Source organism: Pseudomonas sp. S09G 359, from assembly GCF_002843605.1.
Lineage (GTDB): Bacteria > Pseudomonadota > Gammaproteobacteria > Pseudomonadales > Pseudomonadaceae > Aquipseudomonas.
In genome coordinates this window covers 3,462,083-3,519,753 of sequence record NZ_CP025263.1, presented here as the reverse complement: position 1 = coordinate 3,519,753, position 57,671 = coordinate 3,462,083, and the positions used below count along the sequence as shown (strand labels likewise).

Genomic DNA, 57,671 nt, shown 5'->3' with positions numbered 1-57,671 from the left:
TTGCAACTGTTCAACAATACTCGCAACGTCCGGCAGGCCGAAGAAGTGGTCGATAGCCGGGCGCAGGGCCGCCAGCGGCGCGTCGGGCAATTGCTGCACGGCCAGCTTGGCCAGTGCGCCCTGCAGGTCCTTGAGGGGCGATTCGTGCCATCGCAGGTGGTCGAGCTGGTGGTCCAGGTCTGCCAGCTTGCCGCTGTCCAGGTACCAGTCCGCCAAGCCGCAGTACAGCGCATCGGCCGCGCGGATCTGTACGCCGGTGACGCCGAGGTAGATCCCCAGCTCACCGGGAATGCGCGGCAGGAAGTAGCTGCCGCCCACGTCGGGGAAATACCCGATGGCTACTTCCGGCATGCCCAGGCGGCTGCGTTCGCTGACCACGCGCAGGTCCGCGCCCTGTACCAGGCCCATGCCGCCGCCCAGCACAAAGCCGTCCATCAGGGCCAACACCGGCTTGCAGTAGTGATGGATGGCGAGGTCCAACGCATATTCTTCGACGAAGAAATCCTGGTGCAGGGTGTCGCCATTTTTAAAGCTGTCATAGAGGGAGCGGATGTCGCCACCAGCACAAAAGGCTTTTTCGCCGGCGCCACGCAGGACCACCGCACGCACCTGGGGGTCGTCCGCCCAGGCCTGCAGCTGTTGCGTCAGGCTGCGGACCATGCCGAGGGTGAGGGCATTCAGGCCGGCGGGGCGGTTGAGAGTGAGGTGGCCGATATGGTTGCGTACTTCGGCGACCACGTCGGGCTGCTGTACATGGGTGCTGCGTGTTTCGGAGGAAACCTGAGCAGTCATCTGTAACTCCCTGCTTTTATTGTTCTTTATCAAGATGTTCGCGCGCGAACTCTCTCGTGATCGTACCAGTGCAAATTTGCCCAGTACAACCCGGAATCATGCAGGTCGTTTTTGCATTTATGCAGCGCGCCGGGGGTGCGCTCAGGGCACGCGGCGTGCCAGGACCTCACCGATGCTACGACGCCGGGCATGGTGTTCCGCCGCATGGATCAACTGCTCCAACTCAGTGGGGGCTACGTCGTAAAACTGCTCCATTTCGGCCAGCGCCAGTTTCAAGTCGGCGGCGGTAATGGCGGGGTCCCGGCTGGCTTCGGGGTCTGGCAAGATCACCGCCGCAGCTTCGACTGCGCCCTTGGGGTAGCGCGTACGCGTGGCGTTGTTGTACGCCAGCGCGCAGGTCAGCAGGGCGCCGGCACCGAGCAGCACAGCGCCCAATTCATGCCAGCCAAGGGCGGCGGAAGCCGGGTCGGCGAGTACCAGGGTCATGGCCAGGCCGCCGGCGGGGGGATGCAGGCAGCGCAGCCAGCACATCAGCACCACCGCCATGCCGGCTGCGAGGCACGCACCGCCCAACGTGCGCCCGAGCACGCGGGCCACGAGCAAGGCCACCACCCCTGCGCACAGGTAGCTGCCGATGATCGACCAGGGCTGCGCCAGCGCACCGGACGATACCGCAAACAACAACACCGCAGACGCCCCCAGTGGGCCCAGCAGGTGCAGCGCCACCTCCATGCCAAACACCTGGGCGCACAGCCAGACACTCAACAGCGTGCCCAGCGCCATCCCAATGGCGGCACGGCTCCATTCGGTGGGACGGGTATTGATAGCAGCGGGAAACCAGCGAGCAAGCATTGAAAGGCAATCCATAAATGGCAGGCAAAAAAAAGGCTTGTCTGGTTGCCCGGAAAAGCCCTTTGAAAGTTCCAACATTTGGGGGAAGGAACCCATGCAGTGTGCCGTGGCGATCTACACAGTTCCAATGCATATTAATGAGGGTTAAATACAATAAAAATGGATTAAAAGGTCTTGGGCCTACATTGTCCTACGGATCAAGGAGAACCAGCTGTGTTGAGCTTTCCCAGCACGCGGTCACGTTGCAGTGATTCAGCATCGTTGTAAAACGCCTCCCCGGGCAGCCGATAAGATGCATAGCGAAATAAGACACTGCAATTCAGAAACTTCCTACGTCGGCTTTCGTGAGGGCGCTGATAGTCTCGAAGCCCCGAGAGTTAAATCGGGGTCGAGTGATTCAATACGTCATTACAGAGGGATTCTGATTGAGAGCACTAGTCTGTCTTGGGGACAAAACGACATACGGCGAAGTCACATCAGCCACGGCAACCTGGCTTGAAGATAACAAAGCCATTGCTCAAACGGGTGACCTTGCTCATTGCAGCAAATGCAAAGGGGAGTTTCCCATATTTGGAACAGCTTTCGATTGGTCAGAGCAGCAGCCTTACGCCGCCACGGGCGATAGAGTGCTCTGCGGATGTGCTGACCATGTGGTCTATGGCTCTACCACTCAGTACACCACCGTAGCTTCAAGTCCGATGCCCGTACCTGCCCATGCTTCAAGCTTCAGTACTCCAGCATCAGGCTCAAAAAGCTTCGCGAGATCCTTTTCCATCACTGATAGCGATACAGGTCGTCCAATAGCCCACCGGGCATACATAGTTCTGGTTGATGGGCACCGAAAGGCAGGACTCACTGATGCCAACGGCATTGCCGTCGTGGAAGCACCCACGGCGGATTCGGTGATCGCGCTTCATGTGGTTTTCCAAGCGCCCGCCCGTGAGCTGACTGAGTTCTCGGAGGAAGTCAGATGAGCACAGAAACCTTCACGACAACAGCCCAGGCACAAGAAGTGATGCCCGACCAGTCAGCAAGTTTCATCTCTATCACCGTCAACGACCGCGCCGCCACCCGTGAAGCGATTATCAAGAAAGTCCGCTCACGAAGCGCAACGTTCGTTGATCGATCGTCATGGGGAGCAGTGAAAGGCAAACCTAAGATGGTTATGGATTGGGACTACACCATGATTGCCTTGCACCATGCAGGGCGAAGCCATAGCTGCGCGTCCGGTGTAGAGCAGATGCGGGCAGTTCAAAAAGGCCACCTGAGCCAGAAGTACGACGACATCGGCTATCACTATGGAATCGATTGCACCGGGCAGATTTTCGAAGGTCGCGACATTCGGCTTCAGGGTTCGAGTGTTTTTAAGTTCAATACTGGGGTGATTGGTATTGTACTGCTGGAAAACCTGACAACACCGGACGAGGGGGGAGACTGGGTAGCCAAAGGCCGTGTATTCCTTGACAGCATAGGTTACAGCAGCACAACTCTGATTCCGGCTGTTCAAATTGTCGCGCTGATGCATTTGATCGAATCCCTGAAAAGCGTATTCGTTATCAAACACTTTGGTGGTCACCGGGAGTACCCAGGTCAGGCGTCCGAAGGAAAAATTTGCCCCGGTAATATTGGAATGGAGTTGGTGAGAAATATCAGGACCGAGACACAATTGTTGCCGCCCCCGGCACCGAGAGAATGAAAACGTTACTGATCGCAGGAGTGTTGACGGTGTTATCAACGCTCTTCATTGGTTATTACGATGCTCTTGAGGATGGTGACATCAACGCGGTTTTTTTCATCAAAAAATATCCGACGTTTCAAATGAGGTTTTACAACATCCATGCCAACGATGGGGAAATCAGACAAGTCGAAGATCTCACCGGCGAGGAACGGAAGTTGATCCTCGACTACTGTAGGTATCGGCTTGGCATCGACACGCAACTGAAAACCCAAAGCGACATTGAGACCTGCAGGAAGAAATAGCCTCCAGAATGCAGAAAAAACGGATTGAACGGTCTTGGGCCGAGATCTTCCTACGGATCAAGGACACCCAGCTGTGTTGAGCTTTCCCAGCACGCGGTCACTGGTTTCTTCGTTGAACCAGCGTTTGCGCAGGTCTGCCTGCAGCCCAGGATCACTGCTCAGTGGCCCATTCAACGCCACCAAGGCATTGCGCAGTTCCATCAGCCGATGCAATGGCAGACTGGGCAGATAGCCAACGTGCACTTCATCGCGGGTGTCGAGCGAAACATCATCTGGCACGGCATTGTCCTCTAGCGTCCTTGTTGTGATCCATGGCACGTGGCGGTAGATAGATACCGCGGTCGGCAATCGGAGTTTACATTTGGCTTTCGGACGCGGGAAAGGGAAAAGGCACCAGCCATTACGCATAGCTGTGTAGGAGGTTTCCGCACCGGCAGTGCCGGCGCAGGAGTCAAGGCCGTGGTGTTTGGGCCAGATGCAGCAGCACGTAGGGGGCTTTGTCGAATTCCCCGGTCAGGATCGGGGTGAGGTCTCGAAAGCGTGGGTCGGTCAACCCTTGGTAATCCGCCTGGCTCATCACCAGCCAGACCGGTCCTTGCAGCGGCGCCAGGTCAGCCTGTTGCTGGGTAAACAACGGCACCTGGTCGCAGTCGAGGTTGACCATGTATTTGATCGCCTTGGCGTCTTTGCCCAGGCCGTGCAGCACCACCGGCGCCCGCTGTTGCATCACCTGCTCATGCACGCGCAGCGTAAAGGTACGGGTGTCGTAGACACTGCGCACCAACGGCTCGACCACACCGATATAGGTGACCCACACCGCCAGCACAGCGCTAAGCGCCGGGCCCACCAGCCGCAGGCGCGCCTTGAGCAAGGCCAGTAATGCCACGGCCTGCAGCGCGCCTAACACGCCAAACATCAGGCCCAAGTCACTCAATGGCTGCGGATAACGGCGGCGTGCGAACACCAATCCGACGATCAAGAGTGTCGGCAGCAGCGTCCATAGCCCCAGCATCAGCCCGCGTAACCCGGCAAACAGCCGGCCTTGGGCAACCTGGAAGGGGTACGCCGCAATGATCGCAGCCATGGGCAACATCGGCAGTATGTAACGCGCCTTCTTGGCTTGGGGAACCGACAGGCCGAGCATCACCAGCAAGCCTGCGGCCGCGCAGTACAACACCAATTGCAGGGCTGGCTCCGGCGTGCGCCGCCCACCCAGTGCAATCGCCACCAGCACCAGCAGGGCCAGCGGGTAGGCGATGGCGTAATTACCGAATGAGCTGGTGAAGTAATACAGCGCGCCGCTGGAACCTTCGCTGCCGTCCATGCGCCCCAGGAACTGCATGCGGATGACGTCCTGCATGAAGCTTTCGCCGCCACTGAGCTTGGCCATCAGCAACAGCAGGCCGACACACGCCATCAGCAGCGCCAGTGCCAGCAGGCCGAAGCTGAACAGTTGGCGCCATTGCCGGTTGATCAGGTAGTAGCTGCACAGCACGCCTGTAGGAATCACCAGGCCGATCGGCCCACGAATCGCGAAGCCAAGGATCAGCAGCAGGTATAACCAGTGCAGGCGCTTACCCGCGCCGAAGTGGTCATGGGCATAACCCAGGTAGAACACCGCCAAGGCAATCGCTGCGAGCATCTGGTCGAGGGACACCGAGCGGGTTTCGCTGATAAAGGTACTGCTGAGCAGCAGCACCACGATACTCAGCAGGCCCCAGCGCCGGGAGTACGGCGCCGTCAGGCGATACACCAGCATGACGATCACCGCCGAGGCCGCCGCCGTGGGCAACCACGCCGTAAGGCTGGTGACCTGGCCCAGGGGCAACGACAGCAGCCAGGTCATCAGCGTCGACGTGGCCAGGTAGTCGGCGTAGGGCTGCCCGTAGGTGGTGGGGAAAAACCCCGGCCCATGGCGCAGCATTTCCTGGGCAAACACCACGAACCGTGAGTCGAAGCCGATAATCGCCTGGTGCCAGCTGCCGGCGATGAATAGCAACAACGCGAGCACAGCCAAGCCAAGGGATTGGCGACGGATCGTGACACTCAGCAGGGTGGGTCGCGCTTTGTTCACGTATCAGGCTTCCACAACCTGCGGCGTCCACTGCTGCTGGGGAATCGGCAGTTGGCAGGAGTCCCCGCGGCCAATCGGGAAATACTGGAAGCCCTTGCGCGCCAGGCGTTCGCCGTCGTACAGGTTGCGCCCATCGAAGATCACCGGTGTTTTCAGGCGCTGGTGGATCAAGTCAAAGTCGGGTGCCTTGAACTGCTGCCATTCGGTGCAGACGATCAGCGCATCCGCGCCAACCAAGGTGGATTCCGGGGTGCCCATGAGCATCAGCCGTTCTTCATCGGCGTAGATACGCTGGGTTTCCTGCATGGCTTCCGGGTCGAAGGCGCGCACGCTGGCGCCGGCTGCCCACAGGGCCTCCATCAGCACCCGGCTTGGCGCATCGCGCATGTCGTCGGTGTTGGGCTTGAATGCCAGGCCCCACAAGGCGAAGGTCTTGCCGCGCAGGTTGCCCTTGAAGAATGCATTGATGCGCTCGAACAGTTTGCTCTTCTGGCGCTGGTTGATGGCTTCCACGGCTTCCAACAGGTCGCTGGAGCAGTTGGCCTGCTTGGCGCTGTGGATCAAGGCGCGCATGTCCTTGGGAAAACATGAGCCGCCGTAGCCGCAACCGGGGTAGATGAAGTGGTAGCCGATACGTGAGTCGGCGCCGATCCCCAGGCGCACGGCTTCGATGTCCGCGCCCAGGTGCTCGGCCAGCTCGGCGATTTGGTTGATAAAGCTGATCTTGGTCGCCAGCATGCAGTTGGCGGCGTACTTGGTCAGCTCGGCGCTGCGCAGGTCCATGAAGATGATGCGGTCATGGTTGCGGTTGAACGGCGCGTACAGGTCGCGCATCACCTCGCGCACTTCTTCGCGCTCACAGCCAATGATGATGCGGTCCGGGCGGCGGCAGTCGGCAACGGCCGAGCCTTCCTTGAGGAATTCCGGGTTGGAGACGATATCGAACTCCAGGTGCCGGCCCGCCAGGTGCAGGGCCTTTTCGATATGCGCGCGCAGGGTGTCGCCGGTGCCCACCGGCACGGTGGACTTTTCCACCAGGATCACCGGCTGGGTACGATGGCGGGCCACGGCATCACCCACCGACAACACGTATTTGAGGTCGGCCGAGCCGTCTTCGTCCGACGGTGTGCCCACGGCGATAAACAGCACTTCGCCGTGCTCGACGGCGAGTTTCTCATCAAAGGTGAAATGCAGCCGCCCGCTTTCCAGGTTCTCCTTGACCATGGCCGCCAGCCCCGGCTCGAAGATGCTCACATGGCCCTGCTGCAGCAGCTTGACCTTATTTTGATCGACGTCCATGCAGATCACATCGTGACCGACTTCGGCTAATACGGTGGCCTGTACCAGGCCGACGTAACCACTACCAAATACACTGATTTTCATGGGGCATTCCTGGGACTTGTAGCGCTAGCACGACGAGAGTTGATGACCAGCACACCGAGGATGACCAACGCCACCCCCAGGGTTTTTGAAAGCGAAAAGTGTTCGTTGAATACCGGCAGGCTGGCGGCCAGCAAATACACCAGCGCGTAGCTGATGCTCAGTAGCGAGTAGGCGCGGCCCAGTGGCAGGTGTTTGAGCGCGCCGAGCCAGCAAAGCATCGACAGGGCATAAGCCAGGATCGCCAGAAACACCACCGCGAGTGCGCCGAGATCGATCTGCACACTGAGCCATTGGTCAGGCAGCGGCAGGCGGGTCATGCTCCAGCGCATGCCCAACTGGGCCGCACTGACCAGGCCGACGCTGCCCAGGGCGAGGGTAAAGCCTTGGACCCGGCTCATACCTGACGCCCCAGCAGCGCGACACCGGCGATGACCAGCACCACGCCCAGCCAGTGGCGGCGGTCGATGTGTTCATGAAACACAAAGTGCGCGACCAATGTGACCAGTACAAAATTCAGGCTGAGCATGGGGTAGGCAATCCCCACCTCCAGGCGCTGCAGCACCAGCAGCCACACCAGCAGGCCGAGGCCCAGGCACACCAGCGCCGACCACAGCCACGGTGAGCGCAGTTTCAGCGCCCAACCGTCCGGCAGGTCGCGCCAGCTTTCCACGGCAAACTTTTGCGACACCTGGCCCATGCAGGTCAGCAGGCACGCGGTCAATAACAACAGCAGGGTGATCATGGGGTCACCTGCGGGAAGATCAGAATCACGATATTGCCTTGCTCGTAGCGCTGACCATCAGTGGGCAGCAAAGCAACTTCGGCAATTTCGTCGTCACCTTTAACGCGCATCACCACGCCGACCGAACCTTTTTTGCGCGCATCGCTCATCCACTGCTGGACTTGGCGGGTATCTACCTGGTGATGGCCGGCATCCGGATAGGCGAGGCCGTATTTCACTTCGCCGACGGTGTTGTAAAGCGTCACATCCGGTCGCGCCAGGCGCCAGGACAAGGCCGAGGCGGCGCCCAGGTCATTGCTCAACAACGCCGTGGCCGGGCGTAGCTCCTGCAGATGGTCGATGATGAATTGATCCGGGGTCTTGTTGTAGACCACCGAGTGCGGCAACGCGGCCGGCACCAGGGCCACCAGCAGCCAACTGCCGAGCACCGGCGCGGCCCACAGTTTCAACGGCCGTGCGGCCTGCAGCAGGTTGACGATGATCCAGCCGAACAGGAAGGCAAACACCAGCACCAGGCTGAGGGTTTCGTGGCCGTGCTCATACACCGGCTTTTTCAGTTGGAACCAGGTCAGCGCCAGCAATGCAGCGACGCCAATCACCAGGTTCAACACGCCGTTGATGCGCAGGGCACGCTCACGCCCCGCCGCGAGTTTGTCGGCCAGGGTGTGGCCCATCAGCAACGCCAGGGGCAGCAGGCACGGCATGATGTAGGAGGGCAGTTTGCCTTTGGCCAGGCTGAAAAACGCCAGGGGCATCAACAGCCACAGCAATACAAAGCCGATTTTTGCCGTGCGCTTGTCCAGCCACGCCTGTTTGAGCGTCGACGGCAGCAACGCCACCCACGGCAGGCTGAACGCCACCAGCAGCGGCAGGTAATACCAGAACGGCTCGCTGTGCTGGGCGTCGTCGCCGGCAAAGCGCTGAATGTGCTCGTGCCAGAAGAAGAAGTTCCAGTAGTCCGGCTCTTGCAGGTGCACGGTCAGGGCCCATGGCAGGCTGACGACTATCGCCACCACCACGGCAACCACGCCATAACCCAGCAGTTCGCGAAAGCGTTTCTGCCAGAGCGCGTAGGGCAGGGCGATCAACACCGGCAACAACCACGCCAGGAAGCCCTTGGTCATAAAGCCCATGCCGCAGGCAAAACCGAGCAGTGCCCAGGCGCCCAAACGCCCATTGCGGGTAGTGCTGTCGAAGCAGAACCACAAGGCCACGCCGGTCAAGTTGACCCAGAAGGTGAACTGCGGGTCGAGGTTGGCATACCCGCCCAACGCCGCGACGCTGACAAAGCTCATGTAGAGCACGGTACTGACCAGGCTCTTTTGCGGGTCGTTCCACAAGCGGCGCGACACCAGGTACACCAGCAGGATGCTTAAGCCGGTGCTCAGGGCCGAGGCGAAACGCACACCAAACAGGTTCTGACCGAAAATCGCCTGGCCCAGCGCTATCATCCAGTAGCCGGCAGCCGGTTTTTCGAAGTAGCGAATGCCCATGAAGTGCGGCGAGGCCCACTTGCCGGTCAGCAGCATTTCCTGGCTGATTTGCGCGTAGCGGGTTTCATCCGGAATCCACAGGCCATGGGTGGCCAGCGGCAGCAGATAAAACACGCCAAACGCCAGCAGGAGCAGGGGCAGGGCCCAACGACGGATCATGCCTGTTGCACTCCGAGCCAACCCTCTCGGCCACTCAAGGCGCCGCGCACCAGCTGTTGCTGGGGCAGGGTGGTCAGGTCGGCGGGCAGCAGGTCGCCCAGCGGTTTGAAGTGAATGCCGCGCTGCCCGGCCTGGGCGAGCAACTGGCGGAAATCATTGGCCATCAGAATCCCTTCTACTTCTGCGTGGATGGTGTAGACGTTGAGCTTGTGTTCCTCAAAGCGATTGAGGATGAAGTCATTGAAGTCTTTGGCAGCCACCACCGGCCCGACGACTTCGTCGAAGGTCGGCAGGTCTACCGGAATCTGTGGCGTCCCCGCGCTGCCATCGGCCAATGTCGGCCGAAACAGGCTGGTACCCCGGCAATCGCTGTTATAGCGAAAGTTAAAACCTTGCTTGGCCTGCACCACGCGCTCATCGGCACGCCAACCGGCGGCAGCTGAGCAATCGACGCGCTCACCCAGGATGTCGCTCAGGGTGTCGACGCCGCGCCGGATCTGCTCGATCAGTTGGGCTTCGTTCCAGCGCCCGGTGTTGGCCTGCCAGCCGTGGTGGTCCCATGCGTGCAGGCCCACCTCATGCCCGGCGGCCTTGGCCTGGCGCATCAAGTGCCCCAGGTCGCGGCCGATCGGCTTGCCCGGCCAGGCAGTCCCGGCCAGCAGGATATCCAGGCCATACAGGCCAACGGCGTTGGAGCGCAGCATCTTCCACAGGAACTGCGGGCGGATCAGGCGCCACAAGTGGCGCCCCATGTTGTCCGGCCCGACACTGAAGAAGAACGTCGCCTTGACCCCAGCTTCGTCCAGGGTGTCGAGCAACCGCGGCACACCTTCACGGGTGCCGCGGTAGGTGTCGACGTCGATGCGAAGGCCTGCCTCCATTACTTTTTGTCCGCGATTTCGAGCATGGCTTCACGCAGGAAGAAATCCAGGGTGTTGCCAATGGTTTCGCTCATCTCCACGGTCGGCTCCCAGTTCAGCAGGCGCTTGGCGTTTTCGATGCTTGGTTTGCGGTGCGCCACGTCCTGGTAGCCGGTGCCGTAGAACGCCTTGCTTTCTACGTCGCGGAAACCGGCGAACGGCGGGAAGTTGCCACGCAGCGGGTGGGCTTCGAACTGACGCAGCAGTTCTTCGCCCAACTGGCGGATGCTGGCTTCGTTTTCCGGGTTGCCGATGTTGATGATCTGGCCGTCGCACACCCCATTGTCGTTATCAATGATGCGCGCCAGGGCTTCGATGCCGTCGGCGATGTCAGTGAAGCAGCGCTTCTGTTCGCCACCGTCGAACAGGCGGATCGGCGTGCCTTCCACCAGGTTCAGGATCAGCTGGGTGATCGCACGGGAGCTGCCGATACGTGCCGAGTCCAGGCGGTCGAGGCGCGGGCCCATCCAGTTGAAGGGACGGAACAGGGTGAACTTCAGGCCTTTGTCGCCGTAAGCCCAGATCACGCGGTCGAGTAGTTGCTTGGACACCGAGTAGATCCAGCGTTGCTTGTTGACCGGGCCCACCACCAGGTTGGAGGTGTCTTCGTCGAAATATTGGTCTTGGCACATGCCGTAGACTTCGGAGGTCGACGGGAAGATCACGCGCTTGTTGTACTTGACGCAGTAGCGTACCAGCTTGAGGTTTTCTTCGAAGTCCAGCTCGAACACGCGCAGCGGGTTGCGGGTGTATTCGATCGGTGTGGCGATGGCCACCAGCGGCAATACCACGTCGCACTTCTTGATGTGGTACTCGATCCACTCGGTGTGGATGCTGATGTCGCCTTCCACGTAATGGAAATTCGGGTGGCTGCGCAGGCGCTCGATGGCGTCGGAGCCGATGTCCAGGCCGTAGACTTCGTAACGGTCGTCACGTAGCAGGCGCTCGGACAGGTGGTTACCGATAAAACCGTTCACACCCAGGATCAGCACGCGGGTGCGGCGTGGCTTGCGACCCGACTCGGCGCCGCGCAATACCGAGCCGTCCACCAGGCCCAGTTCATTGGCCAGCGACGGGCCGGCCAGGTACAGGCCGTTGTCGTTGCGCTGGCCGAACTTGACCACCAGGGAGTCTTCACCGCAGGCGATGCGCAGCGGGTTGACGCTGATCACACGGCCCGGCGCCAGACCCTCGTTGCCCTTGGCCACTTCAGCCTGCCACACGATCAACTTGTGCTCGCCCACGGCGCAGAAGGCGCCCGGGTAAGGCTGGGTCACGGCGCGGACCAGGTTGAAGAGTTCCTCGGCCGGTTTTTTCCAGTCCAGCTTGCCATCGGCGGCGGTACGGCGGCCGAAGTAAGTGGCCTGGCTTTGGTCCTGGGCGGTTTCGCTCAGCTTGCCTTGGGCCAATTGCGGCAGGGCATCGCGCAGCAGGCTGGTGGCGGCGTCACGCAGCTTGGCGTGCAGGCTCAGGCCGGTGTCGCTGCGTTCGATGATGACTTTTTGCTGGGCCAGGATGGCGCCGGCATCGGCACGCTTGACCATGCGGTGCAGGGTTACGCCGGTTTCGGTTTCGCCGTTGACCAGCACCCAGTTGGCCGGTGCGCGGCCACGGTACTTTGGCAGCAACGAGCCGTGCAGGTTGAACGCGCCTTTGCTGGCCGTCGCCAACAGCGGCTCGCTAAGCAGGTTGCGGTAGTAGAAGGAGAAAATGTAGTCCGGGTTGAGCTTGGCGATACGCTCGATCCACAGCGGGTGGTTAGCGTCTTCCGGGGCGTGCACGGGTATGCCGTTGCGCGCGCACAACTGGGCGACGGAGCCGTAGAAGTTGTTTTCCTTGGGGTCGTCGGCATGGGTGAACACGGCAGCAATTTCGTAACCCGCATTGAGCAGGGCTTCAATGCCTGCACAGCCAATATCGTGGTAGGCGAAGACAACAGCTTTTGAATTCATGACGAAACCTGATCGGAAGGAGAGGTAGAAGTGGTATGGGAGGACACCAGGCCGTCAACCACGACGACTGGAGCCGGTGCTGCCGGTTGGTTGCGCAGCACTTTCTCAATAAAGAACCGCGGGCGGGCGCGCACATCGCTGTACATGCGGCCCAGGTATTCACCCAAGAGGCCCATGCCGATGAACTGGCCGCCGGTGAACACGAACAGCACGGCGAACAGCACGAACATGCCGTCGCCGGCCCATTCGGCACCAAAGGCCAGGCGCAGGATGATCAGCGCGAAGGCGAACAGCATGCCCAGGGCGGCCAGGCTGAAGCCGACGATGGACAGCAGGCGCAGCGGCGTGGTGGTCATGCAGGTCAGCAGGTCGAACATCAGGCTGATCAGGCGCATGGCGCTGTATTTGGACTCGCCGTGTTCACGCTCGGCGTGATGCACCAGGATTTCGGTGGTGTGACGGGCAAAGCCGTTGGCCAGGATCGGGATAAAGGTGCTGCGCTCCCGGCAGGCGAGCATGGCGTCGACGATGGTGCGGCGGTAGGCGCGCAGCATGCAACCGTAGTCGGTCATGGCTACGCCGGTAGAACGTTGCACGGCCAGGTTGATCAAGCGTGACGGCCAGCGGCGAAAGGCCGAGTCCTGGCGATTGTTGCGTACCGTGGCAACCACGTCGTAGCCCAGGGCGGCTTGTTCGACCAGGCGCGGGATTTCTTCGGGCGGGTTTTGCAAATCGGCGTCGAGGGTAATCACCACCTCACCCCGGCATTGCTCGAAACCGGCCATGATCGCTGCATGCTGGCCATAGTTGCGGTTGAGGATCACCGCCACCACGTTGCTGCCATCTTCGGCGGCAGCGTCTTCCAGCAATTGGGCAGAGTTGTCACGGCTACCGTCATCCACCAGGATGATTTCGTATTCGTAGGCCAGTTGCTTGCAGGCTGCCGTGGTGCGGCGCAGCAATTCAGGCAGGCTTTCTTGTTCGTTGTAGACCGGTATGACGATCGACACACAATGAATAGGGTAGGGTTTCAAAGATTCATGACCTCGGGGGTTAGAGCAACTTGGTGCGTGAAAACAGCAGCAATCATCGGGCAAACAGGCACCCCGCAGATAAAAAGGCGGCGTGAAAGGTGAAGCGTAATCAACAGGTTAGTCGGTAAAGCGCGGTTTGCCATGAAGTGCTGTGTTTAAGATTAAGCGCAAACATGTGGAACAGATATGAAAGACAGATGAAAAACTCGTTTATTTGACAGGTAGACAGCTAGGGTTCAGCTAGATAACTAAGGCATTGCCGCCTTTGTTTGCATAGGACACTAGGAACTGCCTGTAGGGCATTTCGTTCAACGCTGGCGGGGTTTGCGATCCAGCCAATTTTATTCAAGAATCTTCTCTGCAATACGCCTCAAGTGCCGGTAAAGTAAGCCGTCTCTTGCCAGGGTAGTCGGATGAATAGCGTGCAGCTTTTACGCGGCCAGTTGCGGCCAGTGTTGATGGGTTTGTTGATGACCGTTGCGTGTGTCACCACCGTGCGGGCCGATGAGGGGGTAGCGCTGACCAGCATCGACCAGGTTCCGGACGGTGTGGAAGTGCGCGGCAAGCAGATCGCTGCGTATACCTGGGATGATCAACAGGGCAAGAACCTGCTGGTGCTCGCCGAACAAGTCAGCGAGCGTGATGACGACGGCACCCAGTCGGCATTTGTATATGCAGCCCAGTACCTGATCGACGGCAATCGCCCCAAGCGCGTGTGGATGCTCTACGACGATGTGCAGCATTGCGAATTCGACGCAGCGCTGCGCTTCGACATGGCCGCCACCAAGGTTACCGACCTCGCCGGCGACGGGGTCACCCAGGCCACCGTGGGTTATTCGCGCACCTGCACCAGCGATGTCAGCCCCAATGAGTTCAAGCTGATCATGCATGTGGGCAAATCCCAGAAGTTCCGCCTGCGCGGCGTCGACCGAGTGGGCGCCAGTTGGTGGGACGAAGAGGCCGGGGCGCTACGCGGCATGCCGCTGCCCAAGGATTGCAGCATTGCCGGCCAGCAGGCGTTGGTCAGCCAGTACAAGGAGCAGGGCACCGAGCTGCCATTGCCGGGTTGTTATGGCGATGAGAAGGATTTTGCCAAGGCCCCGGAGGCTTACCTGACCTTTATGCGCCAGCACTGGTTCGCGCTGATGCAGAAGCAGGACACCGAATGGAGCCAGACCCAGACCCAGCCGCAAGACCCGGTCGAAGAGGAAGATATCGCGCCGTGATTTGGTACCCAGGCTGCACCTGGGATAGACTCAGCCTTCGCCAATTCACTAAATACCTCGATTAAACAATGGCTTGCTCGAGGTATTTAATCCAAAGGCTGATTTACCTTGACTGAGTCTATCCGCGACCCTCTGACCCTTTATCTCACCCGCCTGGCTCCCTCCAGCCAACTGACCATGCGCTACGTGCTGCAAGACGCCGCCGACCGCCTGGGCTTCGAGGACATCAACCTCGAAGACATTGCCTGGCACCTGCTGCAACCTGAACACGTGATCGCCCTGGTTGCGGCCTTGCGCGAGGACGGTTATGCGCCGAATACCTCGTCGCTGTACGTGAATGCGGTGCGCGGGGTCATGAACGAAGCCTGGCGATTGAACCTGATCAGCCAGGAACACCTGTTGCGCATGCGCATGGTCAAGGCCGCCGCCGGCAGCCGCCTGGGCAAGGGCCGTAACCTGCGCCGCACGCTGATCCGCGAAATGATGGACGTTTGCGCGGCCGACCCACGCCCGCAGGGCCTGCGGGACGCGGCGGTGATCGGTATTTTGTATGGCTCCGGCATGCGCAAGTCCGAATCGGTCAACCTTGACTTGGCCCAGATCAACTTCGACGAACGCAGCTTGCGGGTGATCGGCAAGGGCAATAAGGAACTGATCAAATACGCGCCCGACTGGGCCTTCGCCAAATTGCAGGCGTGGCTGGCGTTTCGGCGTGAGCAGCTCAAAGAGGGCGAACAGGACGACAGCTTCCTGTTCAACCGTATCCGCCGGGGCAGCCATATAACCCGCGAGCGCATCACCAAGCACGCGATCTACTACATCGCGCGCCAGCGTGGCGAGCAGGTGGGCGTAAAAATCATGCCCCATGACTTCCGTCGCTCGTTCATTACCCGCGTGATCGAGGAGCATGACCTGTCGATCGCGCAAAAGCTGGCGCACCACACCAACATCCAGACCACCGCCAGCTATGACGTACGTGACGATAATGAGCGGCGGCGGGCGGTGGACAGGTTTGACCTGTAGTCGACCCGCAAATTTTTCTGAAGAGATAAGAATCAAATGTGGGAGGGGGCTTGCCCCCGATTGCAATCTGTCAGTTGATACACACGTTAACTGAGCAACCGAAATCGGGGGCAAGCCCCCTCCCACATTGTTTCAATGTACGGCTTTAGAGTATCGGCTTGCCGCCGGTAACGGCGTAACGCGATCCGGAGATATAGCTGGCCTCATCCGACGCCAGCAACACATAAATCGGCGCCACTTCAACCGGCTGCCCCGGACGCCCCAGCGGGGTCTCGCTACCAAAACTCTGCACGTCTTCATCGGTCATGGTCGCCACGATCAGCGGCGTCCAGATCGGCCCAGGCGCTACGCTGTTGACGCGAATGCCTTTGGGCCCCAGCAACTGCGCCAATCCACCGGTGAAGTTGGCAATCGCGCCTTTGGTGGCGGCATACGCCAGCAAGGTCGGCTTGGGCATGTCCGAGTTGACCGAACTGGTATTGATGATCGAACTGCCGGTCTTCATATGTGGCAGCGCGGCCTTGCAGATTCGAAACATGGCCGTGATGTTGATATCGAAGGTCTTCACCCATTCCTCATCCTCGATCTCTTCGAGGGTTTCATGGGTCATCTGGAACGCGGCGTTGTTCACCAGCACATCGATGCGGCCGAACTGTTCGACCGTTTTGTCGACCAGCGCCTGACAGTTGGCCTTTTGCGCGATATCACCGGGAAGCAACAGGCACTGGCGACCGGCTTCTTCGACCCAGCGCGCGGTTTCCCTGGCATCTTCATGCTCATCCAGGTAGGCGATGGCTACATCGGCACCTTCGCGGGCAAAGGCGATGGCAACCGCGCGCCCAATGCCGCTGTCGGCGCCCGTCACCAGGGCAATCTTGTTGGCCAGCCGGCCCGAGCCCTTGTAGCTTTGCTCACCGCAATCGGGGTACGGGTCCATTTGCTTCTGGCTGCCGGGCACGGTTTGGGCCTGTGGGGCGAAGGGCGGGCGTGGGTAGTCAGTCATTTCAATCTCCATAGGGTTCCAAGGACGCTATGGGTTTAGTAAGGATGGGCTTGGCGATAGTTGTAATGGATACCGGTGACGCCCGACGAATGGTTGGCGCTGAGCCAACGGCCACGACGGGCGCTTGCAATAGCGATCAGGACGAGGGCGGTGCGCTCGCCAAGTGCGCCGGCAGGCGGCGCAATGTCCATAGCACCGTGAGCATTGCTGCGAGCGCACACAGCGCGATGCCGATCAACATCGGCGCCGGCGTGTGGTCGGCAAACACCCCGACCAGGCTCATGGATACCGCCGCCGTGATCATCTGAATTGCGCCCAGCAGCGCCGAGGCAGAGCCGGCCACCGCGCCGTGATCCTCCAGGGACAACACACCGGCCGCCGGCAACAGCAGGCCCAGGAAGCCGAAGCCGATAAACAGCAGCGTCATCATCACCACCAGGCTGTCGACCCACAGCGTGGTGACCGCCAGCAACGCCATGACTGCGGCAACCGCCACCACTGACCAGCGAATCAGCGGCGCCAGGCCAAAGCGCGCACTGAGGCGTGCCGTCAGTTGGCTCATGGCGAAAAACGATGCGGCGTTCAGCGCGAAGCACAGGCTGAATTGGGTCGGCGTCAGGCCGAAGTACTCGATGTATACGAACGGCGCGCTGCCGATGAACACAAAAAATGTCGCCAGGCCAAACCCGCACACCACCGATAACCCGATAAACACCGGGTCACGCAACAGCGCGCCATAGCTGCTGAACGCATTGCCCAGGGTCTTGCCCAGGCGACGCTCGGCCGGGTGGGTTTCGGGCAATTGGACGATGGTCATCACCAGGCACAGCACGGCGACCACCGCGAGCACCGCAAACACTTCGCGCCAGCTCCACAGCGAGATCACCAGGCTGCCGGCCAGCGGCGCCAGAATGGGCGACACGCTCATTACCAGCATCAGCAAGGCCATCAACCGTGCTGCTTCGTGGCCGGTGTACAGGTCGCGCACGATCGCCCGGGGGATGACCATGCCTGCGCACGCACCAAAGGCCTGCACGGCGCGAAAGGCGATCAACACCTCAATGGTCGGCGCCAACGCGCAGCCGATGCTGCCGATGGCAAAGATCACCAACCCGGCGTAGATCGGCGGCTTGCGCCCGAACACATCACTGAGCGGCCCGTAGAACAGCTGGCACACCCCGATGATCATGAAAAACACCGTGAGGCTCATCTGCACCGCCGCCGGCGAGGCGTGCAGGCTGGCACCCAGGGTTGGCAGCGCGGGCAGGTAGATGTCGATGGCAAACGGGCCGACGGCAGTGATCAACCCGAGCAACAGGGCCAGGTGGGCAATACTTCTAGACCTACTAGACATGGGGGGAGCAGTTCCGGGCAGCGCAGAGGCCGGTCAGCTTAAGGGAAACACGCAGATCCGCAAACTTAGGCTTCACTAACTTCGAACTCTTGCCGATAACATTACCAGCGACGCGTGAGCGGTTGGGGTCCCAGCCGGCGGTCGAGGTACGGGGATGCCAGCATGACGATCAGATTACGCTTGATACTGTTGATTGCGACCGGGCTGCTCGCTTCGCTGGTCATGAGCCTGGCCGGGTACCTGGGCAACACGCGAATGGGCGACGCCGTGCAGGCCAATGAGGTGAGCATGACGGTGCTGCGCAACCACATGGAGGCCGACATGATGCACGACGCGCTGCGCGCCGATGTGTTGTCGGCGATGTTGGTGGGCCTGGGTAAAAGCACCAGCACCAAGGCTGAGGTCAGCGGCTCGCTCAAGGAGCATGCCGAGCATTTTCGTCAGGTGCTCGGCGACAATCTCACGCTGCCGCTGGACGACACGCTCAAGGCCAGCCTGGAAAAAATCAAGCCCAGCCTCGATACCTACGTCAGCGCCGGCGAGCGCATCGTTGCACTGGCCTTGGACAACCCCGAGGCCGCGCGCGGCGAACTGGATACGTTCAACAAGGCTTTCAGCACGCTGGAAGACCAGATGGCGGCCTTGAGTGAGCTGATTGAAGCCAACACCCAACAGACCAGCGCGGGAACGCGGCAGACCATCAGTACCGCCAACCTGACCCTCGGCGCGGTATTGATCGCCAGCCTGTTGCTGCTGTTGGCCCAGGGCCGCTGGGTGATCCTGAGCATCATGGGCCCGCTGCAAACGGCCAGCCGCATTGCCGCGAGCATTGCTCGGGGCAACTTGAGCGAGCCGATTGTCGAACCCAAGCGCAACGACGAAGCGGGCGCACTGATCCGCAGCCTGGCCACGATGCAGCGAGATCTGCGCGGCATGATCGAAGTGGTGCGCGGCAATGCCCATGGCGTCAACAGCATGAGCGAGCAACTGAGCCATGGCTGCCATGAAGTTGCCGGCAGCAGCCAGCAGCAAAGCGCTGCTGCCAGCACCATGGCGGCGGCCGCCAGTGAAATGACCGCCAGTATCGAGGAAATCACCCGGCATGCAGGGCGCGCGCTGGATAGCGCCAATCAGGCTGAAACCCTGGCCAAGGAGGGTGGTCGGGTGATTCACCAGGTGGTCAAGGACATGGATGGCATTGCCCGTTCAGCGCAACAATCTGCCCTGGTGATTCGCACGTTGGACAAGGAGTCCGAGGCGATCTACAGCATTATCCAGGTGATTAAAGGCATCGCCGACCAGACCAACCTGCTGGCTTTGAACGCCGCGATTGAAGCCGCCCGAGCCGGCGAGCAGGGCCGCGGCTTTGCGGTGGTCGCCGATGAAGTGCGCAGCCTGGCGGGGCGCACCAGTGCCTCGACCCAGGAAATTGCCAGCATGGTCGGGCGTATCCAGCAAAACACCCGCGAAGCCGTGACCAGCATGGAGGAGGGCGTGGCTCAGGTGGACAAGGGCATGGCGGTGACTGCAGAGGTCGAGCGGGCCATCCGTGAAATTCTGCAGGCCACGTTGAATACCACCGAGTTGGTGAATGACATTTCGCGCACCATCGGGGAACAGAGCCTGGCCAGCAATGAAATCGCCCATCAAGTGGAGATGATCGCGGGCATGTCGGAAAACAACAGCCGGGTGATAGGGCAGACTGCCTCGACCACCGACGAACTGTCCGGTTTGGCCGGCAAGCTGTCGCAGTCGGTGGGGCGTTTTGAGCTCTGAATTCGTAACCTATTGAATTAACTCAACTAAATAGTCATTTAGTTGAGTTAAATAATCAGGCCCTATCAGTGTCAGCGAGAGGAGAGGTTCAACGCTTGGATGGCGAAATCTGAACTCGTCGCAATGGTTTCAAAATAGTCCTTAGAGAACCTGCTGTCATCACTAAGGCCGGAAGCCCAGCAATACATACCGGCACAATATATGAACAACGATGGAATTTTGAACGTAACGATATGACCGATCGGCACACGATTATCGGGTAGAAACGTGAAGCTCTGCACGTGGCGGATCTGTTCATCGTATTCAGGAGTAACGTCAGCGAATTGACCATTATTTTCCCAAATAGCGTGATGCTGGGCTACGTAAACATGGTTTCCTTCGATGACCCCGGAATAGAGGTTCCAGCCGTAGATGACATTACCTTGATGACGGAGTTTGTGTACCCGGCAATTGTGGTGACACCGCAAGGGTTCGTATCCTTTGACCTTGATCTTGTTCACCGCAAAATGAACGCCGTCACCCGGTAACGGAGCGTTAAGCGGCGATGAGCAAGCGACCAGCTTGTCGGCCATCAATCGGTCGATGAATGTTTGCAGGTTTGGGTCGTTGATTGGTACGGGTAACATCACAGATCAGGTTCCATCATGATTGAACCTAGCAGATTGCCGCAGTGGGTATGTGTCTGCAAGAAGACGAATGGGGGAATTGTTGCAGCCGCTGGCAGGCGAAGCTCTGGCTCAAAAGCGGATCACCCCCACCTGTGCCGCGCATATTTAGTTACGCATAATGTATATTATGTTAAATCATGTATTAGCCTACGCTAGCGTCCTCACCCGTTTTCATCCCAGGGTTCTATAGATCTCAGAAACCATGTGACCCCCACTACTTAATCGGAAACGTGAGCTAGTTAATCGGAAAGCTCTGCACAGCAATCACTTAGGTCGTACAACTGACGTACTATCTCAAGTTACCAGCTTCTTATAGCTCAGTCCTTAATCGGGAACAGCCCGCCGCAAGCCCTTGATTTCTGGTATCCGATGACAGCGAACAAATTTGTCCCCTAAGCACTGCCCGGCGAAAGTTAACTGGAAAACAGAATCCAGCCATCCCAGAACTGACGGAACGCTTTGTTTTTTGGCAGATTACTTTCAGAACACAATCACAGGCCATTCCTACGCCCCGGGCCGTTGACTAAAGTTAATCGGACAAAAAAATCCCACGTGCGATTTGTGCAGCTCAGATGGTTGCTTTCATAGGATCCACTGTATAAATTTCGTACTTTGGGATCTCTAAGGCACAAGGCTGTCAGCCTGTCGCGATAGCTTGGCCACATTTGGGACGTACCGATGGGTCTGAGGTTTCATCCATTACTGACGCACCCTGACTCGCCTGCGCTTGGTGCAGGCGCACGATCTTGTGTGGAAAAAGAGCTGGTGGACGCTTACCTCCAGAGTCTTCCGGCGGTTTTGCGGGCTCAAGAAAGCTATACCTTGATGGCAGATTGCGGAAATTCTATAAGAGCTTCACCTGGCCATACTCGTTGGAAATTAGCGGTATTAGAAAAGTTTTTGCTCTGGAGTTTCATTGTCGTAATGAAGCCTCTTACGGAGATAACTAACAAAGATGTCCAAAGCTTTTTGGATTTCTGCATCAGTCCTCCTAATTCATGGATATCCAAGCTTACAAATAGGTTTGTAAAAAAAGATTCTGTTCTAAAAGCCAACCCGAAATGGCACCCATTTCACACCCCCTTACGCTCGGATGGTGTTCGGCGCGTGATCAATCGATTTTTTGAGTTGAACTCTGAATCAATTGGTCTAGTACATTGCTCTCGTAGCCACCCTAAAACACTTCGAGTCGATACATGTCGCTGTAATGAAACCGAGTTTTTGTGCGACCAATATCTGGGGAAACTCAAACAAAAAACGGACGGCAAGGCAGGTTTAGAGCTTGGTTTATTCCTGTTCGCCACTTCGTTTTATCTAAAGATTCCCTTAAAGGAATGTGCTGACTGTCTTACCATGGATTGCTTTGATTTTTCAGACAAAAACAATGCAAGGTTTAAAGTCGTCACGCCGCAAGGGTCTATCTTAGGTGAAGTGCCTGAGGATTATCTTGAATATTTTTTTAGGTGGAGAAATATTTCTAAGTTGCCGCCCTACCCCTCATCTGATGAAGTTCATCCGCTGTTCCATCGTCGAGCTATAAATTACTCCTCGGCCTATATTCCGAGTTTTGATACCGATGGTTTATCTCCGACTAGGCTTTTAAAGCTCTCCCAGAAAGGGTGCGTCCGATGCCGTGACTCGTCAGGGCAAGTCCAGATAGATAGCAAAGGCAGGAGAAAAAAGCATCTGATAAGGCTAACAAACAAGCAATTGTCTTTTTCTGCTATCGATCATTTCTATCAGCGGTCGCTGAATAATGAGCTTGATGCATCCGCCATACCAGTCCCGTTGTATCTTGTTAAAAAGAATGCCATAAAACCGCTACCTAAAAATGTTATAATATTTTTGTTGGCCCTTTTCAATCCCGCTATTTGCAAGGAGCTTTGTACGGCGGGAGCATCTTTGTTTTGCTCTTTAGTTGACGCCAGGCCGAACTACCTGAAACTTCGAGCATTCGAAAAGCTGACCCTGTGGTCTGTTCTAGTAGCTGGTAAGAGTCCTGCAGATCTAGATGCATCAGATGCCGAATCGTTTTACCAACATTGCTTGAGCCCACCGGCCCAATGGGCCAGCGCGAGGATATATTCTCGATCATGCATTCTATGGCGGCCGTATCTCATACTTCGTCCCGGCAAAGATAATAATGTTCCTCGTGCTGGTATGATTGTGAGCTGGTGTAATTCTTGCTTTGTTGATTTGGTACAGACAGGAGTATTGCGCTCAAATCCGTTTGGTCGTTTGAATAAATATATTAACTAATGCGAGGTTCGGCATTATCGTGCATGGCCCTTCGGCTGAATATAGTTAGATTCGTGCCAAGCATGATAAGTAATGAACGTACTCTCAACGTAATCATCCCGGGTAGACATTGTGTCAGCATTCAGAACGATGCTCCGGTGTGAGGCTTGCGTTGCGAACCAGATGTCGCAGCACGGGCATCAGCGAATCAGCAAACCGCTCGCCGGCTTGGTTGGCCAGCTTAGATACACGGGCGATTTGAGACACCGCTTCCGGTTTGCGTTCAATCGTCTCCAAGCTTAGACCTAACCACATCTGGATTTTCTGGGTGAGTGCCAGCGCGTTGCTTTTGTTAAGTTTGATCATCGAGTCCAGCTGGAGCGAGCCGATATCCATCTCTGCTTTCGCTAAATTCCACGGTTAAACCTAGTAGTGGCCCTCCAGAATTGGCCAAGCAGCAAATACGATCTCTCGGAGTCCGAACCGGGCACAAAGGCTGAAGTCACCAGCATGACCCAGCGCCCCGTAGTCATCTTCGCTTTCAGCGTCGACAGGTCTTGAAACACGACAGTTTTCATTAAAGGGGCATTTGAAGACAAAGCGTTCCTGGCGTTTCTTGCGCCAGCTATCGCTCCACGCGCAACATGTAACAAATAAGACAAAACGAGGAAGTCAAAGTGACTAAAACAGAACTCACATCCCCTCAGAGGCGAGCCAGGCACTGGTTTGGCAGGAGTAAACTCTCCGCTACGCAGAAGAAGTCCCTAAAGCTTAGCAAGTTCCAGGCGATTGGTTGGTTTTTCAATGCGGTCGACCTAACGGCCAAAGGATCAATCTTGAATCAGATAAATGGGATGTTTTGTTTTGATCGCGAAATCGATCAGCTCTCCCTTGGGTATTTTGCACCCGTGCACCTCTTATGCTCTGCGAATTGGGATGAAAGGCTGTTTGTGGCCTGGTGTCTAATTGACTCGACTGAACGAGAACTTGCAAAGACGCTGGTCGCTGAAGATCTGCATAATTTTTGGCCCGACAAGCGCTTCTGTGAGCTCGACTGGGAAGCCCAAGTCCAAGCAAGATTTCCCAGCTTGTCCACGCTTCAGCCTGGTCATATTGAATTCAAATTTGGCAGCTTTTTCGGACAACCCGCTAGGGATCCCCTTCAGTTCGCACAATAGGATTAAGTTGCAGCTGGCACAGGTGCCCAAGAGTACACCCAGCGGTTACCCAGTAAGCTTGCGTCCCATCCTGAAAAGCACTTCATCAAGCCAGCGGTTATAGGCCGCTTGTGACGCTGGGATGAGCAGCTGCCGTTCAACAATGTGTTCCTCTTGTCGATGCGGCATCGAGAGACTGCTCGATACGACGGTCGGCGGCTCTTGGAAAAGCGTGTAGGAGATGTCAGTCAGGGAAAGCTGGAACCACCCTCCTCGGCCATGCGTGATCAATCCGAATGCAGCCTCGGCCAGTTTTCGCACTCGGCTAGGAGAAATGTAATGGCCGGCAAAAGGGTCATGGTTGGATGTGGGGGCTGTGAGGGCAGCCGTGAACCAGGCCATTCCGGAATCATGGTGACGCCATGCCACAGTGCCCGCATCTATGCCGGTTAAATCGCCCTGATTGAAATCCTTGTACCCGTCCTTCACTGAGCTCAAGCCCGCCTGGCAGAGCTTGAGGAAGAACGTTTCGTGTTCGGAATGCACTTGGCGCAGAGTACCGGAAAGTTCTGGCTGAGGCAGAAAGGCTATCTCGATGCGGGTATCGCGACTCCAATTATTCCAGTGCCTCTGGCCATGACCTTGGTGCTGCTGAAGGCGCTCAACAAACTCGTGCTCTGAAATCGCGGCACGCGTCACGTTGAGCTGATGCAGCGCCTGAACGATAGCGTCTGACAGCTCGTGTTCGTTGCAAAAGGTCGCCCGGAACAGCCCATCGACATAGTCCGATACCTCCCATCTGAACGCTTCCTGCGGCCCCTCGACCGGAACGTCCTGAAGGAAGGCAAGCACCCTCTTCCCACCTGCCCTCGCACGACGAAATTCCTGCTGGGTCACCGACTCCCCGCTTGGAGTTTTGAAGCCAAAATCGGCCCCCAGAATCACAATGACCACGTCAGCCTGGTCGACCTCGGTCATGCATGCGACTTCTGACGAGTCGGGTCGAGCACCGAAATCCTCGCACATGATGGTCTGATGCTGGAGCAGCCCTACGGCTTTTCGGGCAGAGGCTCGATATGCCTCGAAGCCACGTACAACGGAGCTGATAAAAACCTTCACAGATAACCCCCCACACAGCTTCATCCGAGCTTAGGTGTTTGCAATAGGCCGCTTTAGGGCCAGCGCACCAAGTCTAGCTCTTTGATTCGAATAGCCATGGCTGAATCCGAAACCCCGAACTGCTGGGCCAATGACACCAGGTTCCGATTGTTGAATTGGGTGCACCGCGCCAGCGCTAGCTCGCGCTCATCTGAGTCCTTTGAGGCATAGAGCAGGCGATCCGGGTGATTAGGGTCGAGGTGAAAGGCGATCACGTCGCTGAAGCGCAATTGTCCTTTGCAGCAGAACATGAATTCGAACCGTTCTCTCAACAGCTTTTGAGGCATCAGGAAGCACGCTGCGAAGCGGTCGGCTTGCCTCTCAGCGAGAGGCCGAGGCGCTTGCAATGGGCCGCCGTCGAACGCGCGGTCGCGATGCATGACGGTGTCTTCGTGCAGTACGAGATGGCCTATTTCATGGGCGCCAGTGAAGAGCTGGACTTTGTCACCAAACTCGGTCGCAACGGCAATCTTGTTAGCCTGACGATCAATCAAGCCCGCGATTCGGGTACCGGTGTTATGCCGGTTGAACTTGGTATCCCCCAGCGTGGGATAGACATGGTAATCATAGCCACAGACCAAAGCAGCGATTTGGGGGCTGCGCATCATCATTGGCTGGGTATCTTGATCTGGCCAGAGGTAGCGGCGATCTCGGTAGATTTGCATGAGCAGATCAGTCGCTGCTTTCTCGATATAGGCTTCGTTCATGGCAAAACACCAGATTTAGGCTCTCAGGCATAAATTAACCCAATATGTAGTGATGTCAGTATGCCAAACTCCCTAGATGTGGGGTTTGCCGATGAGCGGTAGCTTAAGTGCTTCTGATGCGGGAGGTGCCGGGCAGCTGAGAACCTTTGCATGGAAGAGGGTCTACCTGAATCCTGTAAATTTCCTGTCTTTCGACCAAGGAACATAGCGAACGGGATCAACCGCGCTGCTAAATCGAACGCCCTGGATCTGGTGAATCACGATGCAATCTCTGGCTAGACGCAGGCTTGGCTCGGGATGCGGCACGAGTGGAACATACTGGGAGCGTTCATCTCTGCTTTTCGGCCCGGCTTCCCAGAATTCAGGGTAATACACCCACCGATCCTCATCCGACTCCCACAGGCTCACGTACTCCGCCTCCTGTGTGTCCTCCAACCTTTCAACCCCGCTTGCCTTGTGAAAAAGAATCACGTTCTGGCCCGGTGAGGCATCCTTCGGCACCTGTGCAGACGGGAACAAGATCCCGTCGAGGTTGAGACCTTGGTGTTTAGCCAGAAAATCGGCAATCGCCTGCGTGATTAGATAACCGCTTTCCGCTGAGTCAGGCATGACCGGCATGGTCAGTTGGCTTTGTAAGGCTTTGAGGAAGGCGCAGCGTTCGGCAAGGCTCCTGCGAACGGGATTGAAATAGCTCAGGTCACGATGCGGACGCATCGCGTCCAGGTCGTTCAGGTTGAGAAGTCGCAGAGGCCTGATAACGTCGAACCGTGCGGTCACCACCGTGCTACCTACGGGAGGGCGAACCTCCGCAATTGCGGTATGGTCGTCTGTTGCACCGTAAAAAACCGAGATGCCTTTGGCATTCATTCGCCCCGGGGAGCCCTTTCCCCTGGGTAGGGGCCCCAGATGCTTTTCAGGGTGCTTCAGCGCTGCTGCCATTGTGTCTTCGTCTTGGAACACCCGCCCCCGCTGGAATGATGAGATCGGTTGGCCAACGCCGGCGATGACAATGGCTGATCGATCGTCCTTTGAACGCAAATCTTCAATGCCATCGAAAACCATGGACAGGATCGACCCCACTAAAGGGTTCGCCAGCCGAGATTCAAATTGCAGGCTGTGCTCCATTTTCCGCCAGCCAACCGTCAGCTCTGACGACGCCTCAGTCTCTTCAATAAAATAGGGATCGTCGTCATCGTCCAGGCCGCTCCAGGCTTCAAGCAACCGATCATGAACATCAGACAGCAGGCTCTGACCAGCACCCAGCATACGCTCCAGGACGAAATACAGACTTTCACCGACGGGAGGATAACCGTGGTGTATTACTGAGCTCGGTTGCTGGATTGGACGAAAGCAGGCGTGGATTGCCGTCTCACACATGTCCACGAGTTCGTCCATGTCCATGACTGGAAGCTCTCGGTCACAGTAGTCGCATTCACTGACATCATTATCCGCGGCCTGATCGCGCAAATAGGCTTCGGTGAGACAATGGGTACACACGAGCTGGCTCATTACGGGCTCCTGGTCTGTTCAAAAAACGCTTGTCTATACGCCGGCGCAAGGCCAAGTCACCATCGGCTACCCTGTCGGAGTGGATCGCGCCTCTGTGAGCGAGTAGCCCTATTTCTTCCTGCTGAACCTTGGCTTGGAGAGGCGCTAGATCAGGCAGGGCGTTCCAAAGCTGGTTACGGCACCTCGAACCCCAACTGCGCCAGCACAGGTCGATCCTCAGCTTTCAGCTTTTTCACCGCCCAAATCAACATGTGCTGTGGCCTGGAACTCGCTACATAGGCAAACCGCGCTGCTTCTGATCCGCGATCCCGCAGCCAGTCTTGCCAATGAGACTGATGCACTCCGGGCTGTTGGGAAGAAATCACTACAGTGACATCATGAGTTTCGCCCTTCACTTGGTGAATCGTTTCGTAGCGCAATGTGTCTGGTAGCCCTTCCAACATCTCTTGGCTTACTACTCGCACGGTTACGGGCTTGCCACCCTGCCCTTTGCGAGCCACAAGATTCAAGCCTCTCAGGCCGTCCAGCACATCCCGCAGCTCCATAGGTACAAAGGGCTGATCCGGGAGTTGTCGGATCGCCAGCTTCGCGGTGCGCACCCAGGCCGACCAGGTCTGATCGGAGTTTCCAGCACCATTGGCGACCATGAACTTCAGACTCTCATGGATGAACTTCCGCCAGGCAACCCTGGACTCCATGACAATCGGGCAATACGGGCCGACCTTGGTGACCTCCAGCTCAAGTTTGTTCGCCAGCCACTTTGCAAACGTCCTCAGGCTATCCTTGATGTCCTTGAGGTTGCCTGTGCTGGCGCCGATGCACGCGACTGCCAGCAGCTCGATGCCTTCAAAGGTCTCACCATTACGTAAGCGCTGCAGGGTGGTATGACCGCGTGCCACCAGTACCACGTTGGTGTACGCCTGTGTCATGGCGCGGATCGTAGGCAACAGCTCAGAGGGGCAGGCCTTGTATTCGAGAATCCGCGGTTGTTCGGACGCAATATCTGGGTTGCCGCTGATCCGTTCGCCGCCGAGGATTTTGGTGCATAGATCGACTATGTCCTGTCCGCTCCGCCAATTCGTCTTAAGCTCATAGGGTTCGAACTTGAGCTTGCCCATTAGCTCGGTGACCTTATCGGGGTTCGACCTGCGAAAGCCATAGATTGACTGGTTCAGATCGCCGATGAAGTGGAACTTGATGCCGAACTCTGTGAGATGTTCGACGATTCGCAGCTGCTCGGCCGAGAGATCCTGGCATTCGTCCACGATGACCAAAGGAAATCGGCGCGCGATCCGTGAATAGTAGGCGTCGAATTTCTTATCCTTGAATGCCTTCAGGGCGAGCATGTCGATGTCGCCAAAGGTGGCGAACCCTCCCTTCCACAGCCGTTTTTTGGTGGCGATGAGATCTTTGAAGGTTTCCTGATCAATGGCTGCAGCATTCAACTGGTTATCGAGGCTGCGTTCGCCGGTTGAAAATACGAATCTGGCGGCTCCAAGGTCATAGTCGTATTTGCACGCGGAGATCCAGCGGTCGCAAATACTCTTTCGCGTGCGATAGATGTCCGCTGTCTTGTCTAGAATACGAATGCGAAAGTCACCCTCCTTGCCCGTATATCCAGTGATCTCACTGGCGATGCTCGCCACCAGCCGGTTCAGAACGAAGCTGTCGAACGTAGCGATCATATGGGGCATACCGATCGGCTCCCCCAAGTACTTATGAATCCTGTTTCTGAGTTCGTCCGTCGCGCTGTTGGAGAAGGTCAGCACTGCAATGCCTGAGGGTGAGCGAGACCATCCCTGAACGGTTCTGGCCACCATAGCGGCAACCACCTCTGTCTTTCCGCTGCCCGGGCAGGCCTTGAGGTAAACATGCTGGTCAAGCGGTGAGGCGAGGTAGTCCAACTGCTCTTGGGTGAACTTCATCATGGGCCGGCCCTGCGTAGGACTTCTGCGGCGGCTCGAACCATCATGCTGGTCTTTCTTCCAGGCCGCAGGCCCAAAGAATCGCCAGCCGGATGTACTCTGGCACCACGAAGTCAGTTTCCAAGACCTCTAGCGCGTCCGCAAACGACTGGGCATAGAGCCCTTTGCCGATCTCATCCGAATCGAGCCGATCAAGTAAGGCTCCCGCGTAATCGGCTCTTTCGGCAGATGTCATGGCGGCGAAATCCAGTTTCGCGTTCTTTTCCAGCCCCTTCACTACCGAACCGTCCGGGACTGGCCAGAGTCCAGCCGCAACCGTCATCATCGTCCTGAGATTGTCGCCCTCCATCGCGATGTCGTATTCGAATGTCTTGTACATGCCTGCGAACAGTCGACCGAACTGCGATCGGTTAATGGGGCCTTGCAGCGATAATGCTGGGTTGTTACCAACAGGATGCTCATCAGCGTGGGGTAAAAAAGGTATTGCTTTGGTTCCGCCTTTCCCATCGTCAATAGACTTCAAAGACTTCGGTGGATCGTTGTCGGTTAGACCGGCGCACCTGACTGGCATATCAGCCCCCGGCTGCTCGCCATTGACGTCACAGAACAGCTGCATGAAGTGTTTGAAGTAGATACCTCCGAGGTTTATCACCGACACGCCATAATCATCCAGGCAGTCTCTCCCTTTGCCGTAGGGCCGCAGGACAATCCGAGCCAGCTCCGGCACCACGATGGCTTCTGCGATGCCCTCGACCAAGATTGCGCCCTTGGAGAACAACAGATTTGACTTCGTCACATCCAGCCAGCGATCAACAAAGCGCCGGCTCTGGTCGGGAAGCCCCGTGTTCCTGAGAGGTACTGCTACGGGCTTGTCGTCATTGGAGATATGAATGATGTGATTGACCGACACAGCAGCAGAAATCACCGTTGAATGCGTGGTGATGATTACCTGTATCCCGCGTGCTTCGGCAACTGTCTTGAGGTGGCGAAGCAGCCGTAACTGGAGTTGGGGATGAAGGTGAGCCTCCGGCTCCTCAATCAGTAACAACCGCAGATAGGTTTCTTCACCTCGATCTTCCTCTGCTTCAAGGATGAGCTCTGCCAGGATCGATGCGATGTACAGAAGGTTGTTGTACCCCAGGCTATTTTCCTCCAACGACCGAAACTGGGTAGCGTCAGCCTGGGAGAGATTAGGGAAATACAAGAGCCGCAGGCCTTCCACGATTCGGGAGAAGCTGACCTCTGAAAACTGGATCATTGTGCCCTGGGAAAGGTGCATCCCCAGAGCTGCCTTCAGATTTTCACCGATTCTCTGATTGGCCAATTTGATAGCAAACTTGTCGCTTTCGGAGAGCTCACGGTTGAAGTCGCCCACGTATTGCTCCAGCGGGTGCAGCTCGCCGGCTTTTCTCGCGGTTTCAAGATCTTTGCGGCATAGGGCTTTCAACAGGCGAGCTAGGCGAGACTGGCGCCCCTCACGAAGTTTGGTCTCGGCGTCACGTAGCGGCGGTAGGTAAACGCAATGAATGTAGTCGAGCGTTTCCGTGTCTAAGGCCTTGGTGTATTCATGGCCACCGTATGTGTGGTGTCTGAACCGGCCGCGCGCCTCCTCATTAAGCGCGGTGAAAGTCAGTTTTGCTTCGTCGTGATTTCCACACCAATCTTCGAAGGCAATGACATCGTCTTTGTCCAAATCGGAAAACGTGGCTTGAATCCAGATCGATTCCGCGGGGACGGCTCCAACCCCAAAGCCTTTATAGAAATCGCGCTCACTGATGATCCGCTTACCCGACTCGGAGTCATTGAAAAGCTGGCGTATCGCGCTGATCACGCCGGTTTTGCCCGCTCCGTTTTCCCCAACGAGAACGTTGAGACCGTCGTGGAATTCGATGGTAAAAGGCTTGCCAAAACACTTGAAACCATTAACGTCTAAAGCACGCAGATACATGAGCATCCCTTCTCGTTAGTTGTCTTCCAATCGGGCCTGTGGCGCTGCTTGATCCCTCCGGCGCTCAGCACGACGCGCAGCTTAAAGGGCGCCCGAATAGTCGCGATACGATACACCGTGTCCAAGCCAAGACATACCGGTGAGCCGTTGACGGACACGTCATACCAAAACAACCGCACCGCACTTTTTGACGCCGCTATCAGCTTCATGTGGTAATGACTGTGACCTGCACTGAGTCCACAGAATAAATACTGTATTGCGTACGCAGGCCGAATGCCCAATCGCCTTACCAGCAGGGTGGCCTACGCAAAGGCGTGACTACCAGATACCCAGGCCAACACCGTCATTTTAATTGCTCCATGAGCCCAGGCATTACCCGGGCGTGTCCCTTGATAAGAGTCGCTAGGATGCGTCAGAGGATAGGACTGATCAACCCAAGTCGGTCGCGGTGGTCGGTAGCTTCTTCAGCTTGAATGCGACGAGCAGCGCTGCCAGAAGGAATGCCCCCATGAACGCGCCCACCCCATTCCAACCGCCTGCGTGGTAAGCAAAGCCACCAAGGCTACCGACGACGCTCGACCCGACATAATAGGGAAACAGATACAGAGACGATGCCTGGCCTTTCGCGCGCACGGTGCGGCGGCCAATCCAACTGCTTGCAACTGAGTGAGCCCCGAAAAAACCAAATGTGAATACAACTATCCCTGGCAAAATCACGGCCACCGGCGACGCCATGGTCAGCCCTAACCCCGCGACCATGACCAGAATCGATACCATGAACATCGAGCGTCGGCCGTATTCATCAGCCAGGGATCCGACCTTGGCAGAGCTGTAGATGCCGGCCAGGTAGGCCGCGGAGAGCAACCCTACCAACGCTTGGCTCATGTAGTAGGGCTCGGCCAACAGCCGATAACCAATGTAGTTGAACATTGTCACGAAGCATCCCATCAGCAGGAACGCTTCGAGAAACAACCATGGCAGCCCTGCATCCTTGAAATGCACAGAAAACCCATCGATCAATGCCTTGGGGTTCAGACGGATCGGGCGGAAATTACGCGATGCAGGTAAGAATTTGGCGAATAGGATGGCTGAGGCTAGCGCGATCCCGCCGATGATCAGCACGGCTACGCGCCAAGTGGTGAAATCGACCAATACGCCACTGATGAGTCGGCCGCTCATTCCGCCTACGGCGTTCCCCGCGATATACAAACCCATCGCCAGGCCAGTGTGCTTGGGATGGATCTCCTCGCCGAGGTAGGTCATCCCAACCGCCGCCAGTCCCGATAGCGACAACCCGACCAGCGCTCTCATAATCAAAATTTCTGTCCAGGTAGGCACAACGGCGCTGAGCAGCGTGCACAAGGCCGCGCTGAAGAGTGCGGCGACCATGACTGGCTTGCGTCCGACCGCATCGAAATGGGGCCGGTGACCAGCATGCCGATCGCCATAAGCCCCGTGGAGATGGAAAGTGAGAGGCTCGCCTGGGCGGCGTTTAGTGAAAAATCGTGGGACAAGATTGGCATCAGGGGTTGCACACAGTAGAGCAGTGCGAAGGTTGCGAATCCGCCGGCAAACAACGCCAAGGCCGTGCGCATAAACTCAGCTGTTCCTTTTTCGATGAACGATGCAGATGCGTCCCCGAATGTTGCGGTTGCGGGTTTCAATGGGATACCTCAGAAGTTTCAGGCTCAAGATAGCCTGAAGGGTATAGGGGGTGAAACGATCAATCCAATATACTATTCGACCTGATTGATATCTAGCGTGTATCGTTTGCTATTGCCAATGGCAGCGTTCGAGATATACAAACTCACGACTCTAAAAAACATCGCCTAGATAGAAAGGCCAACTGATTAAAAGCTAGTAACAGCCCTTACTCCCTTCATATACTGATAAGAATAAAACAACAAAAACAATAATAAGAAGGACGCACAAGATGGCCCAGACAACATTCAGTTTTCGCACCGTAACGTCCAGAAAGGGCGACTATGAAGTCGCGGATCATTCGATCGAGAGAAAAGAAAGCCGCAAGCTCAGCAGATTTCAGGCGCTCGGCTATCTACTGTGTTGGGTAGACGCGCTCGCGGAAGATGAATCAGATCCAGGTCGCTCAATCAGCGCGATATTTGGTTTTGATGGCGAGGTTGCAGCCTTGGGTTTCGACCGCTATGACCCGGTTCACATTCTCACGGCCCCGAACTGGAAAACTCGAATGCTTGCCGCCTGGTGCGTTATCGGGGCCGATGAGCGAGCTATTGCCAAACAGCTTGATTACGGCGATCTGCACAACTACTGGCCCAACACCGAGTTCTGTAGCCCGGGTTTTGATGAGGAAGCCACGCAATGGGCTTCTAGCGCTAGCGCCTACGACGATTCCGCTGAGTTCAACATCTGTGCTTATGTCGGCAGCCCTGACCGGCCCCAGTTGATTTTCAAACCCGAGAGCGCTGACCACTCGCCCGCCTAAAACTCGAAGGAGCCGCCGCACGCAAACGGGCCGCGGCGGCCCTAGCCCCCTGAGCGCTCAAGCACCTACAGTAATCACATTCTCCACAGTGAGCCGTGCACGTTCAAAGGCAGGACGGAGCCGATCAGCGCAGCCCAGACCCCATCCGCTTCAGCTCCTCAACCAGCTCTTCCCGCCCGTGCAGGTTCGAGACACTGCGAAGCCGATTGACCACCTGCTCCGACCACCCGGAAGCCTTCATGCCCTCACGCTGGTAGAAAGCGCCCAAGCGCTCATCGTATTCAGCCACCGCTTCCACATCTGCCGCTGCCGAGTAGGTCTCATGGTGAAGCACTGCGCCTTGAGGCAGCCGTGGTTTTACCTGCGCTGGTCGCTCGGTAGATGGATAACCTACGCAGAGACCGAAAACCGGATAGACCTGCGGAGGCAGACCAAGCTCCTTGGCCACGCCTTCAATGTCGTTTCGGATGGCGCCGATGTACACACTGCCAAGTCCCAGAGACTCCAGAGCGACCACGGCGTTCTGAGCAGCCAAGGCCGCGTCGATCGTACCGAGCAACAGGCTTTCCAAGTAAGGCACTGCTTCGAGCTCTACACCCTGCTGCTCAGCAACGCGGGTGACCCTGGACAGGTCGGCGAGCCATACAAAGAACAGAGGCGCCTGCCGGATGTAGGCCTGGTTTCCTGCCAGTGCCGAGAGGCGCGCTTTCCGATCGCTGTCCTGAACAGCGACAACGCTCCAGACCTGCAGGTTTGAAGAGGTCGACGCTGATTGCGCCGCGGCAACCAGGGTCTCTATGGTGCCGTCAGGCAGTGGCTGATCAGTGAAAGCACGAACGCTGCGATGATCGAGCAACTGATCGATCGTCTCGTTCCAGGGCATGAGAGGCGAGATGTCCGCGGCGCCGTAGCGGGAAGCCAGTTTTGATTGTACGTTGACTGTCATTCGAGATCTCCAAATAGAGTCCGAGGCTACCAAATCGACGGCAGTGCGACACGCTTCGCGCGCGAAGTTTCATATACCATGGGGCCCACACAGTCCCACAAAGGCACGTTTCGATTGTCAGCAAAACCGCTTACTGCCCGCGAGGCCTATCAGGTGCTTCGCGACATCGCTTTGGGCGTTCGCACCATGCGCCGCTTGGGTGAGAAGTCATGGACTGAAATGTACAGCGGCATGATGACCGTTGAAACCGATGGCTGGGTCATCAAGTTCTACAACGATTGCGAAACTCTGGATTACTGCGATAGCTGCTATCGCTCAGACGGTCGTGCGTACACTTTTGACTCATCGCAGCAATTTGGTACTGACCCGGTCGAGCTACTGAGCACGTGGGAACATGGCCAACTAGAGAAGCTGCTCGCCGATCTTTAATAGGCCGCAGCGCTCCCTCGAGGACATCTTCTTTCAAGATCGCGTCCGGCCATATCTTCAGAAAATATCTGGGAGGTCGGCTGGAGCTGCGGGCGTCAGGTGCTGGGCCAGCATCCGCAGCTTGCCTAGCAGCTCATCAAAGGTAACGACCTCGACATCTTTGCAGGCGTTGCGGAATATCTCAAAGCTGCGCCGGCGGCCTTCCTCTGTTGGCTTGGTACCGGCAATGACAACGCACCTCGCTGTGTCTGGATTCAAGTCACGCATCGTTGGATCTCGAAGGTGCGACAGCCAGTTGGAGCGCATCAGGCCTTGCTGATATAGCACCTGCGTAATTGCTCCACTGAGCTGCAAATTCGGGCCGAAGACATCCTGGTTGCGATACGGTCGGCTTTGCATCAAAGGGGTGGAAGGTTTCTTGATTTCCACGATGGCCAGTTCGCGTCCTTGTGAGAAAAGCAGATCGCCAATATGAGCGCCAGCCCCATTGATCGTGGAGCCTTGGGCATGGAACTGGGTATGCAGAAGCGCAACAGGGCGCGAGAACACCATCGCTAGGATGAACAGGTTGGCCTCGAAAAAATGCTGCCAGTGGCCCTCGCTGAGGTTCTGGCTCAGCATGCTCTCGAACTTTTCGATCATTACGGCCAAGGTGACCCTCTCGATCTCCGCGTGCAATTCGAATAGTTCGCGAGGCGCTTCCTTCGCCAACATCTCAGCGCCGACCTTCACTTCTCTGAGCTGATGACGCCGCGCCCGCACAGCCGCCTGCGCAACTTGATTACTGACTCTGCGAGGGGTCGTATCGCTCGCCAGCACTGGACGGCTGCCTTCAAAGACCACATTGGGCATCAGCGTCGGAAACACTTGGCTCAGCACCCAATGCATCTGGGCTGACGTCTCACTCTTTTTTCGAGCCCGAGTGATCCGCATGCATGTTCTACGGCATTCATCCACCCGTGCCTCGCTGACAAAGACGACGTCGTCTGTGATCGAGGTGTCACCATCATCCGATATGACTAGGGTTTTCAGGCTGGGAGCGAATCGCAGCCCTCGCCAGAGCGGCGTAAGCTGTTTAACCAGCCCCAATCCTTCCTCACAGGGATCAAACAGTTTTCGAGGGAGGCTGACGTCGATGTAGAGCACGGCGTCCTCTGGAGTGTCTGGAAGATCGCGCGTCGGGTGATGGCTGTACAAGATGCAGCCCACGTTTCCGTTCTTCGGGCTCCGATAGCGCTGAGTATGGGGGTTGGTGTAGATGGGATACATCGTGATCCAACCCGGCTCGATCGTGGCTAGCCGATGCCATCTGTCTTCGGGCAATGACTGCCATTTATCTGAGGAGATTTTGTCAAAAACCTGAAGGTACAAGTCAATGCAAAAGCCCGCTTCCACTGGCCGCCGGATGATGCTGAAACTAGGCTCCAACACGTCCTCCCCGTTCCATGTGTCCTGCAAGGTCTGCTGAGTCCCTTCCATAGTGCTCTCCATGCCAAATGTTGTTGAAATTATTGATCGCTCGGTCTTGGAAGTACGCGCGGGGTCGACCACAGATATCCCCCTATTGCCCCTTCTTGAATCAAACGGCGCGCACCAGGCTCGCATACTCACGGCGCTACGGAAGGCGATGACGCCGTGACTCAATGACCAACTGCGCAAATTGAACCAAATCCCGCACGCCCCCCCTGCCCGACCTGCCCAAATGAAACCCAAGCATCCCTACTGCCCTGGGCCCATCTTGATCGCATTTCAGCGAGTCGCCCACCATCGCGATCTGGTCATGCTGATCGCCGAACAGGTGCCCGGGCTTAACCTGCAATGCATTGCAGATGGACTGGTAGATCACGGCGTCCGGTTTCATCGCCCCGACCTGATAGCTGAAGGCGTACCCATCGAGATCAGGAAACGCTTGAAGGACAGCGGCCCCATAAGGCTCGCAAAGGTTGGAGCATAGGCCTACTCGCACGCCCTCTGCGCGCAACAAAGCAACCGCCTCAATGCCATCCTCGAACGCAGTTATCGATGCGACTTCGCGATCCAGATCGTCCTGTAGTGCTTGCAGGCGAGTGGGCGATACGCGGATAGCCAGTTGATCCGCAGCGTCCTTCAGCGACCATGGGTTGCTCATCAGAACCCGCACATCCTCCGGGCTGGCTCGGCGGCCACCGACGATTCCTTCCTTGAGTAATTGCCTGAAAGGATGACGCTTGCTTCGGAGGTCGACCAGGGTGCCAAAGGCGTCAAAGACAACAGCTGAAATCATGGGTTTACCTAATGAGTTCGCACAGGCCAAACCGTTGGAAGCAGTCACCGTGGGCCGGTATATGACCATACCGTCCCCACAGGATTTGTCGAGTGGGGCACTCAGTAGGACTTAAGCACCCTACCCCCCCCCCGCTGACGCTTGGCAGACGTCGTCAGCAGCTGTCGCTCTCGATTACAACATCGCGGCGCTGCAAGTTTGCGCTGGGATGGGTGATTGCGACGCTGGCATCAAGCTGCTTGATTTGCCGATTTGCACAATCAATCTCTGGCGATCACGGCCGGTAAGCATTGTGCTTAGCTGCCGGTGCGCGAGGCTGAATCCTGACAGGCCAACATTGTGACACGTAGGTGGTGCGGTCAAAGAGTCCATGGATCACTTCCTGGATGGCTTGCTCTTAGGCTGAGTTGTAGGTGAGTTTGGATCCTGATCCTCCAGATCAGGCTCGTGTAGTCGGCGCAAGTGCTCAGTCTCCGACTGGGCAGCTGCTAGCAACAATCGAACCTCGAGCTCACGCTTGCTGCTCTGGGTTGCAGCCTCACTGAGCGCCTTGGCATCTTGTCGAAGCGTAGCGATCTGTTCCTGGAGCTGCTCGGAGATGCCGGCGGATTTCGCTTCGGCCAGCTTCAAACCTTGAATCTCTCCAGTCAGAGCCTGAATGCGGGCTTCATGTGCATGGAGTGTCTTGACCTGCTGACGGGACTCTCCCAGCAACCGCTCGTTGTCACGGTTCAGGCGTGTCAGGTCATCCTGTTTCAGCACCAGGGTTTCCTGAAGCTTGCGCTGCTCCACCTGGGACTCATGTAGCTGGGATTCATGGCGTCGTTGATCTTGATCGCGCTGTTCTTTCACGGACTCCCGGTAATGCTCCAGGGCGCCACGCGCATGAACATGCTTCTCCTCGAGGGATTGGATCTGTTTATCCCTGTCACCGACCAAAGCTTCAAGATCAGTACAGCGCTGGCTGATCCCGGCGTTGCGCGTCAGCTCAGCCTGAAGCGAAGACTGCGTGGTTTGAAGGTCAGCTGTTTGAGCTTCAATAGCTGCTTGCTGAGCGTCCAGCTGCCGACGTGCAGCGGTCAACTCAGATTGCAGGCTAGCGATCTGCGCCTCAAGCCCGACGCGCTGTAAATCGAAAGCTGATCGAGCCTGTTCGATCGACTCATCCCCCTCCTCCATCAGCCGTTCCAGAAGGCTTCCAACCATCGCTGCAAGCTCTTCTCCCATTCGATCCCGGGACGACGGCGGGCGCGGGTCAAAGGACTCGATCTCCTTCAAATAGCGGGAAATAGTGGTTTTTGAGCCCGTATTTCCAAGCTCAACGCGCACGGCGTCAATGCTCGGGTACATGCCCTTGGCGAGCAACGACTGCCGAGCTTTTTGTACAACTGCCTTGTTTATGCCGCCGCGCGCCATGAGACCTCCTACGATTTCGTGGTGTATTACGTGTCACGTATTTACGTAGCACGTTATCACAAAGCTAGCTTCTATATCATGCTGATCATAGAAAGCTATAATAATGTCTTATGGCTTCTTCACAGTCGAAAAGGCCTTTAGGTGCCGCTAAAAGCGTGGAATGCTGGGATCACGCAGATTCTGAAGGCGAAACGTGATGGGCAAGAATCACAAGTACCTAAAGGCAGGTACACGTGAGAACACCCGCAAAAGCTATCGAGCTGCGATCGAGCACTTCGAAGTGATGTGGGGAGGCTACCTGCTCACTGGAATGGCACTGTTCGTTGCTTTTAGACTAAGCGGGTGACGTGCCAAACTTTCGCTAATCGTGAACGGTGGGTAGTTCGTTACACCTAAACATGCTGAGCGGCGAAAAATCTCGCGCCAGCGTGCTGCGGCGGTAGCTGGGGCTTGGATCTATTCCCTGCACAACCGCAAACCTGCACGACTGTCTTGCCTGCCACTTGAGTGCTGACTGGATAACCGACTAAGGCAAGAGTAGCGGTACCTGCAGTTTTCTGAAGAGCCCTCCCTGCTCCGTCACCACCAAGCGTTTGCCCCCCAGTTGCGGGGATGCGAGTGAGGACTTCCCTTTTGGCTCATGCGTTGGAAGAGATGAAGATGACATTACAGGAAGCGTCCAATGATGAAATAGAGTAAAGCGCAGGATGACCATATTCAGCGCTTAACTGCTTCCGCCAAACCAATGCTTCGGCACACCCCCTAGATAACACAGTTATTCTTTAGAAGAAAAGAGCTTGATTTTCCATTCAAACTCAGATCTATCATTGGTAAAGCTGCGTATATAAGGACGCAGTTCCAAATAGGGGTATTTATCCCGCTCGTACACACCAGAGTTGGAAACCAAAATTATTTCAACTAGGTGGGGCTGATTGAAGATATTATTAATTTTTAATCTTAGCCGGCCATCCCTCAGCATCGCGGATATTGCGTCTAAGTTGGAAACATGAACAACTATCACCCCTGGATTTACCTTGGTTAATTGCTTTTTTGCGGCATCCTTACAAGTTTTTTCAAACTCCCGCCAGGAGGCGTTCGTGCTGATTGTGGTAATTCGTAAGCACGTTACACTATCATCGCTGGTGGTCTGAGGCATCATGCACAGTAATTCCATATCCGAGGACTTAACAGGAATAATACTTGGTGCGCCGTTTGGAATATCCGGGACATCAAAATGTACTTCAGTAGTCACGGAGTATTTTTCACGTTGGATATTTTGGCCAGATGATATGTGCTCACAGATCTCAGTGCATACTTTAGCAAGCATTACAGGATTTTGCGGTAGCTTTTCGATCACTTTTATGGTGACGATGCTGAGTTGTTTTTTGCTTTGCTCGTAAGTGGCTGTGAAGTTGTTCAATATTCCACTTGCTAGCTTTTGAGCCTCCCCAGAACTTATAACTAACCCTTTATCATAAGAAAAGGATTTGCATTCAACTTCTACTCGATTTTCATCTCGGCAAGCCAGGTAGTCATATGTCTCTCCCGCATCTCTGTCATCTTTGCAATCTACATTCCAACCGTAATGAACAAGCGTAAAATATACAAAGGTTTCAAACGCCAATGCGCGCATGTCATTAGAGGCCTCAAAGGCAGCTTTAAATCTGGCCTTGTAGTGAGCCTTCTTACTTGCCTCAATGCGATTATACAACTCTAGGATTTTCTGAGTATAAAAAAATGCTTCCGCTAGCGCGTTGCGGTCGTACTCATCGCAACTATCAAGACCCTTTGTGTGAAAAATAAACAGGCCATATGAGATAAAACTCTCTCCAAGTGTATGGGCTGGAGGATTGTTGCCATATTTTTCTATAGCCTTAATCCAAGGCTGCTCAGGGAAAAAAATTGTCAACCGATCATATACTGCGTTGTACAAATCCTTTCTGGACATTCCGCCATCCATTTCAATAATTAACGTATAAGTATTTGTGAAAACTAAATCGTGCGCATGAAACTGCAGTTAGTTTTGCTTGAGTCCAATATTCGCATGGCTGGCCATAACGCAACCCAACCGACGCTCTAAGTACGTACTAACTCACGCAAGTTGCTGATGATCTGGGCAGCCGCTTCCTCTTTCGATTGCTCTCGTAACAGCGCCAACGCCTGTACCGTTTTGGGAATATCGGTAGCCGGCCTGGTAGGCAGCCCCCCGCTTTGCACAAACGGGCCATCAGTCTCGGTCAAAAGCCGATCACTTGGCAGCGACGCGACAAGCTTGCGATGCTTGGCGGAGGCCAACATCTGAGAGTTGATCGAGAAATAGCAGCCAAGCTCCAAAGCCTTCTTAGCTTCACTTGCAGAGCCGGTGAACCAGTGAAGCACTACAGTCCCCCTGTCGATAGGGAGCAGGCGCTCGATATGGGAGAGCACCTTGCTTACGCTGCGAACGCTGTGGACAGTAAGGATCTTTCCGCCTTGCTCTGAACACGCCTCAAGCACCCTCTTGAATACCCTCTCTTGGGCGTCGAAGCTTGGATAAAACTGGGGCCCAGCATCGAGCCCCACTTCTCCAACGTATCGGGTCTCCTCAAGCAAATGCTCCAAAAGGGGCAGTTCCGACTCGCGCTCTGCCACCAACTGGGGGTGCAGGCCCAGAGCCACCCGAACATGCCGAGCCGACGCCGCAAGCTCGCGATTGCGCCGCCATGCTTTAGGCGTCGTTGTCACGGCCAACGTGGCCACCTCTGCCTGATCGCACTCCAAGATGAGACGCTCGTGATCGGGGTAAAGGTCAAGATGGCAGTGGAAATCCACCCATTTTGGGATCGAGTTTTTAGGCGGTTTCATAGTGGTATGGCTATTACACCCTCAAGATAGTCATCGACCTCCAGCAGCCCATCCCGATAGACCTGTTCAAAGGCGTGAAGGCTCTGAGGATGGTCGATCAAAGGCCCGGGCTCATGGATTGAGAATTTGGCTCGGTGCGGTGCGCGTTTTAGTCGAGCGATTGCGAGCTGGAAGGAGCGCACATGTTCGCCGTCGGCCCTATTAGTGTCCAGTGCCTGAGCATGCAAGTCCGGTATGACATAGCGGGTCTGATCTGGCCCACAACCGCGATGTATCGCTGCGCGCCTTATGATGCAGGGGACGCAGAACCCACAGTGCTTAGGTGATCTATTTGATGGGTCGGGATGGTACCTCGCTTTTCCTGGTGAAGAGCACGACATTGTGAGATGCACGTGATCGGCGAGGAATGCCTGATCTAGGCATTGCTCAGCCATCTGACCTTTGGTGAGATGGCTGAACATATTGAAGAGCTTTGTGCTCAGCCCCAGACGCGCAAAGAGCTCGTTCACCCGCGCCATGTAGTAAGGGTGGGTCGTGCGCGTGCTGCATGCACCCAAGCGACGAGGATCCAGGGGGACGTTCAGGGAAATCAGGCCATTTTCAGGCACATGGATGGTTATCGAGTCGCCTATAGCCTCCGCGGCCATTGCTGCCAGTGCAAAGAACAGAAACGACCGCGCGCGAAGCGTATCTTCGCTGCCCCCTCCTTCCACCAGATCGTTCGGGAATCCCACGCGTGCCTGGACATGGTTGATCGAGGTCTGTGAAAACCTCTCCTGCAACGCCGCCCGGCAATCGTTCTGATAGGTGCTGGTGCTGTTGGTGTCCCAATAGTGACTCACAAGCAAGGGTTTGCTGCCAGCCCCGAGAAGGTTGATCGCCCCGATGAAGCTGTCCATACCACCCGAGAACAGACAAACGCTGTCAGACTCATCCGTCCTCAAGCTCTCCGGTGCGGGAGATAGTTCATCGACACCAAGGGGCCGCTCTCGGAAGACAAGGCGCCATCGATCCCCGGTGAGGAATTTCAGGGTCGAGGCCAGCATGTCGGAGGCGTCTGCCCATGCTGCAGGATTTGCAACGGGTACATACAAGTCAATCTCCCTCGTCCAGGCGTTCTCAGATTCAGTATCCCGCGAGATTCTGGTGTCTGCCGCGGTAAGGGTTGCTGCCAGAAGTGCAAGATCAACCGCAGTCTCTCCTGGACTCAGGCCGAGATCGGCCAACTGTTCAATCGCTTGACCAATCCCATACCTCAGTAGCCCATCCCCGTCGATAAACTGGATATTGGTGGCGACGCTCCCTGCCTCGAGCAGCACTAAATCCTGGTCATCCGTTTTGCCAAGTCGGCAGATAACGCTGTGACGTCTCATTCCAGACTCTCCGCTGCAGACGCAATAAGGTCGAACGCTGCCTCATAGATCGCAGAGGTGACTTGATTGACCTCCTGGTCTGTGGGCGCCGGCCATTGCTCCAACCGGTTGGCGAGCTGACCCCGTGTACAGCCCGTGATGAAGGAACTCAGCTGGGATTGAATCCGTTCGACTGCCTCCACATCATCCGGCATGGTTATGCCCCTGCCCCCCAAGTCCGCCATGATCATGCTCTCAATTGAGTTCGCGACGAAATCTAGGAAGAAGTTCTGGCGATCAGAATCAGTCATGTCTTCAAAGCTGCCGCTGCCCGCATCGTCCAACTCGGCAATAGTATTGAGCGCGGCTTGGCGAGCAACGCCCTCGTCTATCGCTCCGCCAGGGGGGCAGATGAACTCAAGCAGCGCGAGCAGCACCTGGGAGGCCGGTTGCCCTGGGGCAACCGTAAGCTGCAACCGTCGCAGAGTTTCCGCAGCCCCGTTGCGCTGAACGCCTCCGAAGATGGTGAGCAGCTTCCCTGCGGTATCGCGAGATGTGCCCATGCGGCGCGCACCTCTCGCTGATCCACCCACGCCCTTGCGTACATAGGAAGACAAGGCATTCCCCAAATCGCTGGGGCTTCCAGTGCGGGCGAATCGCGTGAAGCTGTTGCGAGCGCCCCTAAGTGAGCCAGTGCCGTCGTTGTTGACCGCCGCCAACGGAGATGAGGCTGGCTGTGAAGGCGTAGAACCAGGCTGAGACGGATTAGATTGGCCTGGCCCACTTGGTTGGGCCGACGGAGCTGCTGGTTGCGATACATCATCAATCCAGGAGGGCACCAAGCCAGAGCTTGGGCCTCCATATCCTTTGGAGGTACCCATATGAATCCTTATGATTTCCCGCTGAATTCAAGTACGCGCTTGGCTGCCTTCTGAAGCGTTTCGTTCTCGACTTGCTGACTCCAGCCTCTCAAAATCCCCTCAAGGCCATGGATAGCAGCAGTGTCTTTAAGGCACTCATGCCATGGGGCGGGAGCCCACATTCCCAGCTTCGGCGTGGGCAGCGATCGGATGAACTCGACTAAGCGCTTCTGTAACGCAGGACGCTGCTTGACGAGTTCAATCAGGCCCGGCACGCCCTTGGGTTGATCCGCAAAACTGTCCGCCTGGATTATTTGATCTCGAAGTGCGTCGAAAACCGTTTCGGCATCAACCTCAGCCAATCCCAAGATCTCTTTCTTCGTGGCCGCCTGCCGGATCTGCAATGGCGGGCCCATCAGCTTGTCGACAAGCGCCTCGAGATGCCCCACTGCGACCTGCCCCATTAGGGAACTACGCTTGTCGCGGGTCACGAAGATGTAGGGGCGCAGATCAACGCCGGTGAGCGTGGGTTCGATCGCCGCCCAATTGCTGATCCAGTCGCTCTTTTCCCAATCGTTCACATCGCCGGAGCGGGCCACAGCCTTGAGCTTCGCTGAGCTTTTCCCTTCCTCCGGCTCTGAGGCGGCCGCTTTAGACTTGTTCGCCCGTTTTTCTAGCTCGGCTATGGCGGGTACTGTACCGTCCGCCTCCACACTCGCGATCCTGGCCAGTTGCTCATAAAAGTCAGGATTAAAACGCTCAGCCAGCATGATTTTCGCAAGTATCGGCCGACGGATGTCCTCTGCAAAACCTCGCGCATCGGCAACGGCGTAACGCAACATCATGGAGTTGAGGAAACGTTTGATCTGTCGCGGATTGCCTCGGGTGCCCTCGCTTAGAATCCGCGCCAGCAAGGCACTGGTGTCCAACGCCTCCTGGGCAAAGTCGGGAAGCGGGCTGCCGAAAGCGCCAGCCACAGCTTTGCGATCTAGGCCCGTGCTCTTCCACGGCCTAAGCATGTCCTGCTGGGCGGTGTGCAAAAGTTTTTTGAATCGATCGTCATCCGTCCTGACGAAGCTTTCGAGCTGAAGCAGCGTGATGTAGCTACGGGTCTCTGCCAGTCCAAGCGCTGGGATCCGGAACGGTACCTGGATTAGCTTCTCGAGGTAGTTACGTGCATAGGTCACTGGCCCCGCACCTTGTGGAAGGTCTGGGAAGTGCTCGCGCACCGCATACTCGATCATGGCCTCGTCAGCACCCACCACGAACGCTGTCCGATTGACGAAGAGGAAGAGCCGAATGGCCTCCAGCGTGGCAATGGCTGTCTTGGGTAAGCAGCGGTCAAGGTCATCAACGATGACCACCAACTGGTCAATGTCTGCAGCCGTCAGCAGCTCCTCAAACTCGACCCGGAATTTGTGCATGTGCTCGGGAAGCTGCTCAGACTCCTTCTCAGCATCCTTGATGAAGCCGCCGGCCTTCTCAGCTAGGCCCTTGAGCCCCTCAATACTCAAATGATCGCCTGGATTTTGCACAAACGCAGTGATTGACTCCACCGCGCCCTTAAGTTGGTCAATGCTAGGAATGCCAGTGAGCGCGGTGAGCCCTAATCCACCAGCTTGCTTGGCCAGCTTGAACCAATCAACGCGACGCAAGACCTTCTTCGCTGCGTCGGCCACCTTAGCTGAGTCCGGGCGAGCACGCCGCAGTTCATCAACGATGGTCTGGATAACGACGGTTTTCGCATCCTCAAAGCCTTCGAATGTCCATCCGTTGAACCATATGCAGCAGACTCGCTTATCAGCTTTAAGAAGTTGCTCGGTCATCCTTAGAACGCTGGATTTACCGGCCCCCCAGTCCCCGTGCACGCCAATGGTGACCGGGGCTCCTCGCGATTCGCGGAGCAAGCGCTCCACTGTTTTGGCAATGGGCGTGTAATACAGCAGGTCGGTAGCTGTCTCCTGGTCATTCAGGAACATGCGAAGAACTCCCTTTCTAGCTTTAGATATCACTCGATAGCATGACCCAGCTCAAAACAGCGGCCTCCATCCACTAGATCACGTTCTAAGATTCAAGATTTGCAGCGAGTAGGCCAAGATCCGCTTACTGATGTCAATACGCCATTCGACGCAATGCATGCTGATTTCAAAGCACTCTGCAAGATGCTCCCCTGCCTGCCAGCTGGTATTTCAAGTCGAGCCTAGTGTCTAGACGAGATCGATGGGCACATGGAGAGCACTTTAGCCGTACACTATGGTGCGGAACCGGAGCGAGCTGAAGGTTAGTGTTCTTCCATCAGGTATGCATCTCAGGCTGGCGACGGTAGTGGAATCGCCAAGAAACGAACCAATAGAAACCGCTGATTTTGAAGGCAAAGCTCGATGGATAAGGCTGACCGGTACCTAAAGGCAGGTACCCGGGAGAACACCCGCAAAAGCTATCGAGCTGCGATCGAGCACTTCGAAGTGACGTGGGGCGGCTACCTGCCCACCACAGGCGACGGTATCGTTCGCTACTTGGCTGAATACGCCGACAAGCATGCGATCAGCACGCTTAAGCAGCGTTTGGCCGCGCTGGCGCAGTGGCATATCACCCAAGGATTCCCAGACCCGACCAAGACGCCTAACGTGCGCCAGATGATCAAGGGCATCCGTGTCGTGCATCCCGCCCAGGTCAAGCAGGCTGCGCCCCTCCTACTCACGCATCTCGAACAAGCCGTGAAGTGGCTGGAAGCAGAAGCCGCCGCCGCGCTCGACCGCGGTGACTACAAGACGCTGCTGCGCCACCGTCGCTCGGTGGCAATGGTGCTGATCGGATTCTGGCGGGGATTCCGCGGGGATGAGTTGGCCAGGCTCACGGTGGAGAACACAAAAGCCTATAGCGGTGAAGGCATCACGTTCTTCCTGCCGCACACCAAGGGTGATCGCCTGCACGAGGGGACAACCTTTCAGACGCCGGCGCTGACAATGCTGTGTCCGGTCGAGGCTTATATCAACTGGATTACCGTTGCAGGTCTCGCGAAGGGCCCTGTCTTCCGCCGCCTGGATCGCTGGGGGAATTTGGCGGACAAGGCCATCCAACCCCATAGCCTGATTCCGATGCTGCGACGGATCTTCAAGGAAGCCGGGCTGCCTGAAGAGCTGTACAGCGCCCACTCGATGCGACGTGGCTTTGCAACCTGGGCCTCTGCCAATGGGTGGGACATCAAGGGGCTGATGAGCTATGTGGGCTGGAAGGATATGAAGTCGGCGTTGCGGTATGTGGATGCTAGCGTTTCGTTTGGTGGAATCGCTCTGCGTGCCGCAGCAACGCCGACGACAAACCCCAATCGGCTTTAAGGCGTGGCCCTTGGAATGAGCAAGCACAAACTCTAACCCAACTTATCGTGGTAACTCACGGACAAGGCTCTGCCCTTTTCGGCTGACCGTACTTGCGTAGATGAGGAATTCACTGATCGACCGGCAAGCGGTTCAACCGCTCCAATGACAGACTGCATTGACTTGCGGAGGGCGCTTGGACAGCATGATGCCGTTAGTAACTACAAGTCAGTTTACTGCTGCCAGGTGCCAAGGGAAGCAAGCCCCCATCCGGCCCATCAGGCACCCTGCCAAAAGGATTTGATATGGACGCACAACTTGGACGTGAGCATGCGAACGCTTGCTACACCTCTCCCTCATCCTTTAATCAGCAGACGATTCGCTCCAGAGAATATGCCGAAGCTGCGTTGACGGAGTTGGAACGACTTCAAACGACTCAGCCAGAAGTCATGACCGAAGTGCTCAGTGGTGGAAACCAAGGCGCGCGGCTAATGAACACTGACCCGTTTCAAGGCCTACGTGAGGTTGTACAAAATGCCGACGATTTGGGCGCTACGATTGTAAGGTTTGGAACCCGAACGTTCGACGGTTTTAGGCAACTGGTGATCGTTCATGACGGAGCCCCCGTCGAACTGCCACATGTCCTCCCGATGATCTATCCGTTCTATTCGACTAAGCGGCAAGAATCCAGTTTGAAAGGACGGTTCGGCGTAGGCCTTAAAACTCTAGGGCGAATCGGTCAAAACCTGACCGTCCATAGCCCTCCTTTTCACTTCGGTGCAAGAAACAACCATGCAGTTCAAGTAGAAGAATCGCTTCCAATCCCGGATTTCTATGATCCGGCGGGCCAACATACGCTGTTGACCATCAACCTGGATCAGGAGTATGACCACCAATTCCTGAAGCAATGGTTTAATGAGTGGACGCCCAGCGATCTTATTTTTCTGGATCACGTTCGTTCGATCACCGTGCATGAGATCGATCAGGGCCAGATGGAAAGCGTTCTGAAGATCAATCAGTGTGGAGATGCAAAGCATATCACTTTGAATGTAGGTGACGTCCGATGCAACGCCACCCGCACCTCGTTTGCCGTGGACGAGCGCACGTGGGAGCGCTACGTTTGCGAAGTGGCCGTACCTGCCGATAAGGCGCGAGGTGGAAAAGCAACTGGTACCCATACACCTATCGGGATTGCCTTACCGTCCGATGGCGTTGCAAACGGAAGGATTCACGTAGCGCTGCCAACAAAAATCCATACAAACACTGCTTTCTCACTCGATGCCCAATTTGATCCGTCCACTGCGAGGGAGGAACTGGTTTCTGAGCCGTGGAATAAGTGGCTGATTGAAACATCATCGAGGGTTATCGGAGGCCTCGGCGTTTACCTTGCGCAACACGGATCTCCCCTGAGTTGGTATATCGTCCCAGTCGCGGCGCGAACCACCAGCTCATCATCCTGGGTGAACACGCAATTTGCCGAGCAATGGGTCAAGTCGGTTGAAACGTTTGTAGCGTGCCCCACACTCATCAACGGAGAGTACGCATTATCCAGAGTCTCGTACTGTGACGAAGGTGCGGATGGCTTGCTTACTGAGTCCGATCATCTGGAGGTAAGCGGCGCTCCAATGCTTCCCTCTAACATGCGCGATAGCGGCGGCAGGTGGCGGGAGGTTCTGGATGCCATTGCGGTTTCACCACAGATTGGGCTGAGCGATCTCCTCAAGCATTGCAACGCCGACGGGTTCATCGACAAATCGCCAACATGGTTGCTTGACCTTGCGCTGAGGTGTGTAGAGTTATCCGACGATTGGGAGCTGCTCGATTCACGCTGGGTACCATTAGCAGATGGTGCGAGAACGGCTGCCCTTGATCCTGACTTCGCTTCCACATGGCTAGTGTCAGAGGCGTCTGAAATTGATGTCGTGCAAAGCCATCAGCTGTGTGAAGTGATACATCCGAGCTTTTGCGAGCCCATTTACAAACCCGTCCTGGATTGGCTTGGTGAGTCAGCCAACTACGTTGATGACGTGACTGCCGAACACGCCCTTCAAGCGTTCTCTCGTCGCTATGGTGAGTCTCCACTTGAAGCAACCCACTCAGACCTTCTAGGGCTGCGGGATCTGTTTGAACAGGTCACTGAGCGTCACCCTACCTCGCTCGGCTTGGCAGTCGGCCAGGCTTTACTGATCGAAGCCTTCCATTATGAGGAGGATGATCAGGGCAAGATTAAGCCCCTCAAAACCATGGCGTTGCCCACTGAGGTTTATCTGCCCTCGACAATCGCTGACGTCCAAGATACGTGGCCTCGTGCGGCGGCCAACACCGCTAACCTGCTATGGGCATCATCAACCTATGCCGATGTTTTCAAAACCAGCAGATCCTTAAAGCGAATCGCTTCGGACTCCAACTCGCCGACGAACCGAAAGAGAGGCGCGAAACGTTTCTTGATGCTGCTGGGCGCAGCGAACATTCCAAGGTTTATATCCGTCACCTCAAACTCGGCACACCAGCTGTTAAGCGCCCAAGCCGCAGCAAAACGCTTTCTGGGACGAGCACAGGGAGGCTTGAAGTCCGACTTCTTGTCTCCTGACCTCGATCGAGTGGTGCATGACTTGCGCCGCACAAAAACGGAAGGTAAGGCGAAGGCAAACCGGCGCAAAACAGCTGCCGCTCATGAACGCTCCATCGCACTGTTCCATTGCATAGACTCCAACTGGGCGCTTATTGAACCGTTGAGCAACACCTACGCGGTCAAGGATTATTACCGGCACAAAGGGCCGGAAGTCCCAACTACCTGGCTCGCTCGCTTGATCGAACAACAGTGGTTCCCCGACACCACGGGGAAGCTGTGCAGGCCTTCAACTCTTGTGATCAGAACCAAGGTCACGCTTGCCCTTTATGATGAGTCCCGATTCGCCACACAATTAGGCGAGGCTGATGCAAACAGCCATTTTGCGCGAGCTCTCGGGATGGAGGTCAATCCGTCGGCAACAAAGTTGGTGGCAGCTCTTGAACAAGCACGCGATGAGGATGACCAGACGAATGTCGTGGACATTATGCGCCTCTACCAAGCCTTGGCAGGACATTGCCCTCAAGGCCAGTCAGTGCCCTCCCAAGACGCGTCAGTGGGCGATTTAACTGTCGCAAGCCTTCGGGGTAAGTTCGGTATATCTCGATCTCGCAGAGGCCTGATCGCACCGTGCATGACCACCCGAACGACCGGAAACTGGTTGTCACCCACTGCAGTGTTCATGGGAAAGGATATTTTTCATAGCCGACAAGCTTTCGTGCTCAACGATAGAAAATTATCTCCGCTCTGGCTGGCGCTGAATGTAGGCACCCCAGATCTCGCAGCATGCGTCAGGGAGCTGGAAACCATTGCGAAAGACCCATATTACCCTGAGCTTGATTCCTCATTGATTGATATCTACAGACACATGGATCAGTTACTGGAAAAACCTACCGCGAGCGATCGTCGTCTGCTCAGCAGCCTTCCACTGCTGTCCAATGGATCATGGTCGCGGAAACGCCCTATGCATTTCTACGACTTTGCCAAATTGCCTCCAGGAAAAATCAACCTCTGGAACGCTCCCTGCGCCACCGATCACATATCTCATCTGCTGACGGTGCTGGGATTGGAACGTTTGGAAATCAGCGATCGACCGAGGAGCAGATCCTCAGCTACCGACGACCATCTGCAGTTGCGTGTCAAAGAAGCAATCAGAATCCTTAAAACCGACCTTGCAAGAGAGGATGAGCAATCCTACCGCGCTATGGCGCCATGGGATCGCCTGAATGGGCTGAATCTCTTTATTCATTCCGAAGGTGAGTTACTCATCGAAGTGCGACCTAAGGATGAGCGCCCCGTTCCCGTATGCGTGCGGGCTCATGCAGATTGTGAGGCAGTGGCGCTGCATTTCGATCATCCAAATGCGATCGGTAGACATGAATATGGTGGCTTGGCATTGTCACGATTTGCCAGTGCGAACCGCAGGCGGGCGATTGCTTTGGCTTGGGGTGCGGCATGGGCCTCCAGTGAGGATCATGTTCGCGGCACCGACATCCAATTGGCAGTCGATAGTCGAGAAGCCAGTCTGGAGGCACTTATCCAGCAAAAAGACCGGATAGGAGTTACTGGTCGCAGGAAAATCGGCAAGCAGACCAATAATGGCACCATCCGGGAAGAGTCGAGTCCCGAACCCTATCAATCTCGACAGCTCAAAACCCTTCCTGATGAGTTCGTATTTTCCTCCGTACTCATTGACGGAGCAGAGCTGAAACAGACAGGCCTGAAAGTACAGAAAGAAAAGCCGCTGCGTGACAGGGCTCCTGAATCCAAGATGCCTGCAGCGGGCACTAAGGCTCCTCCAGCTGTACGCACCGAGTACGACTCGGCCCAGCTACAAAAGCGGGCGTGGGCGTACGTGCACGCTGTGTTCAACACCGATGAATTCCCCCTGGCCGATTTTCAAGCCAACCGGGGTGTGGGAGCTGACGGGGCCATCGGGTGGGAAAAATTTATTGAAATGAAATCCTTTGCCCGCGAAGCCCCCTCTCAAGTCGTACTCACGGACAATGAGTTTCGTAGAGCTCGTGACTGTCAAACCAACTTCTATCTAGTGATCGTTTCTGGTTTGGAGAAAGGCTACAACACTGAACTACATGTGTTTTCCGACCCGTTGGGCTCACTTCCTTGGACGCCCCGAGGATCTATATCGTTAGGAGGCTTGAACAAGGGGGCGGCGCTTATCCTAAAGGAGGACATCACAACTGAAGACTCCGTTGACACTGCGAATACTGATGACATCCCTATCTCGTAGTTTGTACTTGGTGGCGATCTATGGAGCCTTTATCTTTGGCGGGGGCTTAAGATGTTTCGGACTTGGATCGTTACGCCCCATCATGCATGCGACCTGCGATGAGTGCGGACGCGCCCCAAATTCTTCGCTCGTAATCAGCGTATGGCCAACCAGAGAGACGGCTTCTTGGACGCGGCCCTATATTCGCCGAATCAATTGACGACTGAGCTAATAAAGACGTTCATGCAATCCCTCTTCACGTGCGACTGTGCTTATGCCAGCGCGATATAGAGGCAGGCAGACTTATTGGCTGGCTAGCAATTCTCTAACGGCGGCCGAGCAGCGCGCCCGCGTCTTGGTGGCTGTGACGGTCATCGTGGTCGTTGCAAGTTCGCCCCTCAACGCTTACAGACCATCATAGCGACGCGCGGAAAAGAGCTGGTTTTACATACGCCGCATACTCAAGAGCCAGCGCTGAGTCGTCCAGGTATAGGGTGGCGTAGGTTAGGCGCCCGGATTGGCATACGTGGAGCCCGGCGACCAGGTCATCACCCTCGTAGCAAGGGTTGCGCAGTTTGGCGAATAACAACTTGTGAGGAAGGTCTACCAGGATGGTGGCGTATTCCACTGTACGCTTGTTCGCGAAGTCGGCTTAACTACGAGGTGAGCTCCTGACTCGTATTCACCCTGCTTCTTCATGGCGTACAGCCGATTTGTAGACTCGATTAAGGGAATTTGACCAGGCGTCCTATGCGTGCATAGGTTACGGCTTCTTTTTCGTCTTGTTCGCCTTTTTCGACGTCGAGGGCTCGGCATACAGCTTGAGCAACTGTTCTGCTAAGGCCGCTTTGCCTTTGTTTTTCAGCTCCAGGTCAGATTCGGGAATGGTCGCAATGACCTGCACAGCCATGCCCACGGCGTTGATCCTTTCAAGTACAGACACGTAGCCTTTGGATTGAGCAAGGATGGAACGATAGATCACCAAAAAAGAGCCACCAATGAAGCTGATGAGAACGCCCGAGGCAGACGCGACCACGGATACCGGCAGCTTTTCTGCGCTTTCCGAAACCTGATAGAGACCATAACTAACGAACCCAAAACCACAAAGCATCACGACCAGCGTCAGCCAGTAAATTGACTGCACCTGGCTAAGGTTTCGGTCTAGGTAGCTTTCCAATTTGACTCTTGCCAGATCCCACGCCAGTTGGGGCTTTTCAGGGTGCTCACGTACGCGTTGTTCAACAGTCTGTATTTTCTCTTCTTGGGCTTGTCCGGCCAACAGCTCCATATATGCCAGAACGCCGAGAGTTAATACTCCAGAAATGATAGCGGCGGCCACTGCTGTGCCTTCGACATAGCCAAAAGCTCCAGTCGGCAGCATCCCGGATCGATTCATAGACGCTAGGACTCCCGCGATTCCAAAGCCTATGGAAGCGGATACCAACGTGATCTGTATAGGTTTGCTATCTAGATTCCAAGCCTTAATGAGCGTTTTCATCAGACCGATATAAGGGGAAAAAAGCGCTGTCATCACTGCATCCGAAGCGTGTTGTTTGAGAGACCTAGATGTCTGCCTGTCGGCACAAAGATTGCGGGTTATGCTCACTGGTTGCCATGCGTACGGCTCCATTAGCCCGCCTGCTCGAAACCATTGCTCGTAGGTTTGACCGACACCCGACACTCAAATGATACGTGACTTAGCTAGCCGGATATAGATCGAGTAGCCGGGTATTCACCTGGCGCTACCGGAGCGCCCTATTAGCGGTTGTAATGAACGAACGTGCACATGAGCACGGGGGCTGTACCATCAACCTATTATTCCGTTTAGGGGCGCTAAACAATGGCTCGCGTGGTCTGAGTGCGTTACACGATGCCAACCGGCAAACCATGGTGCTAAGTCCGTCCACCAGTGCGAGATTTGGGGGAGCGGTGCCCCCTTGGCAAGCGAGATCGTCCGCCTCGCCTCATCGACGCCACGCCGGATATTGCAATGCTCCGACCACCATGTGACCTATGAGTTACCCGTTAAGAGACGCGCAGCTACTGCCTCGGTCACACGCTACATCCCTCAGGAAGCAGACCCAGTGAAAGAGATCCAAGCAGGTGTACTCAACGTTAAGTATTTGGACGTCGGCCCAGCCGATGGCCCTGTAGCCGTGCTCCTCCATGGCTTTCCGTACGATGTCCATGCCTACGACGAAGTCGCTGATCTCTTAGCCGCAGCTGGGTGCCGATGCATCATCCCTTATCTTCGAGGATACGGTGGCACTCGCTTTATAGCCTCGGACACTCCTCGCTCCGGTGAACAAGCTGCGTTGGGCGCTGATCTTCTGGCACTTCTGGATGCCCTGAAGATTGAGAAGGCCGTGGTCGCTGGCTACGACTGGGGTGGCCGGGCAGCATGTGTCGTTGCAGCGCTTTGGCCGGAGCGCGTGACGGGTTTGGTCAGCTGTGAGCCGGGCTACAACATTCAGGACATCGCCAATGCCGGCAAGGCGTCTGTGTTGCCCAGGTGATCGAAGTGGGAGTGCGTAATGAAGACGGTGTCCACCTCTTCAGGCGTGATCCCGAGCTCTTCGAGCACTTGCTTGGGCGAGTGCCAATGCTCGACACCGAAACGGTCACCGAGCACCCCTCCGTAAGCGGAATGGTTGTATCCAACGTCGACCATCATGGTTCGGCCGCCGCCCTTGATCACCACATAGCAGTAAGGGAGCTTGCAGACCCCTTCGTTATGGGCGCCAGAGAGGACACCGCCGATGGGATAGTTAGTGACATAGGCGTATTCAGCCACCCAGATGGAGTAGGCATTTTCGGACATGGTGTGCTCCTTGTTGTTTTTAGCGAAGGCACAGGGTTTGGAAAGGTGTAACTAGGGTGTTGTCTTGATCACGCAGCACGCGCAGGCGTCTTCAAATGCGACCGGCTGCAGGGATACCACGGGATCTGCAGCGCAATGGAGCATGGCGCTAACCGATTTCAGCGCGGTCAGCCATTGCGCCAGCTTCGCCGTGAGCTCACGAGGATCATTCACCGCCCCATGCAGATCCTGGGCGATCTGGTTCAGCTGCCGCGCTGCGGTCTGCATGTGAGTGAGATGGGGGATGTCGATACTGCCCTTCCACGGTAAACCGTGTTGGAGCAGCGCCTACGGGTGGCGGGAATGCGGCTTGGCCAATGCTCTGCGCCGCGCAACAGATGACGCCGAACATACCGGGGTATTCGGGCCTGACGGAATTTGGGTGAGTTCATGCAGCTTCATACGAACCTCTAGTCAATCTTGTTTTTGTTATCAGTGACCTAGACCTTAACCCCATGAAGTCATGTGATCTATTTCAATTTTCAAGATGATTATGCAAAATCCTCAATCAATCGCCTCACCCTAGGTCACGTTAAAAGCCAGCCCGACTATTAATACTCAGGAAATAATTACCTTGATTGTTAAAGATCGCTATCACGAGAAGCACAACTTCATCAAAGATTAACTCAAGCCGGGCAATCTCAAATAGAAGATAACTGCCCAAAGTGAACCTGGATCGGTATGGGGTAAGCGAGTCCATACGCCAGATAGCAATCGGGTGGTTCTTACGCCTGGCGCTTGTGCCAACGCTCTACGTTGTCAGCACCGTCAGAGGCCAGGAAGATCCCAGTAGAGTGCGATGCCGCGGGAGCTTCCGGAAGCTTGTGATTCCTGAGGGATGCGCTCATGGTGGTGCCAAGCACGGCCAGGAAGGAAAGAGCGAAGGTGATGCTGAGGGCAGATTTCATGAATAACTCCAATGTATTTATGGCTAGCATTTTTTCACATTGGCATCCTTGAAAAGAGCTTTGATTCTTTAACAGAGTACTTCTACGCCTTTAACATTCCACACCTCATCAACACTCTCGATACATGTCGCCGGATTATTAATGGAGCTTTAATACGGCGTTATTTCTGAACGACTACTACTTTCTAGTGGCGGGGATTGATAATGAATCCTTGCCAGCCCTGATCATTCGATCACTGCGTCGTGAGGGGCTGCCTAGTAGATCCGTAATGCATCACTAGCGTCGATAAAGATTATGTATCTGCATGCTTTTTAGTGGATCTGGGGCTGGATAAAATTAAGCCCCATAAACCTGTTCTTCGGAGTCATTGATGAAAAACCGCATTGTCCATCAGCTTCTCTCTCCTCATCGTCGCGGCAGGCAACACGTTCGCATCGCCGCAGGAGGCCGTCGCGCCTGATCGCCACCCTGCTGTACAAGATGCCCAGCAGCACAGCGGAACCTCTGCCCCGACGGCGGCTGTAGGCTTAGGCCAAAAAGGAGACGCACGGAGTTCTATCGATAGTCGAGCCCCTATCTATGTTGCAGAGGTTCGCAAAGAGTTTGGCTCGCAGTACCAGCGTTATTGATCCTCACCGGCGCTCTATGACCCCAACGTTCAAATCAACCGGAGGGATCAAACGGGTTAGATGCGGTGCTTTGCTGCAAGGGATGAGGAACATTTGGGCCAGTCGCGTGGCTAGACTTTGCCCGTCTGGCTTTCCGGAGACACATATGGCCGCTCAACCATGAGGGGACATGTAGGTAATTTTACAGATCGAGCCTTCCTGAAAGAGTTTGCGGTCGCGGCGGCTTAGAAGGCCGCCACTAACGCTACAGTTCTCTAGCAGGCTGAAATCACTAGCTCATCCAATTACCGCCATCAACGTTGTAGGTCTGCGCGACGATGTAATCGCTCTCCGGGCCCGCGAGAAAGATGGCCATACCCACCAGATCCTCAGCGGTGCCCATCCGCCCATAGGGGACTTCCAGTCCAACCAGCTTTTTCTTCTCGCCCAGTGGACGGTTTTCGTGCTTCGCGAACAACGCGTCAACGCCATCCCAATGCTCCCCATCCACGACGCCGGGAGCAATCGCATTCACATTGATCTTGTTCTGGATGAGGTTCAGGCCGGCGGATTGAGTCAGGCTAATAACCGCGGCCTTGGTCGCACAATAGACGCCTACCAGTGCCTCACCGCGACGGCCAGCCTGGCTGGCCATGTTAATGATCTTCCCCCCATGACCCTGTGCGATCATTTGCTTGGCTGCTGCTTGCAGCGTAAACATCGTGCCGCTGACGTTGATCGCAAAAAGCTTGTCATAGCTTTCCCGAGTGATCTCCGTAATTGGGGCAAGATCGAACAACGCGGCATTATTCACCAGGATGTCGAGCTTTCCGGCATGGGCAACGACAGCGCCAATTGCAGCGTCAATGGATGCCTGGTTGGTGACGTCCATCTCCACAGCATAAGCTTGCTCACCCAGCTCGGCCGCCGTGGCTTGGGCGCGCTCAAGGTTGATGTCGGCGATTGCAACTGTCGCGCCCTCCCGAATGTAGGCTTGAGCGAACGAGCGACCGATACCGCGCGCGGAGCCGGTGATCAGCGCGCTTTTTCCTTCGAGACGTTTCATAGGATCTACCTCTAATTTGGTGGCGCGCTTGTCGGCAAGCGCCGCCTGATTGGAATTAAGCTGCGCGCGATACGGCAGAGCTGACAGCAAGGCCGTTGTCGTCAAACAGGTGGCAATGAGCGACATCCAGGTTGAGGTAGCGCTTGGCGCCATAAGGCACTTCACAATCGCCGTGAACACGGACAGTCAGACTTTCTCCGGAATCCACATTCACGTGGCAGAACGTATCGCTTCCCAGCCGCTCAGTGACGTCAGTCGTGACTGGCACATGCCCCTCGCCTCCAAGCGTCAGGTGCTCAGGCCTTACACCAACCGTGACGGACTGGCCGATCGACAACGCGTAGTTGTCGCGAGGAATAATTAAAGTGGTTCCCGAGGTGAACCTGACCTCTACGCCTGAGGCATTTACGGCCTGCACGTGCGCCTGGAGGAAGCCCATCTTGGGTGTCCCGAGAAAGCCCGCTAC

47 protein-coding genes and 3 pseudogenes (2 of these 50 running past the window's edge) are annotated in these 57,671 nt (G+C 56.2%); 14 read left to right on the top strand and 36 right to left on the bottom strand.

Annotated elements, in window-relative coordinates:
- A protein-coding gene (locus CXQ82_RS15755; RefSeq protein ID WP_101270536.1) for an enoyl-CoA hydratase/isomerase family protein crosses the window boundary here: on the bottom strand, positions 1 to 792 show its 5' portion. Its footprint begins 312 nt before the window's first position; the window shows 792 of its 1,104 coding nt (coding positions 1-792); it begins with the start codon at positions 790 to 792; its stop codon lies beyond the left edge, outside the window.
- Between the two features lie 141 nt (positions 793 to 933).
- A complete protein-coding gene (locus CXQ82_RS15750) occupies positions 934 to 1,644 on the bottom strand; it encodes an HPP family protein (protein WP_101270535.1) in 711 nt (236 codons plus the stop codon).
- A 425-nt stretch (positions 1,645 to 2,069) separates the two neighbouring features.
- On the opposite strand from CXQ82_RS15750, the gene CXQ82_RS31965 reads away from it, so the two are divergent.
- The 3 genes from CXQ82_RS31965 to CXQ82_RS15735 are packed head-to-tail and all read left to right on the top strand — an operon-like array spanning position 2,070 to position 3,624.
- Positions 2,070 to 2,618: a PAAR domain-containing protein gene (locus CXQ82_RS31965; RefSeq protein ID WP_157832167.1), complete on the top strand. Its 549-nt coding sequence runs from the start codon at positions 2,070 to 2,072 to the stop codon at positions 2,616 to 2,618.
- Entirely contained in the window at positions 2,615 to 3,340 is a 726-nt protein-coding gene (locus CXQ82_RS15740; RefSeq protein ID WP_101270533.1) for an N-acetylmuramoyl-L-alanine amidase, read from the top strand. Before CXQ82_RS31965 ends, CXQ82_RS15740 begins: the two co-directional genes overlap by 4 nt.
- The gene (locus CXQ82_RS15735; protein WP_101270531.1) at positions 3,337 to 3,624 is read left to right on the top strand and encodes a hypothetical protein; all 288 of its coding nucleotides are present in this window, start codon (positions 3,337 to 3,339) and stop codon (positions 3,622 to 3,624) included. Before CXQ82_RS15740 ends, CXQ82_RS15735 begins: the two co-directional genes overlap by 4 nt.
- 57 nt (positions 3,625 to 3,681) lie before the next feature.
- On the opposite strand, the gene CXQ82_RS15730 is transcribed toward CXQ82_RS15735, so the two are convergent.
- The 9 genes from CXQ82_RS15730 to arnC all read right to left on the bottom strand — a co-directional run bounded on the left by CXQ82_RS15730 (position 3,682) and on the right by arnC (position 13,381).
- The gene (locus tag CXQ82_RS15730) at positions 3,682 to 3,903 is read right to left on the bottom strand and encodes a hypothetical protein (RefSeq protein ID WP_101270529.1); all 222 of its coding nucleotides are present in this window, start codon (positions 3,901 to 3,903) and stop codon (positions 3,682 to 3,684) included.
- A gap of 172 nt (positions 3,904 to 4,075) precedes the next feature.
- On the bottom strand, positions 4,076 to 5,698 hold the full coding sequence (locus CXQ82_RS15725; protein WP_101270527.1) for a glycosyltransferase family 39 protein: 1,623 nt from the start codon (positions 5,696 to 5,698) through the stop codon (positions 4,076 to 4,078).
- A 3-nt stretch (positions 5,699 to 5,701) separates the two neighbouring features.
- Positions 5,702 to 7,081, bottom strand: a complete 1,380-nt coding sequence (locus tag CXQ82_RS15720) for a UDP-glucose/GDP-mannose dehydrogenase family protein (RefSeq protein WP_101270525.1) — start codon at positions 7,079 to 7,081, stop codon at positions 5,702 to 5,704.
- Complete coding sequence (gene arnF, locus CXQ82_RS15715; RefSeq protein WP_101270522.1) at positions 7,078 to 7,479, bottom strand: 4-amino-4-deoxy-L-arabinose-phosphoundecaprenol flippase subunit ArnF; 402 nt, start codon at positions 7,477 to 7,479, stop codon at positions 7,078 to 7,080. Before arnF ends, CXQ82_RS15720 begins: the two co-directional genes overlap by 4 nt.
- Entirely contained in the window at positions 7,476 to 7,823 is a 348-nt protein-coding gene (gene arnE / locus CXQ82_RS15710) for a 4-amino-4-deoxy-L-arabinose-phosphoundecaprenol flippase subunit ArnE (protein WP_101270519.1), read from the bottom strand. Before arnE ends, arnF begins: the two co-directional genes overlap by 4 nt.
- Positions 7,820 to 9,475: a lipid IV(A) 4-amino-4-deoxy-L-arabinosyltransferase gene (gene arnT / locus CXQ82_RS15705; RefSeq protein WP_101270517.1), complete on the bottom strand. Its 1,656-nt coding sequence runs from the start codon at positions 9,473 to 9,475 to the stop codon at positions 7,820 to 7,822. Before arnT ends, arnE begins: the two co-directional genes overlap by 4 nt.
- A complete protein-coding gene (arnD, locus tag CXQ82_RS15700; RefSeq protein ID WP_101270515.1) occupies positions 9,472 to 10,356 on the bottom strand; it encodes a 4-deoxy-4-formamido-L-arabinose-phosphoundecaprenol deformylase in 885 nt (294 codons plus the stop codon). The genes arnT and arnD overlap by 4 nt, the downstream gene beginning before the upstream one ends.
- The gene (gene arnA, locus CXQ82_RS15695) at positions 10,356 to 12,347 is read right to left on the bottom strand and encodes a bifunctional UDP-4-amino-4-deoxy-L-arabinose formyltransferase/UDP-glucuronic acid oxidase ArnA (protein ID WP_101270513.1); all 1,992 of its coding nucleotides are present in this window, start codon (positions 12,345 to 12,347) and stop codon (positions 10,356 to 10,358) included. The genes arnD and arnA overlap by 1 nt, the downstream gene beginning before the upstream one ends.
- Entirely contained in the window at positions 12,344 to 13,381 is a 1,038-nt protein-coding gene (gene arnC, locus CXQ82_RS15690) for an undecaprenyl-phosphate 4-deoxy-4-formamido-L-arabinose transferase (protein WP_101270511.1), read from the bottom strand. The genes arnA and arnC overlap by 4 nt, the downstream gene beginning before the upstream one ends.
- Positions 13,382 to 13,794: 413 nt before the next feature.
- Here arnC and CXQ82_RS15685 point away from each other — a divergent pair, with 413 nt between their 5' ends.
- Positions 13,795 to 14,607, top strand: a complete 813-nt coding sequence (locus tag CXQ82_RS15685; protein ID WP_101270509.1) for a M949_RS01915 family surface polysaccharide biosynthesis protein — start codon at positions 13,795 to 13,797, stop codon at positions 14,605 to 14,607.
- Between the two features lie 108 nt (positions 14,608 to 14,715).
- Complete coding sequence (gene xerC, locus CXQ82_RS15680) at positions 14,716 to 15,630, top strand: tyrosine recombinase XerC (RefSeq protein ID WP_101270507.1); 915 nt, start codon at positions 14,716 to 14,718, stop codon at positions 15,628 to 15,630.
- Between the two features lie 145 nt (positions 15,631 to 15,775).
- Here the strand turns inward: xerC and CXQ82_RS15675 are convergent, their stop codons facing one another.
- Entirely contained in the window at positions 15,776 to 16,633 is an 858-nt protein-coding gene (locus tag CXQ82_RS15675; RefSeq protein WP_101270505.1) for a glucose 1-dehydrogenase, read from the bottom strand.
- A 136-nt stretch (positions 16,634 to 16,769) separates the two neighbouring features.
- A complete protein-coding gene (locus CXQ82_RS15670) occupies positions 16,770 to 17,987 on the bottom strand; it encodes a multidrug effflux MFS transporter (protein WP_101270503.1) in 1,218 nt (405 codons plus the stop codon).
- Between the two features lie 162 nt (positions 17,988 to 18,149).
- Between CXQ82_RS15670 and CXQ82_RS31960 the strand changes: the two are divergent.
- Together CXQ82_RS31960 and CXQ82_RS31955 are read left to right on the top strand one after the other, a co-directional pair.
- Positions 18,150 to 18,905: pseudogene (locus CXQ82_RS31960) on the top strand (MCP four helix bundle domain-containing protein); the annotation flags it as partial.
- Positions 18,900 to 19,763 carry a methyl-accepting chemotaxis protein gene (locus CXQ82_RS31955; protein WP_371917362.1) on the top strand — a complete coding sequence of 288 codons (864 nt, stop codon included), beginning with the start codon at positions 18,900 to 18,902 and terminating at the stop codon, positions 19,761 to 19,763. The pseudogene CXQ82_RS31960 and the gene CXQ82_RS31955, both read left to right, overlap by 6 nt.
- Before the next feature lie 71 nt (positions 19,764 to 19,834).
- Here the strand turns inward: CXQ82_RS31955 and CXQ82_RS15660 are convergent, their stop codons facing one another.
- Entirely contained in the window at positions 19,835 to 20,392 is a 558-nt protein-coding gene (locus CXQ82_RS15660) for a hypothetical protein (RefSeq protein WP_157832166.1), read from the bottom strand.
- 789 nt (positions 20,393 to 21,181) lie between these two features.
- Between CXQ82_RS15660 and CXQ82_RS31265 the strand changes: the two genes are divergently transcribed.
- Positions 21,182 to 22,690, top strand: coding sequence for a hypothetical protein (locus CXQ82_RS31265; RefSeq protein ID WP_157832165.1), 1,509 nt, complete (start codon positions 21,182 to 21,184; stop codon positions 22,688 to 22,690).
- Between the two features lie 114 nt (positions 22,691 to 22,804).
- On the opposite strand, the gene CXQ82_RS31440 is transcribed toward CXQ82_RS31265, so the two are convergent.
- Positions 22,805 to 23,065 (bottom strand): hypothetical protein, encoded by a 261-nt coding sequence (locus CXQ82_RS31440; RefSeq protein ID WP_177409908.1) that lies wholly within the window; start codon positions 23,063 to 23,065, stop codon positions 22,805 to 22,807.
- A 281-nt stretch (positions 23,066 to 23,346) separates the two neighbouring features.
- Here CXQ82_RS31440 and CXQ82_RS31435 point away from each other — a divergent pair, with 281 nt between their 5' ends.
- Entirely contained in the window at positions 23,347 to 23,847 is a 501-nt protein-coding gene (locus tag CXQ82_RS31435; RefSeq protein ID WP_101270497.1) for a hypothetical protein, read from the top strand.
- Positions 23,848 to 23,892: 45 nt separating this feature from the next.
- Here the strand turns inward: CXQ82_RS31435 and CXQ82_RS15645 are convergent, their stop codons facing one another.
- The 6 genes and pseudogenes from CXQ82_RS15645 to CXQ82_RS15620 form a co-directional block, all read right to left on the bottom strand.
- On the bottom strand, positions 23,893 to 24,969 hold the full coding sequence (locus CXQ82_RS15645) for a DUF4062 domain-containing protein (RefSeq protein ID WP_101270495.1): 1,077 nt from the start codon (positions 24,967 to 24,969) through the stop codon (positions 23,893 to 23,895).
- 29 nt (positions 24,970 to 24,998) lie between these two features.
- Positions 24,999 to 25,691, bottom strand: coding sequence for an ImmA/IrrE family metallo-endopeptidase (locus CXQ82_RS15640; RefSeq protein ID WP_101270493.1), 693 nt, complete (start codon positions 25,689 to 25,691; stop codon positions 24,999 to 25,001).
- Between the two features lie 162 nt (positions 25,692 to 25,853).
- Positions 25,854 to 27,200 carry an RES family NAD+ phosphorylase gene (locus CXQ82_RS15635; protein ID WP_101270491.1) on the bottom strand — a complete coding sequence of 449 codons (1,347 nt, stop codon included), beginning with the start codon at positions 27,198 to 27,200 and terminating at the stop codon, positions 25,854 to 25,856.
- A 173-nt stretch (positions 27,201 to 27,373) separates the two neighbouring features.
- The gene (locus CXQ82_RS15630; RefSeq protein ID WP_101273802.1) at positions 27,374 to 29,125 is read right to left on the bottom strand and encodes an ATP-dependent helicase; all 1,752 of its coding nucleotides are present in this window, start codon (positions 29,123 to 29,125) and stop codon (positions 27,374 to 27,376) included.
- Positions 29,126 to 29,168: 43 nt separating this feature from the next.
- Positions 29,169 to 31,073: an ATP-dependent endonuclease gene (locus tag CXQ82_RS15625; protein ID WP_101273801.1), complete on the bottom strand. Its 1,905-nt coding sequence runs from the start codon at positions 31,071 to 31,073 to the stop codon at positions 29,169 to 29,171.
- 429 nt (positions 31,074 to 31,502) lie between these two features.
- Positions 31,503 to 32,668, bottom strand: a pseudogene (locus CXQ82_RS15620) (MFS transporter).
- 338 nt (positions 32,669 to 33,006) lie between these two features.
- Between CXQ82_RS15620 and CXQ82_RS15615 the strand changes: the two are divergent.
- A complete protein-coding gene (locus tag CXQ82_RS15615) occupies positions 33,007 to 33,537 on the top strand; it encodes a hypothetical protein (protein ID WP_024690633.1) in 531 nt (176 codons plus the stop codon).
- A 124-nt stretch (positions 33,538 to 33,661) separates the two neighbouring features.
- Here CXQ82_RS15615 and nfsA read toward each other — a convergent pair whose 3' ends face one another.
- Positions 33,662 to 34,483, bottom strand: a complete 822-nt coding sequence (gene nfsA, locus CXQ82_RS15610; protein WP_101270489.1) for an oxygen-insensitive NADPH nitroreductase — start codon at positions 34,481 to 34,483, stop codon at positions 33,662 to 33,664.
- A gap of 114 nt (positions 34,484 to 34,597) precedes the next feature.
- Between nfsA and CXQ82_RS15605 the strand changes: the two genes are divergently transcribed.
- Positions 34,598 to 34,912: a hypothetical protein gene (locus CXQ82_RS15605; RefSeq protein WP_177409907.1), complete on the top strand. Its 315-nt coding sequence runs from the start codon at positions 34,598 to 34,600 to the stop codon at positions 34,910 to 34,912.
- Between the two features lie 57 nt (positions 34,913 to 34,969).
- Here the strand turns inward: CXQ82_RS15605 and CXQ82_RS15600 are convergent, their stop codons facing one another.
- The 8 genes from CXQ82_RS15600 to qatA form a co-directional block, all read right to left on the bottom strand.
- Positions 34,970 to 36,391 (bottom strand): Shedu immune nuclease family protein, encoded by a 1,422-nt coding sequence (locus CXQ82_RS15600; protein ID WP_101270485.1) that lies wholly within the window; start codon positions 36,389 to 36,391, stop codon positions 34,970 to 34,972.
- 136 nt (positions 36,392 to 36,527) lie between these two features.
- The gene (locus tag CXQ82_RS15595; RefSeq protein WP_101270483.1) at positions 36,528 to 37,175 is read right to left on the bottom strand and encodes an HAD family hydrolase; all 648 of its coding nucleotides are present in this window, start codon (positions 37,173 to 37,175) and stop codon (positions 36,528 to 36,530) included.
- Positions 37,176 to 37,550: 375 nt separating this feature from the next.
- Positions 37,551 to 38,591, bottom strand: coding sequence for a DNA-binding protein (locus CXQ82_RS15590; protein WP_101270481.1), 1,041 nt, complete (start codon positions 38,589 to 38,591; stop codon positions 37,551 to 37,553).
- A 775-nt stretch (positions 38,592 to 39,366) separates the two neighbouring features.
- Positions 39,367 to 40,539, bottom strand: coding sequence for a hypothetical protein (locus tag CXQ82_RS15585; RefSeq protein WP_101270479.1), 1,173 nt, complete (start codon positions 40,537 to 40,539; stop codon positions 39,367 to 39,369).
- Positions 40,540 to 40,667: 128 nt separating this feature from the next.
- The gene (qatD, locus tag CXQ82_RS15580) at positions 40,668 to 41,435 is read right to left on the bottom strand and encodes a Qat anti-phage system TatD family nuclease QatD (protein ID WP_057423129.1); all 768 of its coding nucleotides are present in this window, start codon (positions 41,433 to 41,435) and stop codon (positions 40,668 to 40,670) included.
- A complete protein-coding gene (qatC, locus tag CXQ82_RS15575) occupies positions 41,432 to 42,808 on the bottom strand; it encodes a Qat anti-phage system QueC-like protein QatC (protein WP_057423130.1) in 1,377 nt (458 codons plus the stop codon). Before qatC ends, qatD begins: the two co-directional genes overlap by 4 nt.
- Positions 42,805 to 43,668, bottom strand: coding sequence for a Qat anti-phage system associated protein QatB (gene qatB, locus CXQ82_RS31775; protein WP_305118811.1), 864 nt, complete (start codon positions 43,666 to 43,668; stop codon positions 42,805 to 42,807). Before qatB ends, qatC begins: the two co-directional genes overlap by 4 nt.
- An 8-nt stretch (positions 43,669 to 43,676) precedes the next feature.
- The gene (gene qatA / locus CXQ82_RS15565; protein WP_065869855.1) at positions 43,677 to 45,626 is read right to left on the bottom strand and encodes a Qat anti-phage system ATPase QatA; all 1,950 of its coding nucleotides are present in this window, start codon (positions 45,624 to 45,626) and stop codon (positions 43,677 to 43,679) included.
- A gap of 402 nt (positions 45,627 to 46,028) precedes the next feature.
- Here qatA and CXQ82_RS15560 point away from each other — a divergent pair, with 402 nt between their 5' ends.
- Both CXQ82_RS15560 and CXQ82_RS15555 read left to right on the top strand, forming a co-directional pair.
- Positions 46,029 to 46,985 (top strand): tyrosine-type recombinase/integrase, encoded by a 957-nt coding sequence (locus CXQ82_RS15560; RefSeq protein ID WP_101270477.1) that lies wholly within the window; start codon positions 46,029 to 46,031, stop codon positions 46,983 to 46,985.
- Positions 46,986 to 47,269: 284 nt separating this feature from the next.
- Positions 47,270 to 51,784: a protein NO VEIN domain-containing protein gene (locus CXQ82_RS15555; RefSeq protein ID WP_101270475.1), complete on the top strand. Its 4,515-nt coding sequence runs from the start codon at positions 47,270 to 47,272 to the stop codon at positions 51,782 to 51,784.
- A 742-nt stretch (positions 51,785 to 52,526) separates the two neighbouring features.
- Here CXQ82_RS15555 and CXQ82_RS15545 read toward each other — a convergent pair.
- Entirely contained in the window at positions 52,527 to 53,294 is a 768-nt protein-coding gene (locus CXQ82_RS15545; protein ID WP_101270473.1) for a hypothetical protein, read from the bottom strand.
- A 553-nt stretch (positions 53,295 to 53,847) separates the two neighbouring features.
- On the opposite strand from CXQ82_RS15545, the pseudogene CXQ82_RS15540 reads away from it, so the two are divergent.
- Positions 53,848 to 54,258, top strand: a pseudogene (locus CXQ82_RS15540) (alpha/beta fold hydrolase); the annotation flags it as partial.
- Here the strand turns inward: CXQ82_RS15540 and CXQ82_RS31620 are convergent.
- The 5 genes from CXQ82_RS31620 to CXQ82_RS15515 form a co-directional block, all read right to left on the bottom strand.
- Complete coding sequence (locus CXQ82_RS31620) at positions 54,234 to 54,434, bottom strand: MBL fold metallo-hydrolase (RefSeq protein WP_256581941.1); 201 nt, start codon at positions 54,432 to 54,434, stop codon at positions 54,234 to 54,236. The pseudogene CXQ82_RS15540 and the gene CXQ82_RS31620 overlap by 25 nt on opposite strands.
- Before the next feature lie 201 nt (positions 54,435 to 54,635).
- Positions 54,636 to 54,851: a hypothetical protein gene (locus CXQ82_RS15530; RefSeq protein ID WP_101270469.1), complete on the bottom strand. Its 216-nt coding sequence runs from the start codon at positions 54,849 to 54,851 to the stop codon at positions 54,636 to 54,638.
- Between the two features lie 497 nt (positions 54,852 to 55,348).
- Positions 55,349 to 55,531: a hypothetical protein gene (locus CXQ82_RS15525; RefSeq protein WP_157832164.1), complete on the bottom strand. Its 183-nt coding sequence runs from the start codon at positions 55,529 to 55,531 to the stop codon at positions 55,349 to 55,351.
- Between the two features lie 900 nt (positions 55,532 to 56,431).
- Positions 56,432 to 57,205: an L-iditol 2-dehydrogenase gene (locus CXQ82_RS15520; RefSeq protein WP_101270465.1), complete on the bottom strand. Its 774-nt coding sequence runs from the start codon at positions 57,203 to 57,205 to the stop codon at positions 56,432 to 56,434.
- Between the two features lie 55 nt (positions 57,206 to 57,260).
- Positions 57,261 to 57,671, bottom strand: partial view of an ABC transporter ATP-binding protein gene (locus CXQ82_RS15515; protein ID WP_101270463.1) — the 3' portion only. Its footprint extends 687 nt past the window's final position; only the last 411 of its 1,098 coding nucleotides appear in the window; its start codon lies beyond the right edge, outside the window; the stop codon is at positions 57,261 to 57,263.

Bases quoted from the DNA above. Each gene is read 5' to 3' on its own strand.
- CXQ82_RS15615 (WP_024690633.1), top strand. From the start codon at position 33,007: ATGGCCCAGACAACATTCAGTTTTCGCACCGTAACGTCCAGAAAGGGC.
- CXQ82_RS15635 (WP_101270491.1), bottom strand. From the start codon at position 27,200: ATGAGCCAGCTCGTGTGTACCCATTGTCTCACCGAAGCCTATTTGCGC.
- CXQ82_RS31620 (WP_256581941.1), bottom strand. From the start codon at position 54,434: ATGGTCGACGTTGGATACAACCATTCCGCTTACGGAGGGGTGCTCGGT.
- CXQ82_RS15675 (WP_101270505.1), bottom strand. From the start codon at position 16,633: ATGACTGACTACCCACGCCCGCCCTTCGCCCCACAGGCCCAAACCGTG.
- CXQ82_RS31955 (WP_371917362.1), top strand. From the start codon at position 18,900: ATGCAGCGAGATCTGCGCGGCATGATCGAAGTGGTGCGCGGCAATGCC.
- CXQ82_RS15520 (WP_101270465.1), bottom strand. From the start codon at position 57,205: ATGAAACGTCTCGAAGGAAAAAGCGCGCTGATCACCGGCTCCGCGCGC.
- CXQ82_RS15720 (WP_101270525.1), bottom strand. From the start codon at position 7,081: ATGAAAATCAGTGTATTTGGTAGTGGTTACGTCGGCCTGGTACAGGCC.
- CXQ82_RS15645 (WP_101270495.1), bottom strand. From the start codon at position 24,969: ATGAAGCTGTGTGGGGGGTTATCTGTGAAGGTTTTTATCAGCTCCGTT.
- nfsA (WP_101270489.1), bottom strand. From the start codon at position 34,483: ATGACAGTCAACGTACAATCAAAACTGGCTTCCCGCTACGGCGCCGCG.
- qatD (WP_057423129.1), bottom strand. From the start codon at position 41,435: ATGAAACCGCCTAAAAACTCGATCCCAAAATGGGTGGATTTCCACTGC.
- qatB (WP_305118811.1), bottom strand. From the start codon at position 43,668: ATGGGTACCTCCAAAGGATATGGAGGCCCAAGCTCTGGCTTGGTGCCC.
- arnF (WP_101270522.1), bottom strand. From the start codon at position 7,479: ATGAGCCGGGTCCAAGGCTTTACCCTCGCCCTGGGCAGCGTCGGCCTG.
- qatC (WP_057423130.1), bottom strand. From the start codon at position 42,808: ATGAGACGTCACAGCGTTATCTGCCGACTTGGCAAAACGGATGACCAG.
- CXQ82_RS15545 (WP_101270473.1), bottom strand. From the start codon at position 53,294: ATGACAGCGCTTTTTTCCCCTTATATCGGTCTGATGAAAACGCTCATT.
- CXQ82_RS15560 (WP_101270477.1), top strand. From the start codon at position 46,029: ATGGATAAGGCTGACCGGTACCTAAAGGCAGGTACCCGGGAGAACACC.
- CXQ82_RS15590 (WP_101270481.1), bottom strand. From the start codon at position 38,591: ATGGCGCGCGGCGGCATAAACAAGGCAGTTGTACAAAAAGCTCGGCAG.
- CXQ82_RS15670 (WP_101270503.1), bottom strand. From the start codon at position 17,987: ATGTCTAGTAGGTCTAGAAGTATTGCCCACCTGGCCCTGTTGCTCGGG.
- arnT (WP_101270517.1), bottom strand. From the start codon at position 9,475: ATGATCCGTCGTTGGGCCCTGCCCCTGCTCCTGCTGGCGTTTGGCGTG.
- CXQ82_RS15685 (WP_101270509.1), top strand. From the start codon at position 13,795: ATGAATAGCGTGCAGCTTTTACGCGGCCAGTTGCGGCCAGTGTTGATG.
- CXQ82_RS15585 (WP_101270479.1), bottom strand. From the start codon at position 40,539: ATGTCCAGAAAGGATTTGTACAACGCAGTATATGATCGGTTGACAATT.
- CXQ82_RS15555 (WP_101270475.1), top strand. From the start codon at position 47,270: ATGGACGCACAACTTGGACGTGAGCATGCGAACGCTTGCTACACCTCT.
- arnD (WP_101270515.1), bottom strand. From the start codon at position 10,356: ATGGAGGCAGGCCTTCGCATCGACGTCGACACCTACCGCGGCACCCGT.
- CXQ82_RS15625 (WP_101273801.1), bottom strand. From the start codon at position 31,073: ATGTATCTGCGTGCTTTAGACGTTAATGGTTTCAAGTGTTTTGGCAAG.
- CXQ82_RS15525 (WP_157832164.1), bottom strand. From the start codon at position 55,531: ATGAAATCTGCCCTCAGCATCACCTTCGCTCTTTCCTTCCTGGCCGTG.
- arnA (WP_101270513.1), bottom strand. From the start codon at position 12,347: ATGAATTCAAAAGCTGTTGTCTTCGCCTACCACGATATTGGCTGTGCA.
- CXQ82_RS15630 (WP_101273802.1), bottom strand. From the start codon at position 29,125: ATGAAGTTCACCCAAGAGCAGTTGGACTACCTCGCCTCACCGCTTGAC.
- arnE (WP_101270519.1), bottom strand. From the start codon at position 7,823: ATGATCACCCTGCTGTTGTTATTGACCGCGTGCCTGCTGACCTGCATG.
- CXQ82_RS15530 (WP_101270469.1), bottom strand. From the start codon at position 54,851: ATGCAGACCGCAGCGCGGCAGCTGAACCAGATCGCCCAGGATCTGCAT.
- CXQ82_RS15640 (WP_101270493.1), bottom strand. From the start codon at position 25,691: ATGAACGAAGCCTATATCGAGAAAGCAGCGACTGATCTGCTCATGCAA.
- CXQ82_RS15750 (WP_101270535.1), bottom strand. From the start codon at position 1,644: ATGCTTGCTCGCTGGTTTCCCGCTGCTATCAATACCCGTCCCACCGAA.
- CXQ82_RS15735 (WP_101270531.1), top strand. From the start codon at position 3,337: ATGAAAACGTTACTGATCGCAGGAGTGTTGACGGTGTTATCAACGCTC.
- CXQ82_RS15600 (WP_101270485.1), bottom strand. From the start codon at position 36,391: ATGGAAGGGACTCAGCAGACCTTGCAGGACACATGGAACGGGGAGGAC.
- CXQ82_RS15740 (WP_101270533.1), top strand. From the start codon at position 2,615: ATGAGCACAGAAACCTTCACGACAACAGCCCAGGCACAAGAAGTGATG.
- CXQ82_RS31440 (WP_177409908.1), bottom strand. From the start codon at position 23,065: ATGGATATCGGCTCGCTCCAGCTGGACTCGATGATCAAACTTAACAAA.
- CXQ82_RS15595 (WP_101270483.1), bottom strand. From the start codon at position 37,175: ATGATTTCAGCTGTTGTCTTTGACGCCTTTGGCACCCTGGTCGACCTC.
- qatA (WP_065869855.1), bottom strand. From the start codon at position 45,626: ATGTTCCTGAATGACCAGGAGACAGCTACCGACCTGCTGTATTACACG.